Here is a 55,243-nt window from a genome sequence, read left to right on the forward strand (position 1 = left end):
GGCGAAGCCCTTGCCCGCCTCGCCGGCGCGCGCCGCCTCGATCGTGGCGTTGAGGGCGAGCAGGTTGGTCTTCTCCGCGATGTCCTGAATCTGCTGGATGACGTCGCCGATCTGGTCCGCCGCCTGCGCCAATGATTGCACCTGCTGGGTGGCCTTGTCGGCCTCGCCGCTGGCCTCGCGCGCCGTTTCCGAGGACTGGCTGATGCGGTCCGAGACCTCGCGGATCGACTGCGTCAACTCCTGCGAGGCCGAGGCCACGGTCTGCACGTTGCCCGAGGCGCGCTCCGCCGCCTCCGCGACGTTGCCGGCCTTGCTCTTGGCGTCCTGGGCGACCGAGCTCATCGTGTTGGCGGTGCCGTCGAGCTGGGCGCCCGCCGCGCCCACGCGCTCGATGATGCTGCCGACCTCGTTCTCGAAGCGGTCGGCCAGCTCGTGCATCGCCCGGCGGCGCTCCTCGGCCGCGCGCTCGCGCTCCTCGTCGGCGCGGCGGTTGGCTTCCTGCGCCTCCGCCATGCCGTCGCGGAAGACCACCAGCGCGCTCGCCATCTCCGAGATCTCGTCGTGGCCGCGCGTGTCGATCTCCGCCTCCAGATCGCCGCCCGCGACCTGCTGCGTCTGCGCCGTCAGGCGGTCCAGCCGGCGCCCGAAGCTGCGGCCCACGTAGAGCCACGCCACCAGCCCCGCGATCACCAGGCTCGCCACCGCGATCCCGGCCAGCCACATGCGGCCCTGGGTGATGGCGGCGCCCACCGTGGCCGTGCCGGTGTCCACGGCCGAGCGGCTGGCGGCGACAACCTTGTCCACACTGGCGGACAGGTTCCCGCTCGCCTGGCGCGCTTTGTCCAGCGCGTCTTGTGCGCTGGCCTGCGCTTTCAACTGCTGGCGCCGCAGCGCGAACACGCTCTTGTCGCCCTGACCGAGACTGACCAGGGCGTTGGCGTTTTCGCGCACAGCCTTGGTCTCCTCGCCGTAGCCCAGGGTGTTGATGGCCATGATGATGTCGTTCGCGGAGTCCTGGAAGCGCTTCTCCAGGCGTTTCAGGCCCTCGGTGGAATCGACGTTCGCGGCGGTGGCGAGGATGCCGGCCGCGTTGTTGGTCGCGCTCTGGATCGTGAGGTAGGCGCGCAGCGCCGAGACTTCTTCGTTGATGAGCTGCGAGATCCGGCCCGAGATTTCGCCGCCGACGGTTTCGGCCTGCGTCTGCATCCGTTTTTCGGCCTTGTCGACGAGCTTGGTGACGTTCTGGATCAGCGTGGAGTGCATGCGCCGCGCCGACTTCAGCGTCCGGTCGCGCCGGCCCGCGAAGCTCTCGTCGTCCAGCGCCTTCTTGTGCAGCGCGCCCACGCTCTCGTCGCCCGTGGCAGCTTTGCGAATCTTGTCGGCGGCGACGAAGATGATGCCGTTGCTGCCGTCCTCGGGAACGGCCTCGATGTTTTCGTTGAAGGGCTTGACGGCCTTCTTGAGCTTTTTCTGGATCGGATTGACCGAGAAAGAAAGCTTGGTCGTCGGCACTTGGGCGAGCAGCGCCATGATGCGATTGGCATTGGCGCGCAACTCCAGAAGGTCGCGCAGCCGGCCGACATCCTGCTTCACCAGCGAGTTCAGCGTCTTCACGCTTTTCTCGCTGGCGTCGGCGGCACCGTTCTGCAGCGCGGTGTCCGCTTCATCGAGTTTGGGGCCGATGGCCTTCTGCACGGCCGTGTGACGCTCGCGCACCTTTTCCACGGCCGCGGCGACGTCGGCCTTGGCCGCGAGCCGCGCCTTCACGGCTTTGTTCAGGTCGTAGACGACGTTTTCGAGCTGCTCGGCCTGCGCCGCCAGATCGGCGTCGGTTGTTTGCGTGGCGCCGTCGAGGCTTTTCACCTGTTTGTTCAGTGTGGTGCTGCGCTCTTCCAGCTTGGCGTGCGCCTGCTTGCGCTCGTCCTGGCTGTCGGCGCCGGCGAGAACCGGGGCCGCCGCCGAAAGCGCCTCGCTGTTGCGGGCGAGGTCCAGGGCCGCCGTCATGCGGGGGACGTGGGTGGTTGACACTTCCTGCATGGCGGCGTCCACCGCGCGGTAGGAAAACCACCCGACGCCGCCGGCGGCCACGGTGAGCGCGGCGACGACGCCGAAGGCGACGAAGAGGCGCGCTTTTACCCCGAACCGGCGCTGGCCCCCGCCGGCGCGCGTCCCGGCGGCCGTCTCGCCAGTGCCGTCCGCGCCCGCCGGTGCCGCCGTGCCCGTCTCGTGCGTTTCACCACCCTCGTCCTGGCTCATGGTGCTTCCTCCTCGCCGGGCCGCGCGCCCGGCTCAGCGCCAGATTCTCGGTTTTTTTGAGCAAAAGAGTCGTTAGCCAATGACAATATGTAACGGTCGTGAAGCAAATCTTAAAGCGGGGTTGCACGCAGGACGGTGCGTGTGCTCAACGACCGACCGTCCTACCAACAGTCGGCCCTGATCGAATGCAAGGCAACTTGGCCTGTGCGTTTGGCATGGCAAAAACACGTCGTCATGGCTGTTTTTTGCCCGAACCTCAGGTCACCGGATTTATCATGAAACCAAAAATGCACACCGACTCCGTATTTCGCTGCGCTCGGCCGGCGCGCTGGGGTCTTATTTGTAGTCCGGTTGATGCGCGTACACAACCGCATGCGCAAAGACGCGTGGCGAGCGGTACCGCGAGGGTGCGCAGCCGCATGGAGAACCTCGCGGCGCCGCGCCTCACCAGGCCAGGCGCAGCCCCGTGAAGGCGTGGCGCACCTCGGGCTCGAAGAAGTTGCGGAAGCTGGGCCGGCGGACGGCGTCGTGCGTCCAGGCGCTGCCGCCGCGTGCGATCATGTGGCGGCCGTCGAACCAGGGAACGGAATAGCCCTCATAGGGGAAGGCGCGGAAACCGGGGTAGGGGAAGAGGGCGTTGGCGCACCACTCCCAGACCCGTCCCGTGCCATTGAGCAGGCCGGTGCGCGCCGCGGCCTCCCATTCGTGCTCGTGGGGCAGACGCGCGTCCGCCCAGGCGGCGAAGGCGGCGGCCTCGTGCCAGCTTACGCCCATGACCGGGGCATCCGGATCGAGCGGGCGCACGCCGTCCGGCGTGACCTCGACCCAGGCGCCGTTCGCGGCCCGACGCCATGCGTCCGGCGCGGCGATGGCGTTCGCCTCGCGCCAAGCCTGGCCGGTTTCGCTCCACCAGCGGTTGGTGCGGTAGCCGCCGTCGGCCATGAACGCCAGCCATTCGGCGTTGGTGACGGGATGCCGGGCGATGCGGCCGCCGGCGAGATCCACCTCGCTCGCCGGCCGCTCGTTGTCGTAGGCGCGCACGTCGTCCCAGCCCACGCGGACACGGCCCGCGGGCAGGGCCGCCGTTTCGGGCGCGGGGATCGCGGGAGCGGGCGTTGCGGGCGCGTGCGGATCGGGTGCCTCGCGGTGCGCCCGCTGCGCCAGCACGAAGCGGATGGTTTCCAAGTGCTGGGCGTGGTGCTGGTGCAGGAAATGGAGCAGGTAGCTGTCCGCCATCAGCGGATGGTCGCGCAGCGCCGGGGGCGGGTCGGCCAGGAGCGCGCGGTGGTGGGCGTGCTCGCGCTCGACGTGGGTGAGCAGGGCGTCGCGCTCGGGCACGCGCTGGCCGCGGCTGTCCTTGGCGCTGAACTCCGGGAAGTAGAGGGCGTGCTGGCCCGGATCGGACGGTTCGCCCAGGCAGAGTTCGCGCAGCCAGTAGCGCTCGACCAGCGCGCAGTGCCCCAGGTGCCAGCCGATGGGGCTGAGCAGGGGATGGTACTGCCTCGCCACCTCGGCGGGCGTCAGCGCTTCCGCGATCCGGCGGGTCGCGCGGTGCAGACCTTCGAGTTCGCCCGGAACACCGTCCGGATCGGTGTCACCCGGCGAGCGGGCGGCGTGCGACATCGGCATCGGCCTCCAGCACCACGAGGTGATCGGACGGCACGGGCGTCCAGCCGGCGTCGCCGTCCAGCGGTTCGGACGCCACCAGCCGGCCGCCGGCGAAGCCATCGTGCCCCGTATGGACGTAGAGGCTGGGCGGCGCCGCGGCCAGGGCGTGGCGCACCGCCACCACGCGCGTCCCATCGCTCACGGCCAGGTTCAGCAGTGCTTTGCCGCCCTGCATCCAATCGCGCAGCAGGCCGAGCAGCCGCTCGACATGGACCGTGAGGTCCGCGCCGGGGTCGTCCGCCGCGAGCTGGCGCAGCGCGGCGAAGACGTATTCGGAATCCGTGGTGCCGGCGATCCCCGCCTCGACCTCGGGGCGCAGCCAGGCGCGCATGCGCGTTCGCACGACCTCGGCGAAGCCGCTCAGGAAGCCGTTGTGCAGGAACAGGAGCCCGTCCGCGGCGAAGGGCATGGTGTTGGCCACGGCGATGGACAGCGGGTCGGTGGCGCTGCGCACGTTCGCCAGCCACAGGGGGCGCGTCAGGCTGCGCCCCAGCGCGGGCAGGTTGGCGTCGCCCCACGCGGGCAGGGTGGAGCGGTAGGCGGCGGGCCCGCCGTCGTCGGCGTACCAGCCCACGCCCACGCCGTCGGCGTTCAGCGTCGCCGACAGCGTTTCCCGCGGGGCGTGGGCCTGTTCGATCAGGCTGTGCGGCGGCGTTCGCAGGAACTGGTCAAGCGCGAGGGGTTGCCCCACGTAGGCGGCGAGACGACACACGAGGCGGCCTCTCCAATGGATGACAGGAGCTGCGCTTGTGAGGCCGAAGTGCGCGTGCGAGGCTTCGGCACTCAGGGGTCAGCACACGGGCAACGTAGGGGCCGCACCGGCTTAGGGGAAGATAACCGTGACGCCAAGCAGTCCCGACGCCGCGACCGCCCCCGTCGATGCCGACGCCGCCATCGCCGCCGTCGAACCGCTGCCGCCATCCCGCCGCGTGTCCGGGTTGATCGAGGACGTGCGTGCGGGCTTTGCCAAGCGCCCGCGCGAGCTGTCGCCCAAGTACTTCTACGACGCCCGCGGCGCCGAGCTGTTCGAGCGCATCTGCGCGCTGCCGGAATACTACCTCACGCGCAGCGAGGCCGGGCTGCTCGACGCGCACGCGGACGCGCTGATCGACCGCGTGCGCCCGGACCACATCGTGGAGCTGGGCGCGGGCAGCGCGCGCAAGACGGAAACCCTGCTGGCCGCGTGCGAGCGCGCCGGCCTGGACACCGCCTTCTGGCCGCTCGACGTCTGCGCCAGCGTGCTCGTCGAGGCGCGCGAGCGCTTGCAGGCGCGGTTCCCCGGCCTGCGGGTGCGCGCGCTGGCGGGCGACCACACGGCCGGCCTGGACCACCTGCCGCCACGGACGGGGCGCACGCTCTTCGTCTTCCTGGGCAGCTCGCTGGGTAACTTCGAGGGTGAGAGCGCGCGCACCCTGCTCGGCGACATCGCCGCGTGCATGGGGGGCGAGGACCGGCTGCTGCTCGGCGTCGACCCCGTGAAGGACCGGGAAACCCTGGAAGCCGCCTACAACGACAGCGAGGGCGTGACGGCCGCGTTCAACGCCAACGTGCTCAACGTCCTGAACCGCGAGCTGGACGGCGACATCGACGTGGACGCCTTCCGCCACCGGGCGGTGTTCAACCCCGCGGCCAATCGCATCGAGGCCTATCTGGACGTCGTGCGCCGCCACACGGCGCGGTTGGGGGCGCTGGGTGAAACGTATACTTTCGTGGAAGGCGAGAGCCTGTTCACGGAAATCAGCCGCAAGTTCACGCCGACGGGTCTGGACGGCGACCTCAATCCCGCCGGCCTTGCGCGCGAAGTGGACTTTTTCGCAGACCGCAATCGCTACGCGCTTCACCTCGTGCGGCGGGCGTGAGTCCGGGCGCTGTGGACGTGGCGTCTCGCCACAGGTACCCTTTGTGATGCGTGCTCCCCGCCGGTCCCAGATCGTGGTGCGCAAACACGCCCCACGCTGGCGGCCGGCCGAAGGCAACACAGGGCAACATCACACGAGAACCAACAGCACACGCGAAGACCCAACCGCCGCGAAGGCGCAACAACCGATAAGCCTCAACAGGGGCAAGCCGAACCACGGGTCCGACCCAACCAACGGGCCCGCACGCCGTCACAACACCGCCAAGGGCCGACGGCGAATCGACAAGCAACGAACAGGGTCAACCTCCGGGAGGCGTTCATGACATCCGACGACAACACCAACGGTTCCGCCTGGTCGCGCCGGCGCATTCTGAAGGCCGGTGCCGCGGGGACCGCCGGGCTCGGCGCCATCCTCGCCAACGGCAAGATGCCGTATCACTTCGTGCGCGGCGCGTTCGCCGAGGAAGCCATCGGCAACTTCCCCATCAAGGGCAAGACGGCCGTGTTCGGCTTCAACGTGCCGCAGACGGGTGCCTACGCCGATGAGGGCAAGGACGAGCTGCGCGCCTACAAGCTGGCCGTGAAGCACCTCAACGAGGGCGGCGGCATGCTGGAGACGATGCAGCCGACCGCGCTCTCCGGCAACGGTGTGCTGGGCAAGAAGATCGATTTCGTCACCGGCGACACTCAGACCGACCCCGACGCCGCGCGGCAGAGCGCGCGCCGCATGATCGAGCGCGACGGCGTCATCATGTACTCGGGCGGATCGTCGTCCGCCGTGGCGATCGCCCAGCAGTCGCTCGCCCAGCAGATGGGCGTGATCTTCATGTCCGGGCTGACGCACTCCAACGACACCACGGGCAAGGACCGGCGCCGCTACGGCTTCCGGCACTTCTTCAACGCCTACATGTCGGGCCAGGCGCTCGGCCCCATCCTGTCCGAGCAGTACGGCGAGGACCGCAAGGCCTTCCACCTGACGGCGGACTACACCTGGGGCCACACGCAGTACGAGTCCATCAAGAACGCGACCGAGGGCCAGGGCTGGAAGACGGTCAACAACATCATGACCCCGCTGGGCACCTCGGACTACAGCCAGTTCCTGACGGCGGTGCTCAACTCGGACGCCGACGTGCTGGTGCTGAACCACTACGGCGGGGACATGGTGAACTCCATCACCCAGGCCGTGCGCTTCGGCATGAAGGGCAAGTCCGTGGGCGGCAAGGAGATGCAGATCGTCGTCCCGCTGTACAGCCGCCTCATGGCCCAGGGGGCCGGCGCCGAGAACATCGAGGGCGTGCTGGGCAGCCAGAACTGGAACTGGAAGCTGGACGACGCCGGCTCCAATGCCTTCAAGAAGGCGTTCGAGGCGGAGTACGGCCAGCCGCCGTCCCAGGCCGCGCACACGGCCTACGTCCAGACCCTGCTGTACGCGGACGCCGTCGAGCGGGCGGAGACCTTCTATCCGCCGGCCGTCATCAAGGCGCTGGAGGACCACGAGTTCGACGGCATGGGCAACGGCAAGACCACCTACCGCGCCTGTGACCACCAGTGCTTCAAGGACATGCTCGTCGTGCAGGGCAAGGCCCCGTCGGAGGCCGAGAGCGAGTTCGATCTGCTTAAGATCGTCTCGCAGGTGCCGGAGAAGCAGGTGAGTTACGCCTGCGACTTCTTCTCGGGCGAGCTGGGCGACTACAAGCCCGCCTGACGACGCGTCCGGGCCGACACGGCATTCCACGGACAAGGCATTGAAGCCACCCCGGTGCGCGCTTCGGCGTTCCGGGGTGGCCGCGCCAGCGGGGGACCCGGATGGAGCTGGCTGATTTTGCCCTTCAAATGGTTTCCGGCCTGCAGCGCGGGGCGATCTTCGTCCTCATCGCGCTGGGGCTGACGCTGATTTTCGGCACCCTGGGTGTCGTCAACTTCGCCCACGGCGCGCTCTACATGCTGGGCGCCTACCTGGGCTTCGTGGTTATTTCCTACGCGGGCCACTGGACCGCCTTCATCGCGGTGCCGCTCGCCCTCTTCGTCATCGGGATCGCCCTGGAACGCGGGCTCATCCGCTACTTCTACCAGCGCCCCGTCACGGATCAGATCCTGGTGACCTTCGGCCTGGCGCTGGTGATTCAGGAACTCATGCGCTGGATCTTCGGCGGCACCAACCTGCCCTACAAGATCCCGACGTGGGCGGCGATTCCGGTGGACATCGGCATCGGCTTCTACCCGCCCTGGCGGCTGCTGATCATCGGGGTGACCGCGGCCGTGGTGCTCGCGCTCTTCCTGCTGTTCCGCTACACGCGCTTCGGCTTGGTGGTGCGCGCGGGCATGCGCGATCCCGAGATGCTCAAGTTCCTGGGCATCAACGTCACCCAGCGGTTTTCCATCGTCTTCGGGCTGGGCGCGCTGCTGGCGGGAATCGCCGGGGTGATGGGCGCGCCGACCACCGGCGTCGTCCCCGAGGTCGGCATGCACGTGCTGGTGCCGTCCTTCCTCGTCGTCGTCATCGGCGGCATGGGCAGCATTCCGGGCGCGGTGGTCGCGGGCCTGCTGCTGGGCGTGGCGAAGAGCCTGACGGTGATGCTCTATCCGCCGCTGTCCGACGTCATCCTCTATGTGGTCGCCGCCGTCGTCATTCTCTGGCGTCCGCGCGGGCTGATGGGCCTGAAGGGAGTGATGGAATGATCAGTCCCCTGCGCACGATGTCCGCCAGCCGCGAAACCGCGGTCATGGCGGGGGTGGTGCTGGCGTTCGCCCTGCTGCCGTTCATCCTGCCCCTGATCGGCGGCTACGGCGAGCTGGCGGTCCAGATCGCGGTCTGGGCGATCTTCGCGTTGGGCTTCGACCTGCTTGTGGGCTTCACAGGGTTCCTGTCGTTCGGCCACGCCGCCTTCTGGGGCGTGTCGATGTACGCGGGCGCGCTGACGCTCCAGCACGTCACGACGAACGCGCTGGCGGCCATCGTCTTCGGGGTGATCGCCGGCACGATCGTGGCCGTCGTCATCGGCTACCTGACGCTGCGCCGCCACGGCATCTACTTCGCCATCCTGACGCTGGCGTTCTCGCAGATGTTCTACTTCATCGCGCTCTCGCCGGCGCAGGACATCACCGGCGGCGACAACGGCCTGACCGGCATTCCCTACGCCGAGTTCTTCGGCGCCACGCTGTCGGGCTGGCACGTCATGTATCCGGTCATCGCCGTGATCGGGGTGGGCGCGGTCTACGTCGCGCGGCGCATCGCGCGCTCGCCCTACGGGCTGATGCTGCGCGCGATCAAATCGAACGAAACGCGCCTGCAGTACACCGGGATCAACGTGCGCGGCTACCGCCTGATGGCCTTCGTGATCAGCGGCATCTTCGCCTCGCTGGCCGGCATCCTCTTCGGCATCTACGAAACCTACGTGCCGATCCACAGCCTGCACTGGGCGACCTCGGGCGAGGTCGTGATGATGTCGGTGATCGGCGGCCTGGGCACGCTCTTCGGGCCCATGATCGGGGCGGCCGTGGTGCTCTACCTGGAGAACGTGCTCTCCGCGACGATCGCGCAGTGGCTGCTCATCCAGGGCGCCATCTTCATGGCCTTCGTGATCTTCCTGCCGGGCGGGATCGCCGACGGCATCCGCCGTGTGGCGCTGTTCGTCCGGCGTTCGGGCGGCGCGGCACGCACCTCGGCCAGCCACGGCGAGACTGCCGCGGGCCGGGACGCTGTCCAGGAATCGCCGGGCGAATGACCGGCCCGGCCAACCCTCACGAGCGAGAAGGAGACGGGGACCGCATGGCGCTTCTGGACCTCCAGGGGGTTTCCAAGAGCTTCGGGGGCCTCGCCGCCCTGTCCAACGTGGACCTGCAGGTGGAAGAAGGGCAGGCGCACGCGATCATCGGGCCCAACGGCGCGGGCAAGAGCACGCTGATCAACGCCATCACCGGCCGCCTGACCCCGGACATGGGCTCGGTGACCTTCGCCGGGCAGTCGCTGCTGGGCCTGAAGCCGCACCAGATCGTTCAGCAGGGCATCGCGCGCGTTTTCCAGACGCCCGAGATCTTTCACGACATGACCTGCCTGGAAAACGTCACCATCGCGGCGCTGGCGCACCGGGACGGCGCCTTCAAGCCCAACTTCCTGCAGCATCCCCGGCGCATGCGCCAGCAGCGCGACGCCGCGGCCGAGCGGCTCGCCGAGGTGGGGCTGGCGGATCAGCGGGAGATGCCGGCGGGCCACCTCGCCCGCGGCGACAAGCGCCGCCTGGAGCTGGCGATCTGCCTGGCGAACAACCCGCGCATGCTGCTGCTGGACGAGCCCACCGCCGGCATGGCCCAGCACGAAACCCAGAACACAATCCAGGTGCTCAAACGCATCGGCGAGAAGGGCATGACCAAGATCGTGATCGAGCACGACATGGGCGTGGTGTTCTCGCTCGCCGACAAGATCACCGTCCTGCACCAGGGCACGGTGATCGCGTCCGGCGCGCCCGAGCAGGTGCGCGAGGATCCGGCCGTTCACGAGGCCTATCTGGGAGGCGCGCACGAATGAGCGCAGCACAGGAAACCGGGGCGCAGCCCTACTTCACCTGCCGGGATCTGCACGCCTACTACGGCGAGAGCTACATCGTTCAGGGCGTGAACCTGGACGTGCACGACAACGAGATCCTGGCGCTGCTGGGGCGCAACGGCGCGGGCAAGACCTCGACGCTGCGCACCATCGCCCGCGCCTCGCAGCCCGCCCTGCGCAAGGGAGAGATCTACCTGCGCGGCCAGCCCGTGCACAGCATGAAGACACACGAGGCGGCCCAGGCCGGCATCTCCATCGTGCCCGAGGACCGGCGCATCATCCCCGGCCTGACCGTGGAGGAGAACCTGATCGTCGCCCAGGTCGCCAAGAGCCCCGGCTGGACGCTGGACCAGATCTACGAGCACTTCCCCCGCCTGGCCGAGCGCCGGCGCCAGATGGCGACGACGCTCTCGGGCGGCGAGCAGCAGATGCTGGCGATCGGGCGTGCGCTGGCGCGCAAGGTCCACCTCCTGCTGCTGGACGAGCCCTACGAAGGGCTGGCGCCCAAGATCGTGCAGGAGATCGAAAACATCCTGACGATGGTGAAGCAGACGGGCATGACCACCATCCTGGTGGAGCAGAACGCCATCGCCGCGCTGCGGCTGGCCGACCGCTGCGCCATCCTGGACGAGGGCCACATCGTCCACACCGGCAAGCCCGACACCGTGCTTCACGACGAGGACATCCGCCGCAAGTACCTGGCGGTGTGACCGCCGCCCCTTGCCGCCGGCGCCGCGCTGTGGCGGGTTCCGATCCGCTGCGGACGGAGGCGCCGGCATGGCCATCTATCTCGTGACCCTGGACCTGACGCGCGACGACAAGGCGTACCGCGGGCTGACGGACGCCTTGAAGCGCTACGTCCACTGCCGCCCGCAGGCGCGCGTCTGGCTGCTCGACAGCGAGGCGAAGGCCAGCCGCATCCGCGACGAGCTGCGCCAGCACGTCCACCCGAAGGACGGCATCATCGTCGCCCAGCTCAAGCCCCAGGCGGCGATGATGGGCGAGACCTGCCACGCCTGGCTGAAGGACGGCGCCCGGCGCTGGTGACCGGCCGGGTCAGGGGTCAACACGGGCATCCCGATCCCCAGATCGCGGACCGGCAGCACGGGGAAGTGCATGGCGAGGGACAAGCGGCGCGCGGATCAGCTGGTTGTGGACCGGGGGCTGGCGGACAGCCGTAGCCGCGCGCAGGCGCTCATCATGGCGGGCGCGGTTTACGCGGGCACCCAGCGGGTGATGAAGGCGGGGCAGCAGCTCGCCGTGGACGCCGAGCTCTCGGTGAAGGGCCGCGATCATCCCTGGGTCAGCCGCGGCGGCCTGAAGCTGGCCCCGGCGCTGGACCAGTTCGCCGTCGACCCCACGGGTGCGGTCGCCCTCGACCTGGGCGCCTCGACGGGCGGCTTCACCGACGTCCTGCTCCAGCGCGGCGCCGCGCGGGTCTACGCCGTGGACGTCGGCCACGGCCAGCTCGCCTGGAAGCTGCGCCAGGACGAACGCGTCACCGTGCTGGAGCGCACCAACGCCCGGAACCTGACGACCGAGCACGTGCCCGAACCCGTCGATCTCATCGTCTCCGACGCCAGCTTCATCTCGCTGTTGACCATCCTGCCGCCCGCGCTGGCCCTGGCGGCGCCGGGTGCGCGCCTGCTCGCGCTCATCAAGCCGCAGTTCGAGGTCGGCAAGGCGCGCGTGGGCAAGGGCGGCGTCGTGCGCGATCCCGCGCTGCACGGGGAAGCGTGCGAGAAAATCCGCGCGTGGCTGGCCGCGCAGCCCGGCTGGCGCGTGCTCGGGCTCGAGGAAAGCGCCGTAACCGGGCCGGACGGCAACCGCGAGTTCCTGCTCGCGGCCATTCGCGACGGGCAAACCTGACGGCGGTGGAAGGTTTGCCGGTTCTTTCAATTTGAGCTAATTTGGAGGCTCGAAACCGCCGCAAAGGGGTACCCCGGGTGCACCTCGACGCCACGAAAGCGCGCCGGTTGCCGCCGGACGTTCTCCGGGCGGCCAAGCCGCGCGAAGCGCTCATCGAATGGCAGCGCCGGCACGGCCTGCACGGCGCGCTGCCCACGCGCGCGGACTTCGACCCCCTGACGATTCCCGGCCTGCTCGGCCACCTGATGATTCTCGACGTTTACCCGCCGCCGGTGGGCTTCCGCGTGCGCCTCTTCGGCACCGGGGTGGTGGACCTGCTGGACGCGGACTGGACGGGGCTGAGCGTCGACGCCCACAACCTCGGTCCCCTGGGCGGCTACGTTGCCGCTGCGCTGGAAACGACGCGTGACAGCCGGGCGCCGACGGCCGGTGCCAACACCCTGCACCGCGACCGCCACGGCCGGGTCGAATACGAGGTCGTGCGGCTGCCGCTGGCCGGTGACGCGCAGGCGATCACCCAGATCCTCGCGTGCGTGCAGGCGCTGTAAGCGGGGGCTGCCGGGCCGAGTTTCAACCGTTGATAGGTATTTGAACCGGGCCCTCGCTTACTGAAGAGAATCTTTCAGCGGATTTCGGCGTGTGCTAGTTTCGATCACCAAGCGTAATGGTCGGGGGCGATTCGGTTGCCGCTTGAGCGCCACGAACCGCGCGAACTCACGCCCGGCATGGTCGGTGCGCGCACGCCGCGCGACGCCCTGATCGAGTGGCGGCGGGGCCAGGGGGTCGACGGTGAGTTGCCGCGGGGCGCCGACGTCGGCGCCTTCTCGACGCCGCGGCTGGCGCGCCACCTCCTGGTGCTGGATGTCGTTAGCAATCCGGTGCGCTTTCGTGTACGGCTTGTGGGGTCCGACATCGTCGCGCTGATCGGCGAGGACTGGACGGGCTGCTGGGTCGACCACCGCCACCTTGGCCCGCTTGGCGTGCACGTGGCCGGGGCGCTGGCGACCACCGTGGGCAAGCACGGCCCGACGGCGGGCGCGAACACCATTCACCGCCCCAAGCGCCCATGCATCGCCTACGAGGCCGTGCGCCTGCCCCTGCGCGGTCCCGGCTCCACCGTGGAACAGATCGTCAGCTGCCTTGAGGCGGCGTAAAGCGCCCTGACCGCGCCGCGCTTCCCGGATCTCCCACGGCTTCCGCGGCGGGCGTGGCGCGCAGCCGGCCGCGGCTGTCCAGCATGTCCACGACGTCGACCACCGGGCGCAGCGTTTCCGCCACGCGCGCCAGGTTGCGCGCCGCCGGGCTGGCGATGCGGCCACTGAGCGCCTGTTGCAGGAAGCGGCGGAAGGGGTCCTCGGGCTTCGGGAACGGCTCCAGGCGCACGCGCCGGTCGCCGGGGATCTCTCCGAGCTGCTTGGCAACGCCGACCGCGTGGCGGAAGCCGCCCAGGCTGTCCACCAGCCCCATCGCCTTGGCGTCCGCGCCCGTGAAGACCTTGCCCTGCGCCGCCTCGGCGACGGCCTCCTCGGACAGCCCGCGGCCCTGCGCCACCTTGCTGGTGAAGTCGGCGTAGGTATCGTCCAGCGACTGCTGGAAGTGCTTCCACTCCGCCTCGGAGAAGTCGCTGTTGGGGCTCCAGTAGTCGGCGCGCGGGCCGGTCTGCACGCCGTCGAAGCTCACGCCCAGCTTGTCCCAAAGGCCGGTGAGCACGAACTTGCCGCCGGCCACGCCGATCGAGCCCGTCAGCGTCCCCGGCGCGGCGACGATGCGGTTGGCCGGCGCGGCCACGAAGTAGCCGCCGGAGGCCGCGATGTCGCCCATCGAGACGACGATGGGCGTGTCCGCCTCGCGCGCCTGCTTGACCGCGTGCCAGATGGTGTCGCTGGCGACGTAGCTGCCGCCGGGACTGCTCACGCGCAGCACGATGGCCCGCACCGCGTCGTCCTTCAGCGCGTTTTGAACGCCTGTGCTCACGGTGTCCGCGCCCATGGTTTGCGGCCCCATGAGCGGGCTGCCGTCGCTCTCGCCGGCCGTGACGGGCCCGAGCGCGTCCACCACGGCGACGCGCGGCGCGTCCTCGGGGGCGCGGTCGTCGCGCGCGGCGGCATAGACGTCGAACGCGATCGGCTCGGCGGCTTCACCGGCCTTTTCCATCAACGCGGCTTCCATTTCCGCGCGGTAGCCCAGGGTGTCGACGAGGCCGGCGTCCTTCGCGGCTTCCGCGGAAAGCGGCGCATTCTTGGCGAGCGTTCGGACCTGGCCGGTGTCCAGGCCGCGGCCCTCGGCCAGCGCCCGCACCACCTGATCCATCAGGCCGTCGACCAGCCGCCCCAGGTTCTCGCGCTGCGGCTCGGGCATGTCCTCGGCCGTGAAGCGGTCGGCGAGGCCCTTGTAGGCCTTGCGCTGATCCACGCGCGGGGTCACGCCCAGCTTCTCCAGCGCGCCCTTGAGGAAGGCGCTCTGCGCCTGGAAGCCGATCAGGTCGTAGTCGCCGGAGGGCTGCAGCCACACCCGGTCGAAGGCGCTCGTCAGGTAGGCGTGGATCGTGCCCGCCGCACCGCCGCTCAGCGTCTCCGCGAAGGCGTGGGCCGGCTTGCCGCTTTCGCGGAAGGCCTCGACGGCGGCGTGCACCTCCTGCGCCTGCGCCATGCCCAGGCCGCCGCGCCCCACGCGCACGGCCAACGCCTTCACCTGCGGGTCGTCGGCGGCCGTGTGGATGGTGTCCACGGCCCGGCGCAGCACCAGCGGGGTGTCGCCCGCGGCGCGGCGGAGCGGGTTGGCGGCCGGCGTTTCGGCCACGCCGCGCGTCAGGTCGATGGAGACGACGGCGCGCTGCGGCACCTCGGGCTCGGCGGGGCCGAAGTCCTTCAGCTCTTCCCAGGCCACGCCGGCAGCGACGGCGAGCAGGATGACGATCAGGCCGACGCTGGCCAGGAAGCCCACGGCACACTTGAGCAGGAACAGGATCAGGCGCATCACGGCGGTCTCCGCGGGTGGCGATCGGCGGCGCGCGGCGGCCCCGGCGCCGGGCTCCACCCTGAATCATTGCGTCGGCTGCGGCCACCGGCTACATCGCCCGTCCGCCTCAATTTCAAACGCACGGGGAAGATCACGCCATGCGGCGCAAGGCCCGACGCGGCGGCGGCAAGCAGGCGGAGCTCACCATCGAGGGGCTGGGCGCGCGCGGCGACGGCGTGGCCCAGCACGACGGCCGCCCGGTGTTCGTGCCCTTCGCGCTTCCCGGCGAGCGTGCGCGCGTCAAGCTGACCGGCGCGAAATCCGCCGGGTACAAAGGCGAGCTGATCGAGCTGCTCAGCGAAAGCGCGGACCGCGTCGAGCCCGTGTGCCCGCACTACGGGCCGTGCGGCGGCTGCACGCTCCAGCACCTCGCGCCGGAGGCCTACCGCACCTGGAAGCGCCAGCAGGTGCTCAACGCGCTCCAGCGCGAGGGCGTTCGCGGGCCGGACGGCGGCGAGCCGAACGTCGCGGAGCTGACGGTCGTGCCGGCGGGCACGCGGCGCCGCGCCACGCTCACCGCCAAGGCGCGCCGCGACGGCGTGGACCTGGGCTTCCACGGGCGCGAAAGCCACGTCCTGGAGCACATCACCACCTGCTACGTGCTGCGCCCGCGGCTGGTCGAGGTGCTGCCGGGGTTGAGCAACGCCCTGCGCCATCTGCTCAAGGGCGGGGAGAGCGCGAGCGTCACCCTGCTCGACGCGGACAACGGCGTCGACGTGCTCGTGCGCTCGCACCGGCCGCCGGGCCTGGACGCGCGCCAGGCGCTCGCCGCGCTGGCCGAGCAGCAGGACCTGGCGCGCGTCACCTGGCTGCCCATCGAGCTGGACCCGGAGGAAATCGAGGCCGAGCCCGTCTCCATCCGCCGGCCGCCCTTCGTGCATTTCGGCGAGATCGCGGTGGAGCCGGAGCCCGGCTCCTTCCTCCAGCCCACGGCCGAGGGGCAGACGGCGCTGATCGAGGCGGTGACGGGCTGGCTCAAGGACGCGGGCGGACCGCTGGCGGACTTCTACGCCGGCTGCGGCACCTTCACCTTCCCCCTGGCGCGCTACCAGCCCGTGCACGCCGTGGAAGGCGAGCGCGCGGCCATCGCCTCGCTTTGGCAGGCGGCGCGGCGCAACGACTACGCCGGGCCGGTGACGGCCGAGGTGCGCGATCTGGTCGAGGAGCCACCGGCCGCCGAGGAACTGGACACCTTCGCCGGGGTGGTCTTCGACCCGCCGCGCGCGGGCGCCAAGGCCCTGGCGCGCGAGCTGGCGGACTCACGGGTCCCCACGGTCGTGGCGGTGTCGTGCAACGCCAACACCTTCGCCCGCGACGCGCGGTTGCTGGTGGAGGGCGGCTACACGCTCGCGGAGGTGCGGCCCATCGACCAGTTCCCCTGGTCCGGGCATCTGGAGCTGGTGGCGCGCTTCCATCGCTGAAGCGCCACGGCTGTCGGTCGAAAGCTGCCGTGTTGCGCCCTGCGCCCGTGGTTGTACCCTCGGCGTCGATGTTCACCGCGCGTGCGGAGGACCGCGTGGCCGAGGAGTACCGGGAAATCACCTTCGACAAGCGCGAGCTTCAGGTCGCGCTGCGCGATTACGGCACCCGGACCGGCCGCATCGAACCCGGCGACGGCGGCGCCGTGGGCGTGGAGATCACCCGGCGCAACGAGGTGGAGGTGAAGCTGTCGCTGGAAACCCGCCGGGTAACGTTTAACGCCGAGGAGATCACGGCCGCGCTCATCCTCTTCGCATCCAGCCTGCAAATGCCCGTGCCGCGCCGGGCGCAGAAGACGCTTTCGGCCACGCGCGAACGCGTCACCCTGGAGCTGCGCACGCACACGCCCTACGTGTAATCTGGACGCTCCTTGAGCGGAACCTACGACAAGCCGAGGATGTACCAGCGGAGTCTCGCCAGGGTCCTTTCTCCTTCAGGAGAAAGAAAGAATGAGGCCATGAGTTCCGCTCATTGCGCATGCGTATAAGCGCCCGGCTCACACCGGCTTGCGCAGGATCAGCGTGGTCCAGCCGTCGATGCGGATGCGGCCGTGCAGGATCAGGCCGTGCGCGCGGTGGCGCAGGAAGACGCGCTGCGCCTGGCGGTCGAGGATGCCGGCGAGCACGGCGTAGCCGCCCGGCGCGAGGTGGCGGGCCAGATCCCCGGCCATGTCGCCCAGCGGCTCGGCGAGGATGTTCGACAGCACGAGGTCGTAGGGTGCGTTGCGGCGAACGCCGGGGGCTTCGTAGCCGTTGCTGTGGATCGCCGTGATGTGCTTGCTGCACCGGTTGAGCGCCGCGTTTTCGCGCGCGATGCGCACGCTGACCGCGTCGTTGTCGGCGGCGACGACCGGACAGCGCCACAGCCGCGCGGCGGCGAGGGCGAGCAGGCCCGTGCCCGTGCCCATGTCCAGGGCGCGTTTCGGCCGCAGCCCGGCTTTGTGCAGCCGCTCGATCGCCAGCAGGCAGCCGCGCGTGCTCTCGTGATGGCCGGTGCCGAAGGCCTGGTTGGCCTCCACGCGAAAGGCGATGCTGCCCGCCGGGCGCACGGCGTCGGCGTTGTGCTCGCCGTAGACCAGGAAGCGGCCCGCGCGGATGGGCGGCAGGCTTTCGTAGCTGCGCGCCAGCCAGTCGACGTCGGGCAGGGGCTCGACGCTGTGCGCGGGCATGGGCACGCCCGCCGCCTCGGCGGCGGCGGCAATGGCGTCGGCGAGCTGGTCCGTTCCCGGCGCCTCGCCGAAGTAGACCGTCAGCGGGACGTGGCCCTGATCGTCCGGCGCGCCGGAGACGATGGCCCCGCCCATGCCTTCCAGGATGGTTTCGAAGGCCGGTTGCGCGGCCCGCGGCACGGCGAGCGTGAGCTGAACCCCGGCCGTCTGCGGCTGTGCGTCCATGGGTCCGGTCCGGCGACGGTCAGGACACGCGGCGCCGGACGTTGAAGCGTCCGCCCGGGCGGTAGACGTCCATGTAGCGCGGCAGCACCGCCTCGATCGCCTGGGGCGAGATCTCCAGGTCGGCGAAGGTCGGCTGCTCGCCGCCGACCACGTTGTCCACCTTGAGCAGCTTGAGCTGGTCGCGCGTCAGCGGCGGGCTCGGCAGGTGTTCCAGGATAGCGGCCTGGATCTCCGCCAGCGCGAAGGGGATGGGCAGCAGCAGGCGCTTGCGCCGGATCTGCTCCAGCATCAGCGCCATCAGCTGCTTGAAGGTGTAGGTGCGCGGGCCGCCCAGCTCGTAGATGCGGCCCTTGGCGTCGGCGCGCGTGAGCGCCGCCATCGCCGCGTCCGCCACGTCGCCGGCGTAGACGGGCTGGAAGCGCGTGGTGCCGCCGCCGATCAGCGGGATCACCGGCGACAGCGTCGCCATGCGGGCGAAGCGGTTGAAGAAGCTGTCCTCGGGGCCGACGACGATCGAGGGACGCAGGATCGTGGCGTCCGGGAAGGCTTCCAGCACCGCCTTTTCGCCCATGGCCTTGGTGCGCGCGTAGACCGAGGGCGACTCCGGGTCGGCGCCCAGGGCCGAGAGCTGCACGAAGCGCTTCACGCCCGCGTCGGCCGCCGCCTTGGCGATGCGCGCGGGCGCCTGGGCCTGCACCTGTTCGAAGGTCTGGACCCCGCCCGTCTCGTGCAGGATGCCGACGAGGTTGACGGCCACGTCGGCGCCTTCCAGCGCCCAGCGCACGGCGTCGTCGTCCTGCACCGCCACGGGCAGGCGCACGATCTGGCCCACGTTGCCCATGGGCTGCAGGAAGTGCGCGGCCTCGGGGTCGCGCACCGCCACGCGCACGGTGTAGCCCTGGTTCGCCAGCCGCTTGACGATGTAGCGCCCGATGAAGCCGGAGCCGCCGAAAACCGTCGCCGTGCGTTCCATCGCGCCCGTCGCCTCCCGAAGCCGTGGTGTCCGCGCGTGCCCGGCCGGCCGCGCGATCGCGCCCGTCAAGGTAGGGCCGGGCCGGCGCGGGGCCAAGCGCGCGCACGCATAGCACGCCGGCGCGGGGCGTTGACAGCCCGCCGTCGGCGTCTACCGTTCGCCCGATCCGGTCAAGCCAGGAGGCGCGCCGTGGCGATCCATCTGCACGAAAACGACATCCCCGCCGATCTCGACCTCGGCACGCAGGTCGCCATCGACACCGAGACGATGGGCCTGAACCTCAACCGCGACCGGCTGTGCGTGATCCAGCTCTCCGCCGGCGACGGCGACGCCCACATCGTCCAGGTGCGCGACCGCACGGCGCCCGCGCCCAACCTGCGCGCGCTCGTCGCCGACCGGGGGGTCGAGAAGCTGTTCCACTTCGCCCGCTTCGACGTGGCGCACCTGCAGCAGCACTTCGGCGTGGCCTGCCGGCCGGTGTTCTGCACCAAGATCGCCTCGCGCCTGACGCGGACCTTCACCGACAAGCACGGCCTGAAGGACCTGTGCCTGGAGCTGCTGGGCGTGGAGCTGTCCAAGATGCAGCAGTCAAGCGACTGGGGCGCGGCGGAGCTGAGCCGCGACCAGCTCGCCTACGCGGCGCAGGACGTGCTCTACCTGCACCAGCTCCGCGAGCGCACGGCCGCGCTGCTGGAGCGCGAGGGCCGGGCGGAGATGGCGCGCGCCTGCTTCGACTTCCTGCCCTGGCGTGCCGAACTGGACGTGGCCGGCTGGGACGGCGTGGACATCTTCGCGCACCACTAATCCGGGATCACGGCCCGTACGGCCGGCGGTCGCGCGTGCGCAGGATGCCGCGGATGGAGAAGATCAGCACCCAGATCGACAGGCCCAGCAGCACCAGCGCGCCGACCACCACGAAGACCAGCACCCAGCCGACGACGTAGATCCCGGCCGCGATCCAGAAGTAGCGGATCGCCTTGGCGAAGTGGTCCGCGTAGATCGTGCCGTGCGCGTCCTCGCGCTTCACGTAAGCGATCGCCACCGCCACGACGTTGCCCAGCCCGTTGGTGAAGACGCCCACCAGGTGGGCGATCCACATCGCCATCACCGTGGTGTGCAGGCCGTCGTCGGCGGCGCGCGGCGGCTCCACCTCCGGCCGGGTGGGAAAGCGGGCGTCGTCCTCGTGATGCGGGTACATGCGGCACCTGGCTGTGTGGTCGAACGCGCGAACGGTAGCGCACCGCCCGCGTGGGGTGGAAGGTGTCGTGCTGGACGCTTTGATCGTGCGACGGTATCACGATGCCTTGGATGCGCCGGGCGCGTTCCGGCGAATGGCGAGAGTGTGAGCGCACGCATGGCGCCCAACGCACACCCCGATTCTCCCGAAACGCGAAGCGACATCGCCGCCGCCGGGCGCGTGCTCGCCCTCGAACGTCAGGGCCTGGAGGCGCTGGCCGCGAGCCTGGACGCCAGCTTCGCCCACGCCGTGGACATCATCCGCGCCGCCAGTGGGCGCGTGGTCGTCACCGGCATGGGCAAGAGCGGCCACATCGCCCGCAAGATGGCGGCGACCTTCGCCTCCACCGGCACGCCCGCGCTCTACGTCCACCCCGGCGAGGCGAGCCACGGCGACCTGGGCATGATCGCCGCCACCGACGCGGTGATCGCGCTGTCGCACTCCGGCAACACCGCGGAGTTGTCGGACCTCATCGCCTACGCCCGGCGGTTTTCCATCCCGCTCATCGCCGTGACGGCCAAGACGGAAAGCACGCTCGCCACCCACGCGGACTGCGTGCTCCAGCTGCCGGACGCGGAAGAGGCCTGCACCATGGGCCTCGCGCCCACGACCTCCACCACGATGATGCTCGCCCTGGGCGATTGCCTGGCCATCACGCTGTTGGAGCGCGCGGGCTTCTCCAGCCGGGACTTCCAGCTGCTGCACCCCGGCGGCACGCTCGGCAGCCGCCTGGTTCAGGTGCGCGACATTATGCACGGGCCGGAGGCGATGCCGCTGGTCGGTCCCGACGCGCCCATGAGCGACGCCATCCTGGAGATGACGGCGCGCAAGTTCGGCTGCGTCGGCATCGTGGGCGGCGACCGCGCGCTCGCGGGCATCATCACCGACGGCGACCTGCGCCGGCACATGGCGGACGATCTGTTGTCGCGGCGGGCGGGCGACGTCATGACCAGCGCGCCCAAGACGGTGCGCCCGGAGACGCTCGCCGCGGAAGCGCTCGGGTTGATGAATCGCGATGCCATCACCAGCCTTTTCGTCGTGCGTGACGACGGGAGCCGCCCCGATGCGGATGGGGGCCGCGCCGTCGAGGGCGCTGGAGGCACCGCAGTCGACCGTCCCGTGGGCATCCTGCACATTCACGATTGCTTGCGCGCCGGGGTGGCTTGAAGCCGGTGCCGTGACGAAGAGGAACGGCGCATGGGCAAACGCGGCGACGCCGCACAGCAGAGCGACACCGAGCCGGGGGGCGGTCAGCCGCCGCGGCGGGTCTGGCGCAGCGGCTACGGGGTCGTGTCCGGCGCGCTGAAGATCGGCCTGCCGATCCTGGCTGTGGGGCTCGTGCTGCTGGTCATCGTGTGGCCGCGGCTCTTCCCGGCCCGGAACGGGCTGGAGCCGGTCAACGGCTCCAGCGTGACCCGCAGCTCGGACGAGCTGGCGATGACCGACCCGCGCTACGTCGGGCGCGACGACAAGAACCGCCCCTTCTCGGTGCGCGCGCAACGGGCCAAGCAGACCGGCGCGGATGGCAAGCGCGTCTACCTCGCTCAGCCGCAGGGGACGATCACGCTGGACAACGGGCGCAGCCTCGCGGCGGGCGCAAAGTCCGGCTACTACCACCGCGACACCAAGACGCTGACGCTCAACGGCAACGTGACCGTCCGCCACAGCAGCGGCTACATGCTGCACACCAGCGCCGCCGAGGTGGACCTCAAGGCCGGCACGGTCGTGTCCGACCGCCCGGTGGTGGGCCAGGGGCCGGCGGGAACCGTCTACGCCCAGGGCATGCGCGTGCTGGACGGCGGCGACACGGTGATCTTCACTGGGCGAAGTCAGGTGACCCTCGACGCCACGGAAAATGGGGGCGCGTCGTGACCGCGCCACGCTTGCTCGCCGCTGCACTCGCGCTGCTGCTGCCCGCCGCCGCCTGGGCGCAGACCAGCACCCTGGAGATCGACCGCGATCTGCGCATCACGGCGGAAGAAAGCCTGGAATGGCACCGCACGGAGCAGACCTACGTCGCCCGCGGCAACGCCGTCGCCCGGCACAAGGATCAACGGCTCAGCGCCGACAAGCTGGTCGCCTTCTACCGCGAGGCGGGCGATGACGGCGAGGGCGACAGCGAGGCGGATGGCGGCCTGCTGGGCGCCGGCAACACCGAGATCTACCGCGTGGAGGCAACCGGGGGCGTCCGCGTCACCACGCCCAGCGCCACCGTGATGGGGGCGCGCGGCATCTACGACCTGAACGAGCCCGTCGTCGTCATGCTGGGCGACGACCTGCGCCTGGAAACCGAGAACGGCGCCACGGTCACCGCCGAGGACAGGCTGGAATTCTGGCCCGGGCGCGATCTCGCCGTGGCCCGCGGCAACGCCGTCGCCACCAGCGGTGACCGTGAACTGCGCGCCCGCGTGATCCAGGCCGTGTTCACGGGCGAGGGCGAGGCGCGCGAGCTGACGCGCCTGGAGGCCTTCGACAACGTTCGCATCCGCCTGGCCGACGGCAACGCGCGCGCCGAAACCGGCGTGTACGAAACGGGCGCCGACGTCGCCGAACTGTTCGGCTCGGTGCGCCTGGAGCGCGGGGGCACGCGCCTGCAGGGCGGCTACGCGCGCGTCGATATGGCCTCCGGCCGCAGCGAGTTGCGCGCCGCCGCGCCCGAAGGTGACGCCGAGACCGGGGTGCGGGGTTTGATCGAGAAGCCCACCGTCGAGCCGGCGTCCGAAGGCGCCGGGAATTCGGGCTGACGCCGCCATGCGCCAGGGGACCGACGAGGCCGGGATCGAAGAGGGGCGCCCGCTGGCGCCGGACGCCGCCGGCGGCGGGGAGTCCGTGCTCACCGATCAGGCGGACGGCCGCTCGGCCCCGCGCGCCCTGGCCGAGCGCACGGGCTTCGCCGCCATCGACATCGCCAAGAGCTTCCGCAAGCGCCCCGTCCTGCGCGGGGTAACGGTCGCCGTTCAGCGCGGCGAGGCCGTGGGCTTGCTGGGCCCCAATGGGGCGGGCAAGACCACCTGCTTCTACATCATGACCGGGCTGCTGACCCCGGATCAGGGCTGGGTGACCCTGGACGGCCACGACGTCACCGACCTGCCGATGTACCGCCGCGCGCGCCTGGGCATCGGCTACCTGCCGCAGGAACCCTCGATCTTCCGCGGCTTGACGGTGGAGCAGAACATCCGCGCCGTGCTGGAGGTGGTCCAGCCCGGCCGCAAGCGCCGACGCCAACTGCTGGACGAGCTGCTGGAAGAGTTCGCGATCACCCACCTACGGGGCACCTCGGCCGCGGCGCTCTCCGGCGGCGAGCGGCGGCGCGCCGAGATCGCCCGCGCCCTGGCGTCGCAGCCCAGCTTCATCCTGCTGGACGAGCCGCTCGCCGGCATCGACCCCATCGCCGTGGGCGAGATCCGCGAACTGGTGAAGCACCTCAAGGAACGGGGGATCGGGGTCCTCATTACGGATCACAACGTCCGCGAGACCCTGGACATCGTGGACCGGGCGTACATCCTTCACGAGGGCCACGTGCTCATGGAGGGCTCGCCCGCCGAGATCGTGGCGCACGAGGACGTCCGCCGCGTTTACCTCGGGGAAAGGTTCAGCTTGTGAGACTCGCCGCTCAGGTGTTCCAGGGGTAGAGGCCCATGGCGATCAGCCAGCGGCTGGAGGTGCGGCAGAGCCAGTCCCTGGTGATGACGCCGCAGCTTCAGCAGGCGATCAAGCTGCTGCAGTACGCGAACCTGGACCTGGCGGCCTACGTCGATCAGGAGGTCGAGCAGAACCCCCTGCTCGAACACGCCGCCTCCGAGGAGACGGAGCGCGACGTGGCGCCGGCCGAGTCCCGGCGCGGCGACGAGGACGACCTGGACGACCGCGGCGGCGATGCCGGCGACTGGGACGGGGCGCCGCCCCAGCTTGCCGACTGGTCGCGCATGCCGGCCGGTGGCGGTAGCGACGACGACGGCGGGATCGCCAGCTTCGAGCAGCGGCTCGCCGACTCCGTCACGCTGCGCGATCACCTGCTGAACCAAGCGCTGCCGCTGGTCGCCGACGCGCGCGAGCGCGCCATCGCGGAAAGCCTCGTCGACAACCTGGACGAAGCGGGCTACCTCGCCGCCGGCGTGGACGAGCTGGCGGCGCTGCTGGGCACGGACGCCGAGGCCGTGGAGTCCGTACGCCAACGCCTGCTGGGGCTCGACCCGACGGGCGTGTTCGCCCGCTCGCTGGCCGAGTGCCTGAGCGCGCAGCTGCGCGAGCGCGACCGCCTGGACCCGGCGATGCAGGCGCTGATGGACAACCTGGCGCTGGTGGAGGACCGGCAGTTCGACCGCCTGCGCCGCCTGTGCGGCGTCGAGGCGGACGACCTTTCGGACATGCTGGCGGAGCTGCGCGCGCTCGATCCCCGGCCGGCGCTGGCCTTCGGCGGCGGCACGGCGCAGACGGTGGTGCCCGACATCCTGATGCACCGCCACCCCGACGGCGGCTTCACCGTGGAGCTGAACCGCGACACCCTGCCGCGCGTGCTGGTGAACAACCGCTACTACGCCCGCATCGCCGCCGAGGCGCGCAGCAAGGACGACACGCGCTACCTCAACGAGCGCCTGCAATCGGCCAACTGGCTGACGCGCGCGCTGGACCAGCGGGCGCAGACCATCCTGCGGGTGACGCGCGAGATCGTGCGCCGCCAGCACCTCTTCTTCGTCAAGGGGATCGAGTTCCTGCGCCCCATGACGCTGCGCGAGGTGGCGGAAAGCGTGGACATGCACGAGTCCACCGTTTCGCGCGTGACGGCCAACAAGCACATCGCCACGCCGCGCGGCACCTTCGAGTTGAAGTCCTTCTTCACTGCCGCCATCCAGGGCTCGGACGGGCAGGCGCACTCGGCGGAGGCCGTGCGCCACCGCATCAAGGCGCTGATCGACGCCGAAACCCCGGGCAAGGTTCTTTCGGATGACCGGATTGTGACGATCCTGCGCGGCGAGGGGATCGATATTGCACGCCGGACCGTGGCGAAGTACCGCGAGTCCATGGGCATTCCGTCGTCCAGCCGGCGCAAGCGGGCCAAGGCGGCGGCGTCGTGAGCCGCGGCGTTCCGGGCGGTTTCGGCTTTTGATTGCCGCGTCCGGGGCGTTACGCTCGCCGGATGGGGCGGTCGTTGACTTCCCCGGCCGGCGGGCCTAGCGTCGCGGCCTTCCGCGCAGGCGAGGGTCGCGGCGGAACACGAATGGGCGTAACGGGCTGGGATCGAAAGCCATGCACCTGTCCGTCCACGGCAGGCACCTCGACATCGGCGATGCGCTGCGCACCCATATCGAGGAGAGCCTGAGCGGGATCTTCACGAAGTACTTCGGCGACGCCATCGAGGCCTCGGTGACGATCGCCCGCGACGGCCCGATGTACCACGCGCGGCTGATCGCCAAGATCGGGCGCGGGCTCGACCTGGCGGCCGAGGCGCGCGCCGACCGGCCGTACGACGCCTTCGACGGGGCGGCCGAGCACCTGGCGAAGCGGTTGCGCCGGCACAAGCGGCGGCTGCGCGACCACCACAAGGACGACGGCGGCGGCCCCACGGAACGCGCGCGGCAGGTCGTGCTGTCCGGCGAGCCCGAAGAGGAGGCCGCGCCGGATGGTGGCGACGGCGACGGCGCCGGCCCGGAGGCCGCGGACGGCCAGCCGGCGGTGGTGGCCGAGATGCCGCACGACATCCCCACGCTCACGGTCGGCGAAGCGGTCATGCGCCTGGATCTGGCGGATCAGGGGGCGATGATGTTCCGCAACGCCGGGCACGGCGGGTTCAACATGGTCTACCGTCGCGCCGACGGACACATCGGCTGGATCGACCCGCAGGGCAACGCCGCCGCCTGACGGTGCGGCGAGCGTAACTGCGCGAGGTGGCCGTCATGGAAATTGCGGACCTGATCGGCCCGGAGGCGGTGATCCCCAACCTCCGGGTGACGAGCAAGAAGCAGGCGCTTCAGGAGCTGTCCCGGCGTGCCGCCCGGCTGACGGAGCTGCCCGAACGGCAGATCTTCGAGGTCCTGGTGGAACGGGAACGCCTGGGCACCACGGGTGTGGGCAACGGCATCGCCATTCCCCACGGGAAGCTGAGCGATCTGGACCGCCTGCACGCGCTCTTCGCGCGTCTGGAAAACCCGATCGACTTCGACGCCATCGACGAACAGCCCGTGGACCTGATCTGCGTGCTGCTGGCACCGGAAGGGGCCGGGGCCGATCACCTCAAGGCGCTGGCGCGCATCTCCCGCCTGCTGCGCGACCGCACGGTGTGCGAAAAGCTGCGCGGCAGCGAAAGCGCCGACGCGATCTACGCCATCCTCACGGAATCCGCGGCCAGCCACGCCGCCTAGAGCAGATCGCCGTAAAGCGGAATCAGCTTCTTCGGGGTGTTACGCCCACACCGCCCTGGCCATCCCGGCGTGATTCCGCTTGCTCGTGCGTGAAGCGGCCGACAGGCCGGTGAGCGCCGCAGGCGCTGAAACTGCTCGCACACGAAAAACTGGAACCAAGCGCGAGGTTTCCAGCTTTCTCGGCAAACACGATTTTACGCACGACGCTCTAACGCGGCTCGGGACGCGGGAAGGCTTCAAACGCAACGGGGCGCCCGGCCGACGGGCGCCCCGTTTTTCGGTGTGCCAGGCATGGCGCTGATCTTGGAGGTGAAAGTCCTCTTCGTGGCCCTGGTGGCGGGAAGCGATAGCCGAAGGCAACTGCGTCGTCGCGAGGCGGCGTGGGGAGGAAGCTGGAGGCAAAGTGCGGGGCCGACGTACAGGAACCGGATACGAGGCCGCTGCGGGTGGGTAACCCGGCCGAATACGGGGACGCCCGATAGCCACCCGGAACGCGCGGCGGTAAATCCGGCGGCGACCGCACGAAGGATCAGTGTCTTACCCTGGGAGGTCTCCCGGTTTCCCCGGGCGAGCCGGGGCAGGAGGCCGGCGACGGTTTCCGACGGACCGGGAGAAGTCAGCCGAGGTCATAGTAGGCCGGGCTTTCCGCCCTGCCGAAGGACCGAAGTCGGTCGCCAAGGAGCAGACTGGCCCGTTCGATGACCGTAGCGCGGCAGCAAGCGGCCCCAGCCCAGTTCCGGTTCTTCGATGCGTCGGATATGGGCCCAGCCCGCCACCCCGAGGCCGGCAACGCCGGCAGCGAAGCTGGCACGCGGGAGGCGCCGCAAGCGGTCGCGGCACGGGCCGAGCCCCGAGCCTTGCCGACCTTTGTGATGGAGGAGGTCGCCGACCCGGCGAACCTCAACCAGGCCTACAAGCGGGTGAAGGCGAACAAGGGCGCCGCAGGCGTCGACGGCATGCCCGTCAGCGCGCTCAGGGCCTGGATCGCCGAGCATCGGGACTGGCTGGTCACGGCCCTGTTGGACGGGACGTACCAGCCGGCCGCCATTCGCGGGGTCACGCTCCCGAAACCGGGCGGCGGGACCCGGCAACTGGGCATCCCGACGGCCGTCGACCGCCTGGTTCAACAGGCGATCGTCCAGGTGCTGGAGCCCAAGCTCGACCCGACCTTCTCGGACTCGAGTTACGGGTTCCGGCCCGGGCGCAACGCCCATCAGGCGGTGCTGGCGGCGGGCGATCACGTCGCGGTGGGCGCGACCATCGTCGTGGACCTCGATCTGGAGAAGTTCTTCGACCGGGTGAACCACGACGTGCTGATGGCGCGTCTGGCCCGGCACGTCGCCGACCGGCGCCTGCTGAGACTTGTCCGACGCTTTCTGCAGGCCGGGATGCTGGCCCAGGGCTGTCACACCCCGCGCTACGAGGGGACCCCGCAAGGCGGTCCGCTCTCGCCGCTGATGGCGAATCTCCTGCTCGATGACCTGGACAAGGAGCTTGAGCGGCGGGGCCACCGGTTCTGCCGGTACGCCGACGACTGTAATATCTACGTCCAGTCCCAGGCGGCCGGCGAGCGCGTGATGGCGTCGATTTCGGCGTTCCTGGAGCGCCGGCTCCGGCTCCGGGTCAACCGGGCGAAGAGTGCGGTAGCGCCGGTGCAGCACCGGCAGTTCCTGGGCTATCGCCTGCATCGCGACGGCGGGCTGGGGATCTCCCCGGAGGCCTACCGCCGGGCCACGGCCCGGCTCCGGGCGATCACCAGCCGGCGGCGGGGCGTGCCGCTCAGCCACGTGATCGCGGAGGTGAACGCGTTCACCACGGGCTGGGTGCGATACTTCCGGCACGCTCGGGCCAAGCAAGCCCTGACGGCCCTCGACCAATGGCTCCGCCGGCGCCTGCGGTGTTTCCGGCTGAAGCAGGCCAAAACGCCGTCGGGCCTGCGCAGCCTGCTGACCCGCAATGGCGTATCCCGGCCCACGGCCCGCAAGCTGGCCGGGTCAGGCCGCGGCTGGTGGCCGCTGGCCAACACGCCGCAAGCCGCCCACGCTCTGTCCCAGGCTTGGTTCGACCAGCGCGGCCTCAAGGCCCTGGTCGCCCATTACAAGGCGGTCACCACGACCGATAACCGCCGTGGTACGAGACGCGTATGCCCGGTGGTGTGAGAGGGGGGCGCCGTAAGGCTCCCCCCTACTCGATTGCGGTGCGCGGAGGTCCGTGTTTCCGGGGCGGGGCGCGTACAGCGAGCAGGCGTCTGCCCTCGCTGTACGCGGTGAACCCGAAAGGTTTCATGGCCTCATTCTGTCTTTCTCCTGAAGGAGAAAGAACCCAATCGGCGATGCCGCGACCACGGACCGATCCGAAGCCGACGACCTGAGAGCTGGTCGGGGTTACTCGGACTCGTCCTTGGGCTTCTCGCCGCCCTGGTGCTGGAGCGGTTCGGCCCGGTCGAGGCGCGGGTGGTTGTTCCGGAACTCGCGGCGCAGCTTGCCGTTGCCGTCGTCGCGGCGGTCGAGGGCCTGAATGGCCTTGGCGACGCCGTGGGTGGCCGCCAGCACGTCGCCGGTGTGCCCGGATTCCGAGATGGTGTGCATGTTGCGGATGGGCATGCCGATCGAGGTCGCGGCGCAGTCGACCGCGCCCAGCACGCCGGCCATGCCGTCGGTGCCGGTGTCGGCGCCGCAGACGTCGCGCTGCATGGGGATGTCGTGGGCGCGCGCCTCGCTCTCGATCACGGCGTTGAGCTGCTCGCTGGCGATGGAGCCGACGGACAGCGTGAAGCCCTCGCTCATCTTGAGCGGGTTGGGCTTGCGGTCGCCGATGCCGGGGGCGGCGGCGTAGTCGTGGTTGACGTCCACGGCGATCAGCGCGTCCGGCTTCAGCTCACCGGCCAGCACGCGGCTGCCCATGCGGCCGATTTCCTCGTAGCTGGCGATGGCGAAGAGGGTGCGCACCTTCTCCGGCGCGCCGGCCTCGGCGGTGAGGCGCGCGGCCTCGGCGGTGACGAAGCAGCCCAGGCCGTTGTCCAGGTAGGCGCCGTAGAAGGTGTCGGGGCTGAAGCCGTGGCGGATGGGGCGGTTGAGCAGGATGGAATCGCCGGGGCGCACGCCCAGGTTTTCGACCTGCTGCTTCTTGTTCTCGCCGTGGATCTGCAGCTCGACGTAGAGCTGTTCCTTCTTGATGCCCTTCTCGCCGCTGCGCACGGCCTGGTCGGCGAAGTGGATGGCGCCCACGGCCTCGACGGTGCCGCCCTCGATGCGGCGGTAGTCGCCGGGGGCGTCCGGGTTCTCGCTGAAGATCGCGACCTCGTGCCCGATCAGGGTCGTCGGCATGAAGGAATCGCTGTTGATCCAGATCTTGCCGTCGTCGCCGATGCTGCGGACCTGCATGCGGATCTTGTCGGCGTGGCCGACGACCATGACGGTGAAGCGGTCCGTCTCGCCCGGATGGCTGTCCAACACGATGCCGGCGTGACCCGTGAACTGGTGAACGTGCCAGCCGGGGCGGGCGACGGACTCGAAGTAGGGCTTGAGCACGCCGTAGGTCATCGCGCCCTCCAGCCCGATGGGGCTGGGCGCGGCCAGGATGTCGCGCATCTGCGCGAACTGCGCCTCGGGCATGGGCTGCGTCCAGGGTGCCTGCGTCTCGGCCATCGTGGGGTGTCTCCGGGTTTTCCTTGGGGGTCGGTCGTGATCGCATGCCGCGCCGCCCACCGGCGCGCGCCGCGCGGAGGCTGACTCAGCCCGCTCTCATCTGCAACGCGGGGCGGTGGTGTGGGGCCGAGATCGGCCGGCGGTAGGCGTTGGGGAAGTGTGTTCTGTGGTGGTTCGCGTGACGCCCAAACCGTATGACCGTGAGACCATTTCTCCGTGCTGGCGGGAATTGTGTGTGCGGCCAGCTTCGGCCGGTCGCGTCCACGCCACTGCGACATCCGGAATCAGGCGGCGCTGCCGCCGGGCTGAACGGGTGGCACGATGTCGATCAGCGAGACCCCCACGAAATGCAGGATAATAGCAATCAACGCCAAGATGACCGAGTATAGAAACGCACCAAGCGCGGATATCGCCAAATTTTTCCAGAATGTATCCTTGGAAGCCATCGTGGCGAGCGTATCTTTCAGCGCCGCGTGGGCGTCTTCGGCTCGCCTGACGGCGTCCTGGCCGAGCGCTTCTTGGCGGATTTGGGGGTCATAGGACTCTACGACACTTTCCGCGTAGCTGTAGAGGAGGCTCGTCGCGTCATCGCGCAAACGCTTGACCGAATCCGGGTCCAATTGGGCGTCGACAAATGTTCGGTATTCTTCCCCGGACGGTTCACGTCCATACGTCTGCCGGTGACGAATGACCCAATGACGCTTCGAGCGTTTGTACAGCGCATACGCGAGCATGCCGACGAGGTCGTCGTCAGCGCCGACCAAGGTTTCGTACGCCTGATTGTAGCTCGTTTCGTCGTCAGTTTCGGGCAATCCGGCAGCTACTTCGTTTTCTTGTCGGTCTTGTTTTTGACGGCGTCCAGCGCACGCTCGTGAACGGTGCGGTCGAGCACCTTGATCTTGCTTCCATCCGGGGCGTGCACCGTCGCCGCCACGTCACGGCGGTTCGCGTGCCCCGTCGCCACGCGACCGACCAGATAGTGCGTCTGCCGATCAACCTGCGAATGCGGTTTCAACTTGGTGGCCTGGGTCACGGAATGCCTCCTTTTTCAACTCACTATATTGGTCCACGAGACGATCGGATGCAAGAAAGCTAGCCTGAGCTGTCCTGCCGGCGTGGACGTTCGTCGGTGTCCCGGCGCGGTTCGATCGCTCACCTCAGGTTGTACACGGTCGAAGGCCTGATAGGTCTTTATACCAGTGGACATGGAAATAGACTTATAAGAGTGAAGTTTGAGTCGCTTCATCTCCGTCTGAAGCTGCGACATCGGCGGGTTGGTCCTTTCTCCTTTTATGAGAAAGACAGAATGAGGCCATATACCAAAATCAATATACCGCCACAGCCGCTGGTATTACAATCGAAGTGGGCGGCGATGAAGCTTGCTTTCTTCAGACGCCTGCCGGCGTCGTGATATCCGGCTGTGCGCGTATCCCGCGACAGCTCATGTCGACGGTGATTGAAAATCACTCGCCCGTTCGCTGCGTTTTCGCGGCGTGGCGAGGCGCGGTGAAGGTGAGCAGTTCGTCCAGGGCGTCGGCCTGGAGGCAGGAGAGGGTGTCGCTTTCGGTGTTGTCGCGGCGGTGGGATTCCGTGACGCGGGCCTTGGCGGCGACGCCCGCCAGGCTGTCGGCGGGGATGAGTTGCATGGCGTCCGCCGCCGCGAACATGCGCTCCATGTGGGTGTCGATGAGCGGATCGTCCTCGGGCGCGCTCGCCATACGGTCCAACAGCGCCGCGCGGTGGTCGTGAAAGCTGCGCTCCAGGGCCAGCAGCCGCGCGTCGTTGGCCCGCGCCGAGCGCATCCAAAGGCAGCCGAGCACCGCGCTCGCGGCCACGCACGTGCCCCATCGCAGATGCGTTCCAGCCCGCATCCTTGCCTCCGATCCGTATGTCGTGCTCTCTGATCGGTACACAATAACGACGGATCGGTGCTGTGTCAACACAAATAGGTCTTATTTCGGTATTGAGTGTCTGATGAACGGTATGCAGTGCCGAATGGCGCGGGCGGCCCTGGGGCTCGGGATTCGCGAGACGGCGGACCGGGCGCAGGTCGCGCCCTCCACGCTGCAACGGATCGAGCGGGGCGAGGACGTGACCGTCTCGCGCCTCACGGCCGTTCGCGCAGCCCTGGAAGCGGCCGGCGCCACCTTCCTGCCCGACGACGGCAACGGGCCGGGTGTTCGCGTTCGGCCGAACGGCACGGAAACGGCGTAAGTAGGGCGCCTTCGCACGCCGTCAGGCGTGCAAGGCGCCGGCACGTCGGGAAATCTGCTCCGGCGGCATGCCGCGCTGGTGCGCGGCGATGCCGCCCTACGAGTTTCCGCAATTTAATCGATGATCCGCGCCCAATTGCGCGCATAGAGCCCGCGGATCAGTGCCGGTCCGGATGGCGACGATTCCCAAGATGGACTCAAACATCGCGTTTGGAAGGCGTCCATTGGACTGACAGATGCGATTAAACACGCTTGTGTTTAGCGTCCGTTGGCCTGACGGATGCATGCAATACGCTTGTATTGCTAGTCCAGCGTCAGGGCCTGGCATTTCAGGTAGCCGGTTTCGGGGAGCCAGGGGTGGATGGGGTGGTCGGGGCCGGCGCCGGCGAAGCGGAGGATGCGGCCGCCGCGCCCCACGTCTTCCAGGCCGCGGCGGATTTGTTCGCCGAAGGTGTGCGCTTCCACGTGGTGGGAGCAGGAGCAGCACACCAGGATGCCGCGCGGGGCGACGAGGCGCGCGGCCATGCGGGCCAGCTTGCGGTAGGCTTTGACGCCCTGCCAGTAGTCCTTCTTGGCCTTCACGAAGGCGGGCGGGTCGGTGACGACGATGTCGAAGGTCTGCCCGGCCTTGTGGCGGGCCTCCAGGTCGGCGAAGACCTCGCTTTCCACCGTGGAGAAGCGGTCGTCGACGCCGTTGAGCTCCGCCGCCTCGCGCGCCTTGTCCAGCGCGGTTTCGGAGCGGTCGACGGCGATCACCGAGGCCGCGCCGCCCAGCGCCGCCTGTACGGCGAAGCCGCCGGTGTAGGAGTAGGCGTCGTAGACGCTGCAGCCCTTGGCGAGCTGGGCGACGAAGGCGCGGTTGTCGCGCTGGTCGAAGAACCAGCCGGTCTTTTGGCCCTCGCGCGGGTCGGCGCGGAAGTGGGCGCCGTTTTCCAGCACGGGGATGGGGCCATCCAGCTCGCCCAGGCCCATGCGGACCTCGCGGTGCAGCCCCTCCTGCTCGCGCGAGGCGCCGTCGTTGCGCAGCACGATCGCGCGCGGGGAAAAGACGCTCTCCATCGCGGTCAGCAGCTCGGGCGTCAGGCGCTCCATGCCCGCGGTGTTGATCTGCACCACGAAGACGTCGCCGAAGCGGTCGATGACGGCGCCGGGGAAGCCGTCGGCCTCGGCGTGGGCGAGGCGGTAGTGCGGCGTCCCGATCAGGCGGTCGCGCAGGTCGCGGGCGCGGCGCAGGCGGTCGGCGAAGAAGCCGGCGTCGATGCGGGCGTCGGCGTCGACGGTGAGCAGGCGGGCGCAGATCAGCGGCTTCTTGTTGAAGACGTAGGTGCCGAGCGCCTTGCCCTGCTCGGTTTCCACGCGCACCACCTCGCCGGGCGGGATCTGCTTCGCGGCGGCGTTCATCTGGATCTCGTTGGCGAAGATCCAGGGGTGGCCGACCTTGGCGCGCTTCTTGGGGTTGTTGGCGCGCAGGCGGACGACGGGACGCTCCGCGAGGGAGCTGGCGGGCGAGGTCATTCGGTGTCTCCGGGTGCGGGAACGGCGAGCGCGACGCCCTCGCGGCGCGGGTCGGCGGCGCCGTGGATGGTGCCGTCGGGGGTGACGCGGATGCCGTGCAGGCCACTGGTCATCCCCCGAAGCTCGACCTCGTGGCCGCGCTCGCGCAGGGCGTCGGCGATTTTGGCGAGCTCGGTGCCCTTTTCAAGCTCCGTGGGCCCGTTGCGGTTGACGAAGCTGGGCTGGCGGATGGCCTCGGCCAGCGAGAGGCCCCGGTCGAGCACGCCGACGATGCGCTGGGCGACGAAGCCGATGATGAAGGGGCCGCCGGGCGAGCCCAGGGCCATGCGCAGCTCCGCGTCGTCGTCGAGCACCATCGTCGGCGACATCGAGGACATGGGCCGCTTGCCGGGCTGCACGCGGTTGGCGACGGGGCGCCCGTCCACCGTGGGCTGGAAGGAAAAGTCCGTGAGCTGGTTGTTGAGCAGGAAGCCCCGGACCATGCGGTGCGAGCCGAAGGCCTGCTCGATGGAGCTGGTGATGGACACGGCGTTGCCGTCCGCGTCCACGATGGAATAGTGCGTGGTGGAGCGCCCGCCGGGCGTGTCGGGCAGGGCGGCGCGGCGCGTCAGCAGGCCCGGCTCGGCTTTGCCCAGGCTGGAATCGGGGCGGATGCTCGCCGCGCGCTGGATCAGGTAGCGGTCGCTCACCAGCCGGGGCAGAGGGATGTCCACGAACGCCGGGTCGCCCAGGTAGCGGTTGCGGTCGGCGAAGGCGAGGCGCGAGGCCTCGGCCACGTGGTGGACCAGATCGGCGGTGGAGGCCGTCAGCGTTGCCGGGTCGACGGTCTGCAGGATGCCCAGGATCTGCAACACGGTGACGCCGCCGCTGGTGGGCGGGCGGTGGCCGCAGACGATCTCCCCGCGGTAGCGGCGGCAGACGGGCTTGCGGGCCTTGGCCTCGTAGGTGGCGAGGTCCGACTCCCGGAGCTTGCCGCCGGCCGCGCGCACCTTGTCCACGATGGCGTCGGCGATTTCGCCCTCGTAAAAGGCGTCGGCGCCGCGCTCGGCGATGGTTTCCAGGGTGCGCGCGTAGGCCGGGTTGGTGAGCGTGTGGCCGACCGGCAGGGGCGATCCGTCGGCCCGGTAGAACAGCTCGCGCGCCGCCGGGTCGTCCGCCAGATCGTCGTCTTCGGCGAGCAGCGTGTGCAGGCGTGGGCTGACCGGAAAGCCCTCGCGCGCCAGGCGGATGGCGGGCTGGAAGAGGCGCTTCCAGGGCAGCTCGCCGTGCTTCTCGTGCGCGCGCTCCAGCATGCGCACCAAGCCCGGCACCCCCACGGACTTGCCGGAGAGCACGGCGGTCCAGAAGTTCATGGGTTCGCCGTCCGGCTTGAGGAAGAGGTCGGGCGTGGCGGCCTCGGGCGCTTCCTCGCGGCCGTCGTAGGTGGCGATCGTCTTGCGCGCGCCGTCGTAGCGCAGCATGAAGGCGCCGCCGCCCAGGCCGCTCGACTGCGGCTCCACGAGGCCGAGCACCATTTGCACCGCGATCGCCGCGTCCGTGGCGGAGCCGCCGGCTTGCAGGATCTCGCGCCCGGCGCGCGCGGCCAGCGGATGCGCCGCCGTCACCATGGCGGTGTCGCTGGCGGCGGTGCGCTTGTCCGCCAGCTCGTAGAGGGCCGGCGTTTCAGGCTCGCCGGCGGGATCGTCCTCGGGCGCGGTGCCGGCGCAGCCGGTGAGCGCGAGCAGCGCGGCGGCGAGACAGGCGGCCGAACGGCGCATGCCGGAAGGCTCCGGGTCGGTGGTCGGAGCGGCGAGGGTCCGATGAGACGCGGGCGCGTGCAAGCCCCGGTGGCCGGCGCTCGGGTGCGAAAACGCTGCGAACGGGCGACTCATTATAGACGTGCGCGTGGCAGGTACCCTAGCGTGTGTCACCCGGCGGGATCGGGTTTCGCGGTCGAGCCGCGCCGCACGGGCGCGCCCCGCCCCCGCTCGGGACCGCGCGGCCCGAGGGAGAGAGTCGATGCTGGACGTGGCCACGGCGACGGCGGCGCTGCAGGAGCGCCCGCGCGATCCCGCCCCCGAGGGCGCGGGCTGCCATCACTGCTCCATCCGCCATTTGACCATCTGCGCGCCGCTGCAACCGGAGGAGCTGAGCTCCGTCGCGGCGATCGCGGACCGCGTCGACCTGGCGCCCGACGAACTGCTCTTCGACGCCGGCGAGCCGGCGCGCCGCGTGTTCACCGTCAGCAGCGGCATGCTCAAGACCTACAAGCTGCTGCCCGACGGGCGCCGGCAGATCACCGGCTTCATGATCGTGGGCGACGTGCTGGGGCTGGCCGACGAGGGCTGCTACGCCTACAGCGTCGAGGGGCTGACCCAGGCCCGCCTGTGCAGCTTCGAACGCGAGCGCCTGGAGCGTCTGCTGGAAGCCTACCCCAAGATGGAGCGCCGCCTGCTCTCGATGGCGAGCCACGAGATCGCCACCGCCCACGAACAGATGCTGCTGCTCGGCCGCAAGACGGCGAAGGAAAAGATCGCCTCCTTCCTCGTCGGCTTCCGGCAGCGCGCCGCGGCGCGCGGGCTGTCCGCCGATCCGGTGCACCTGCCCATGAGCCGCGCCGACCTGGGCGACTTCCTGGGGCTGACGATGGAAACCGTCAGTCGCACCTTCTCCCGCCTTCGCAAGGACGGAATCATCGCGCTGCACAACGGGGGCCGCGTCGAGGTGCGCGACCTCAACGCCCTGGCAAACATGGCCGAAGGGGTGTGATTCGGCCGTGTTTGCGCTGCAGCATTTTCGGGCGTAAAAATGGAGTCGAGGGCGTGATGGACGGCGGGAGGGCATCCCCGTGAACGCGGTGACGACTCGCGACGTGCGCGCGCGCAAGGGCGGCACGCCGCTGGTGTGCCTGACGGCCTACACGGCCCCCGTGGCGCGGCTGCTGGACCCGCACGTGGACCTCCTGCTCGTGGGCGATTCCGTGGGCATGGTGGTCTACGGGCTGGAGACGACGCTGGCCGTGTCGCTGGACACGATGGTCGCCCACGGGGCGGCCGTGGTGCGGTCCAGCGAGCGCGCCTGCGTGGTCGTGGACCTGCCCTTCGGCACCTATCAGGAATCGCCTGAGCAGGCGTTCCGCAGTGCCGCCCGCGTGCTGGCGGAAAGCGGCTGCCATGCCGTGAAGCTGGAAGGCGGGCGCGAGATGGCGGAGACCGTCGCCTTCCTCACGGCGCGCGGCATCCCCGTTCTGGGCCACGTCGGCCTGCAGCCCCAGGCGGTCCACACCCAGGGCGGCTTCCGCGCCCAGGGCCGCAGCCAGGAGGCCGCCGAGGCCATCATGGCCGACGCGCGCGCCATCGCCGACGCCGGGGCCTTCGCCATCGTCGTCGAGGGCGTGGTGGAATCCGTCGCCGCCGAAATCACCGAAGAGGTGGCGGTGCCCACCATCGGCATCGGCGCCTCCGCTCGCTGCGACGGGCAGATCCTGGTGACGGACGATCTGGTCGGGCTCAGTCCGAGTTCGCCCAGCTTCGTCCACCGCTACGCGGAGATCGGCGGCACGATCGACGACGCGGCGGCGCGCTATGCCCGCGACGTGCGCGAGCGCGCGTTCCCCGGCGAGGGCAACGTCTACAAGGCCAGACAGGCAGCGGGCGGGGCCGGATGACGACCGACGCGGTGGAAACCCTGGCCGTGGCGCGCACGGTCGCGGCGCTGCGCGAGCACGTGGCCGCCTATCGCCGGCGCGGCGAAAGCGTGGGCCTGGTGCCCACGATGGGCGCGCTGCACGCCGGCCATCTGGCCCTGGTGGAGGCGGCGCGCCGGCAGTGCGACCGCGTGGTGGCGACGCTCTTCGTCAATCCCAAGCAGTTCGACCGCCCCGACGACCTGACCCACTACCCGCGCGACGAGGGCCGCGACGCGCGCCTGCTGGACGAGGCCGGCGCGGACCTGCTCTTCGCCCCCTCGGGCGCGGAGATGTACCCGGACGGCTTCGCCACCACCGTCTGCGTCGGCGGGGTGACTGACAGCCTCGAAGGCGCGCACCGCCCCGGCCACTTCGACGGCGTCACCACGGTGGTCACCAAGCTGCTGCTGCAAAGCCTGCCCGACCGCGCCTTCTTCGGCGAGAAGGACTACCAGCAGCTCGTCACCGTGCGGCGGCTGGCGCGCGATCTGGACATTCCCGTGACCATCGAGGGCGTTCCCATCGTGCGCGAGGGCGACGGCCTGGCGCTGTCCTCGCGCAACCAGCGGCTGACGGCGGACCAGCGCGCTGTCGCGCCCACGCTCGCCCGCGTGCTGCGGGACAGCGCGGCGCGGCTCGCGGATGGAACGGCGGATGCCGACGCGGTGCTGGACGGGGGCCGGCGCACCCTGCTCAATGCCGGGTTCGACGCGGTCGATTACCTCGCGCTGTGCGACGCCCGCGACCTCACCCCGCTCGCCCGCGCCGACCGCCCGGCGCGCCTGCTGGCGGCGGCGTGGCTTGGCCCCGTGCGCCTCATCGACAACATTGCTGTTGGCGACGCCGGTTAACCGCCCGCCCGCACCTGCCGCAGCAGCCAGCGCCGGAAGGCGTCCACCGCCGGGCTCGTGACCGTGTGCGGGGGCGCGACGAACCAGTAGACCGCGCCCGTCGCGATCGCCTCGCCGAGCCGGATCAGGCTGCCGTCCGCCAGGCCGTCGTCCACCAGCGGCCGGCGGCCCAGACCGACGCCCATGCCCGCCGTGCTCGCGCGCAGGACGGATTCGCTGGAATCCAGCGCCGTCGGCACCGGCAGCGCCGCCGGGTCCAGGCCGTGCGTGCGCGCCCACCACGCCCATTCGCCGGGGTGCAGGCTGTTCGCCAGCAGCGGCCCGCGGGCGATGGCGGCGGCGTCGGCCGGCTCGGGGAAGCGTTCCCGCAGCGAGGGCCCGGCCACGGGCGCCAGGGTTTCCGGCCACAGGCGGTCAGCGTGCAGGTGCGCATCCACGTCGGGCGCCATGCGGACGGCGGCGTCCACGGCGTCGCGGCTGAAATCTGTGACCCGCGCCGAGGTTTCCAGGTGCAGCGCGATCCCTGGGTGCTCGGTCTGAAAGGCGGGCAGGCGCGGCACCAGCCAGCGGCCGGCGAAACTGGGCGGGATGCTCAGTGTCAGCCGGCCGGTGGCGCGGGCGGTGACGCGGCGGGTGGCAGCCCGCATCCCGGCGATCGCCTCGCCCAGCTCCGCCTGGTACTGGCGGCCCGCCGCCGTCACCGTGAGCCGCCGGTCGCGGCGCAGGAAGAGCGTCACGCCCAGGTGGCGCTCCAGCTTCTTTACTTGGTGGCTGATGGCGGATTCGCTCAGGCGCAGCTCGGTCGCGGCGGCGCGGAAGCTTTCCAGGCGCGCGGCGGCCTCGAAGGCGCGCAGGGCGGCGAAGGGCGGCAGCTCCATGCGACCTGAATAGCGTTCATGGCCGCGGGCGTCGAGATCGTTTCCGCGCCCGGCCCCGCGCGGTGTTTTCTGCACGGGCGAACCGCGGACCACGCAACCGGAGGCGACCGCCATGACCGATCCCGTGCTCGACCGCACCGCCGAAACCAGCGCCGGCCCCGTGCGCTACACCGTCGTGGGCGAGGGCGCACCCCTGATTCTCGTTCACGGCACGCCGACCTCGGCCTTCCTCTGGCGCCACGTCGTGCGCGAGCTGGCGCCCTTCCACCGCGTCCACGTCTACGACCTGCCGGGCTACGGCCAGTCCGCGCAGTTCGCGGACCAGGACGTGTCCATCGGCATGCAGGGCCGCGTGCTGGCGGAACTCGTGGATCACTGGGGCCTGGATCGCCCCCTGATCGCGGGTCACGACATCGGCGGCACGATCGTCCTGCGCGCGCACCTGATCGAGGGCGTGGACGTCGCCGGCTTGGCGCTGCTGGACACGCTCGGCGTGCGGCCGCGCGGCGGCGGCCGCTGGGGCACCGGGCTGTCGCGCCACGTGCGCCTGAACGATTTCGCCGCCTTCGCCGGCCTGCCCGACTTCGCCCAACGCGGCATCCTGCGCGACTACATCGCCTCGGCCATGCACCGGCCAGCGGCACCGGAGGTGCTGGAGCGCTACATGGCACCCTGGCTGGGCGAGCAGGGCCGCGCGGCCTTCTACCGCCAGATGCGGCAGCTCGACGAGTGCTACACCGACGAGTTGGAACTCCGCTACGCGGCCCTCGACCGGCCGGTGCGCCTGATCTGGGGCGAGGAGGACACCTGGCTCAACCGGGTCGACCACGCGGAGCGCCTCCACGCCGCGATTCCGGGCTCGGAGTTGGTGTACCTGCCCGGCGCTGGGCACTTCACCCCGGAGGACGCGCCGGGCGCCACGGCGCGGGCGATGCGCGGATTTTTCGGGACGCTGCCGGACGGCGGCTGATCGGCGCCCTTACCTGGGGCGGCCGCCGGTGCGGGCGATGGGCGCCACGGCCTGGGGCTCGGTGTCCCAGGGGAAGAGGATCCAGGTGTCCTGGCTGACCTCGGTGATGAAGGTGTCCACCGTCGGCCGGCCCAGCGGCTTGGCGAAGATCGTCGCCAGATGCGCCTTGGGCAGCAGCTCGCGCGCCTTGTCCGCCGTGGCGCCGGTGTCCACCAGATCGTCGACGATCACCCAGCCGCTGCCGTCGGTGCTGGCCGCGCTCGCGGTCTTGAGCACCTCCAGCTCGCCCTGGCGGTCGTCGACGTAGCTGGCCAGGCACAGCGTGTCGATCACACGGATTTCCAGCTCCCGCGCCACCACGGCCGCGGGCACCATGCCGCCACGCGTGATCGCGACCACGCCGTCCCACCGGCCGTGCTCCAGAAGCCGCCAGGCCAGCGCCTTGCCGTCGCGGTGCAGCTCTTCCCAGGAAACGGGGAAATTTTTGCGGTGATCGCCCATCGCGCCGTCGCTCGTCTGATGCCTGGGGCGCCCGGATGCCGGGCATGATGCCGGACGGTGTAGGGCAGGACCCGCGCCGGCAGCAACGACGAAGCCCCGGCCGGCGGAACCGGCCGGGGCTCGCTGTGTCGAGGCGTCCCGGGCGTCACTCCAGGTAGATGTGCACCTGGTTGACCTCGGCCTGCTGGCTCGTCGTCGCCGCCAGGGACACGCGATTGGGCGGCAGTCCCATCTCGTTCAGCGAGCGCAGCACGTCCTCGGCGTGCTGGCGCGACTGCGAGCGGTTGAGGGCCGTTTTCGCCCGCTGATCCGACTGCGGCGCGACCGCGACGACCTGGAAGGTGGCCTTGGCGTTGTTGTCCAGCGCCCGCTGCACGGCGTTGTAGAGCGGCTGCTGGTACTCGACCTCCTCGCTGTCGAAGCGGATCACCACCAGCGGCTCGCGGCCCGAGATGTCCACGTCCCCGGTGGCGCGGCCGTCCGGCGCGGCCGGCTGGACGTCGGCCCGGTTGGCGAGGCTCTGGCCGTAGAACTCGCCGTTCTTGATGGCCAGCGAAAGCATCGAGAGATTGCGCCGCTCGCGCGAGAGGTAGCTGTTCTGGCGCGAGACGTCCTTGGAGAGCTCGTTCAGCAGGCGGTCCACCAGCACCATCGTCTGGTTGGCCGAATCCTCCAGCGCGCGCAGGTGCGCGTGGTCGGCCTCGACCGCCCCCGAGAGCCCGTAGGACGAGGAGATGCTCTGCAACAGGAAGCCCGCGAGCGCCGAGGTGCTGGACACCTGATTGGACAGCTCGTTCATGCGTTTGACGACCTGATCCACACGCTCCAGCTCCGCCTGGGCCTGGTTCCACTTCTTCACCAGCCGCGGGTTGCCGGGTGTCGTGCCCGTTTGAAGCTGCGCCTGGATGTCGGCCACGAGCCCGTGGTAGCGCCGCGCCGCCTGGCGCGCCTTGGCGCGCAGATCCTGCAGCTGGGCGTTCTGTTGGCCGACGTTGTTCTTCAGCTTGCCAAGGTCCTTGCGGAACTGCTGAACCTTTTCGCCGACGAAGGTGTCGGTGGGCTCGAAGTCCGGCAGCGGCTCGGGCTTGAAGCGCGTGGTGCCCAGCCCGGGCATCTGCCCTTCCGGCACGTCCGCGTCGCCGGTCTGGGCCGTCTGCTTCTCCGAGGTATCCTGTTGGGACTGGCTGGACGCCTGCTGCGCGGTGTCTTGGCGCGCGTCCTGCTGCTGTTGGGTTCCGCCGCCCGCGGTGTCCGGCTGGCTGCGCATCAGGGGATCGTCCCCTGTGCAGCTTCCGAGTAGGGCGACGGTGGCGGCCAGGGCCACCGAACGTCCGATCATGCGCATGTTGATCCCGCCGTTGCCGCGTCGTTGCCGTACACGGGCCGGCGCTGTGGCGGTGTTGGAATCCATTGGGGCGCGCCGCGCCCGTCCCCCCGTACTGCGAGCGCCGATCCTACGCGAACGGATTCCCGCGCACAAGGTAGGCCGGACGCGCCCCGTGCGGAATCGGGCTTGCGTTCCAGGCGCATACGTCCTAAATGCCCGGAACAGCGCGGCACCGGTACAGCCCGGCCGCCGCCATGGCGACCCGCACGCGGCGCATCGCACGGCCCGATCAGGGCCCACGACAAGGCCCCATCGGGAGCCGTCACGATGCCGCGGAAAAAGGGGTTGCACAGCGCGGAGCGCCGCCTTAGCGTCCGCGCCGTCCCGACACGGGGCATGCCCGCCGGTAGCTCAATCGGATAGAGCGTCTGACTACGGATCAGAAGGTTGGGGGTTCGAGTCCTCCCCGGCGGGCCAACTTTTCTTTTTCGTATCCAGTTTTCCGAACAATCACGCCTTCGCGACCGGCGGCACGTGCGCGCCGGCTGAATGTGCGGCTTGATGCCGGGTTTGCCGCGGTCCGTTCCCGACGCCCGGAAACCGCGTAAAATGTGTGGGCTTGACGCCGACGCGCGGTCCACGCTCCCCTTTTCTTCTTCAAAAGGGGGAGTGCTCATGTCCAAGCCGCAGAATGGGTCGCGAGGGTGGAAGAGCCCCCAGCGCGGTGCGGCCGCAGGTGGCCGGGTGTCCCGCAGCGAAGCCGTGGCCTCGCTGATGCGAGCCGGGCTCGACCAGGAAAGCGCCGAGCGGGCGTTCGACTCCATCGTCCAGGGCGAACGCGAACACGGCCGGCACGCGGGCGAACCGGCGCGGGGCTACCCGCCGTCGGTGGGCAAATCGGTTACCGGGGTCCGGAGCGTTTCGGACGCGTTCGAAACCGCGCGGCCCAGTTGCAGGAACGCGCGCTGGCTTTTCTTGTCCGGCAACGACAGGTAGAGCCGCACCAGTTCCAGGGTATCCCGGCGGCACACGGTTTCGATGCTGGCCTGATTGACGCCGACCGCCGTGTCGCTGCCGGTGTCGTCGTCCAGCCCCTCAAAGAAATGCCCGGGGTCGACGCCCAGGATGCGGGCAAGCCGGTACAGTGTCCGGGCGCGGATGTGACTGTCGCCGTTTTCGTACTTGTTGATCTGCTGGTGCGTCACGCCCAGTTGCCGCCCCAGCTCGGACTGGGACATGCCCAGCACGTGGCGGCGGGCCCGAATCTTTTCCCCGATGCGGATATCCAGCGAATCCTGTACTTGCAACGCCATCGCCCACGGCTCCTTTCCGCAGGCGGAGCATGGCAACACCTTTCGTATACCGCAACTGGTTTCTCACGCTTGACGGGCAGGAGATGTGCAACCGTGGCGTACATGCCACGCGCGGCCTTCTCCCAGGCGCCGAGCCAGCACGGGCACGCCGTCGGGCCGGCGGAACCGGCCCGCATGTGGCGTTACTGGCTTCGCTTCTTCCCGCCCATCTGCTTGGCCATGCTGGTGGGGTCCCACTTCTTCACCTTTTTCTGGCTCGTGGGCCGGCCCTGGATGCCCATGCGCTCGGCGCCGTTTTCGCGCACCATCTGCGCGAACTCCTCGAACCGGCGCTGAAGCTCCTGGCGCTCCTCGGAGGTGAGGTCCTCGTCGCGCTTGCGCGAGAGGTCGCGCTGCTTGATGTCGGTCATGGCCGCACACCGCTCCCAAACGATCGGGGTGAGATTGGCAGACTCGCGCGGCGAGGGTTAAGCATTCGTTGGCAGCGAAAGGTGGCGGGATGACGGAAACGCCTGACCTGATCGTCGACGGCCCGACCGATGCGCCGGTGACGGTGGCGCTCGCTCACGGCGCCGGCGTCGGGCACGACAGCCCCTTCATGACCGCCATGGCGCAAGGCGTGGCCGCCGACGGCGTGCGCGTGGCACGCTTCGAATTCCCCTACATGGCGCGCATGCGCCGCGAAGGCGGTCGCCGGCCGCCGGACAAGGAGGCCACGCTGCTCGCGACCTTCCGCGCGGTTTTGGATGCGCTGGGCCCGCGCGAGCGGGTCGTGCTGGCGGGCAAGTCCATGGGCGGGCGCATGGCGACGCGGCTGGCCGCCGATCTGGAAGGCGAGGGGGCGCCGGTCGCGGGCGCGGCGGCGCTGGGCTATCCCTTCCACCCGCCGGGCAAGCCCGCCAATCTGCGCATTGAGCATCTCCAGGCCATCGCGACGCCCGTGCTCATCGTGCAGGGCGAGCGCGACGCCTTCGGCACGCCGGGCGAGGTGGCGGGCTATTCGCTTGCGGAAAGCGTGCGGCTGCGCTGGGAGCGGGACGGCGACCACCACTTCGTGCCGCGCAAATCGGCGGCGGCGACGCAGCAGGCTAATTGGGCGGATGCCGCCGCAGCGCTCGCGGCGTTCGCGCACGAGGTTGCGGCGTAAGCGAGCCTCAGCCGTCCTCGCGCACGCGAATCATCACCTCGACGCGGTCGACGTGCGTGCCCGCCGGCGCCTCGGGCGTGCGCGCCAACTCGACCTCGTGCGCGGGGATGTCCTGCAACTGGCCGCTGGTCTCGAAGTAGAAATGGTGGTGCGGGTCGGTGTTGGTGTCGAAGTAGGAGCGCCCCGGCTCGACGACGACCTCGCGCAGCAGGCCGGCTTCGGTGAACTGGTTGAGGGCGTTGTAGACGGTCGCCAGCGACACCGGCATGGCCGCGGCCTTGGCCTCGCTGTGCAGCTGTTCCGCGGTGACGTGACGCGCCGAGCCGTGGCCGAAGAGCAGCCGGGCCAGCGCGACGCGCTGACGCGTGGGCCGCAGTCCGGCCTGGCGCACACGCTCCACGAGGTCCTGGTGGTGCTGCTGGTCCGTCATGGCGTCGCCGTCGCCCCGCCTGATCGTGTCCGGCCCGGATGCGCACGCACGCCGATCGGCGCGGGAACCCGAGCCCTTCTCGATATAGAGCCTGTGCCAGGGCTTGATAAGGGGTGATGCGGACGCTTGCCGCGTGGCGGCTCGCTTGTGTTAGGGTCCGGGCGCGCTGGTCGGTGCCCGGCCAGCGGCGGCGACGATGACTGTCCCAGTCACACCTCGAGGGGCCGTCCCCAACGGCGGGCCGTATCGGAACGCAAGCCCGTCCCCGAGGTTGCACCCACGCGGGCGCGCCCGATCCGAAACGCGCCCGAACAGCGAGCATAGCGGGATTGGACCTGCCGGTGACCGAGCGCAAGAACAGCTACGAATACGAAGACCTGCTCCGGTGCGCGCACGGCGAGTTGTTCGGGCCGGGGAATGCCCGGCTTCCGCTCCCGCCGATGCTGATGTTCGACCGCATCGACCGAATCGTCGAGGACGGCGGCGAGAACGGCAAGGGCGAAGTGGTCGCCTCGCTGGATATCAAGCCCGACCTCTGGTTCTTTTCCTGCCACTTCGAGGATGACCCGGTCATGCCGGGCGCGTTGGGGCTGGACGCCCTGTGGCAGCTGCTCGGGTTCTTCCTGGGCTGGACCGGGGCGCCGGGTCGTGGCCGCGCGCTCGGCGTGGGCGAGGTGAAGATGGCCGATCAGGTGCTGCCCACCGCGAAGAAGGTGGTCTACCGCCTCAACCTCAAGCGCGTGATGTCGCGCAAGCTCGTCATGGGCATTGCCGACGGGCTGATGGAGGTCGACGGCCGCGAAGCCTACAATGCCAAGGATCTGCGGGTAGGGCTGTTCACCGACCCCAACGCGCAGGCCCAGGGGGCATAAGGGCGCCCCGGCGGGGCTGCCCGGTCAAGTTCGAGCACGATCGGCGAGCCGATGAGGTCTGGCATGCGACGGGTTGTGGTCACCGGGCTGGGGATCGTCTCCAGCATCGGCACCAATGCCGACGAAGTGCGGGAATCCCTGCGGGCAGGACGGTCCGGCATCGTGCATGCGCCGGAGCACGCCGAGCGCGGCTTCCGCAGCCAGGTGCAGGGTGCCATCGACCTGGACCTGGACGCGCACGTTGACCGCAAGCTGCGCCGCTTCATGGGCGACGGCGCCGCCTACAACCACGTCGCCATGAATCAGGCCATCGCGGACGCGGGGCTCAGCGGCGACGAGGTGTCCAACGAGCGCACGGGCTGCATCGTGGGCTCGGGCGGTCCCTCCACCTCCAATCAGGTGCAGGCCGCCGACATCGCGCGCGAGAAGGGGATCAAGCGCATCGGCCCCTACATGGTGCCGCGTTGCATGTCCTCCACGAATTCCGCGAACATGGCGACGGCCTTCGGCATCAAGGGCCACAGCTACACCATCTCCTCGGCATGCTCGACCAGCGGCCACTGCATCGGCAACGCCGCCGAGCTGATCCAGATGGGCAAGCAGGACCGCATCTTTGCCGGCGGCGGCGAGGAGCTGCACTGGACGCTGTCCATGCTGTTCGATGCCATGGGCGCGCTGTCCACGAAGTACAACGACGACCCCGCGCGCGCCTCGCGCCCCTACGACGCCAACCGCGACGGCTTCGTCATCACGGGCGGCGGCGGCGTCGTCGTGCTGGAGGAGCTGGAGACGGCGAAGGCCCGCGGCGCGCCCATCTACGCCGAGCTGGTGGGCTACGGCGCGACCTCCGACGGGGACGACATGGTGGCCCCCTCGGGCGAGGGCGCGGCGCGCTGCATGCGCCTGGCGCTGCAGGGCGTGGGCGACGCGCCGGTCGACTACGTCAACGCGCACGGCACCTCGACGCCCGCGGGCGACATCACCGAGCTGAACGCCATCCGCGAGGTCTTCGGCGAGCGCCCGCCCGCGGTGACCTCCACGAAATCGCAGACCGGTCACGCCCAAGGGGCGGCCGGGGTGCACGAAACCATCTATACCCTGTTGATGCTGACGGACGACTTCATCGCGCCGTCCATCAACATTGACGAGCTGGACCCGGACGCCGGGGACATGCCCATCGTCACCGAACGCCGGGACAATGCCGGCCTGCGCTGTGCGATCACCAACAGCTTCGGGTTCGGCGGCACCAACTGCACGCTGGCGTTCCGTCGCTTCGAGGACTGACACGCCGCCGCCGACCGACCCAGGCGGCCCGCAAAGGAAGGACGATCCGAGGATGACCGGAGGACTGCTCGCCGGCCGGCGTGGCCTCATCATGGGCGTGGCCAACGACAAGTCGATCGCCTGGGGCGTGGCGCGTGCCGCCGCGCAGCACGGCGCGGAACTCGCGTTCACCTACCAGGCCGACGGCTTTGCCAAACGCGTGAAGCCCCTCGCCGAGTCCGTGGGCAGCGATTTTCTCATCAAGTGCGACGTCGGCAACGACGCCGACCTGGACGCCGCGTTCGAAGCCGTGCGCGAGCGCTGGGGCGGGCTGGACTTCGTCGTCCACGCGATCGCCTACTCGGACAAGAACGAGCTGACGGGCCGCTACGTCGACACCAGCCGCAGCAACTTCCGCGACACGCTCTCGATCTCGGCCTACTCCTTCACCGGCGTCGCCCAGCGCGCTCTGCCGCTGATGGACAGCGGCGGCAGCCTGTTGACGCTGTCCTATCTGGGCGCCGAGCGCGTGACGCCGAACTACAACGTGATGGGCGTGGCCAAGGCGGCGCTGGAGGCCTCGGTGCGCTACCTGGCCGCCGACCTCGGCCCGCGCGGCATCCGCGTGAACGCGCTGTCGGCCGGGCCGATGCGCACGCTCGCCGGCTCCGCCATCGCGGACGCGCGCTACGTCTTCCGCGCCAGCGCCGAGCAGGCGCCGCTCCACCGCAACGTGGAGCTGGACGAGGTGGGCAACGCCGCCGTCTACCTGCTCAGCGACTTCGCCGAGGCCGTCACCGGCGAGGTCCACCACGTCGACGGCGGTCAGCACGCCGTGGCGATGACCCACCCGGGTCGGGCGAACGGCGACAAGGGCTGATCACCCCCGCACCCGGTCGGGGCGGTCGGTGAAGACGCTGGTGACGCCCCAATCCCACAGCCGCCGGGCGCGCCGGGGATCGTTCACGGTGTAGACCGTGACGGCGAAGCCCGCCGCGCGCACCGCCGCCACGCCCGCCGCGCCGGCGTCGCGGTTGCCCACGTTCAGCGCGCAGCAGCCCAGGCTTTCCAGGCGCTCGCGCCAATTCGCCGGGATCCGGCGCACCAGCACCGCCCGGGGAATATCCGGCAGCCGCCGTCGCGCCGCCGCCACCGCCGGCTGCTCGAACGACGAGATCAGCAGCGGCGGGGCGCTTTCCAAGCCCGCGAGCACGGCCGCCGTCGCGGCGACGAGTCCGTCCGGATCGCCGTCGTCGGCTTTCAATTCCAGGTTCACGCCCAGGCCGAGATCGGCGGCTTCCGCCAGCGCCGCCCACAGCGGCGGAACGGTGCAGCCCGCGAACGCCGGCGAAAACCGCGCGCCGACATCGGTGCGCGCCAGCTCGGCGGCGGTGAGGTGGGCAATGTGCTCGGCGTGGGTGCGCCCGCGCGCCAGGGCGGGATCGTGGTGCAGCACGGGCACGCCGTCGGCGCTCAAGCGGACGTCCACTTCCACCCAGGTGCAGCCCGCCGCCGCCGCCACGCGCAACCCGGCCAGGGTGTTTTCCGGCGCCAGCCCGGCGGCCCCGCGGTGCCCGATGACGCGGGGAAGCTCGGGCACCATCCCGGTCAGCCCTGGGCGTCCAGAAGCGCGGCGATGTCCCGGCTGTCGCTGCGGGTGAGGATCTGCTCGGCGCAGTGCTGCGCGCGCTCCCGCGACAGGGCGCGCACGCGCTGCTTCACGCGGGGCAGGGTCTTGGGCGCCATGGACAGCGTGTCCACACCCAGCCCCAGGAAGAGCGGGGTGTAGCGCGGGTCGCCGGCCATCTCGCCGCACACCGAGATGTCGATGCGCGCCGCGCGCGCCGCCTCCGCCGCGCTGCGGATCAGGCGCAGCACGGCCGGATGCAGCGGATTGTAGAGGTGCGCGACGTCGTCCTCGGTGCGGTCGATGGCGAGGGTGTACATCGTCAGGTCGTTGGTGCCGATGGCGAAGAAGTCCGCCTGCGGCGCCAGGGTGTCCGCCGCCAGCGCCGCGCCCGGCACCTCGATCATCGCGCCCACCGGCGGGATCTCGTGCGGCACCTGGACGCCGCGCTCGTGCAGGCGCTCGTGCACGTTCGCCAGCACTTCGCGCGTCTCGCGGATCTCGCCCGCCGTCGTGACCATGGGCAGCAGGATGCGCACCGGGCCGTGCGCGGCGGCGCGCAGGATCGCCGCCAGTTGCGTTTCCAGCAGCTCGCGCCGGCTCAGGCTCAGGCGGATGGCGCGCATGCCCAACGCCGGGTTGGGGCCGGTGCCCAGGTCGTCGCCCAGCGCCCACGCCAGCTTTTCGCCGCCCACGTCCAGCGTGCGGATCGTGACCGTGCGCCCGCCCATGCCGTCCACGATTTCGCGCAACTGGTGGTACTGCTCGTCCTCGCCGGGCAGGTCGGCGCGGTTCATGTACATGAACTCGGTGCGCAGCAGGCCGACGCCCTCGGCGCCCACGGTGATCGCCTGACCCACCTCGCGCGGCAGCTCCAGGTTGGCGTGCAGGGCGACGCGGTGACCGTCGGTGGTCTCCGCCGGCTCGTCGCGCAGCTGCTGGAGGGCTTCGGCCTCGCGCTCCAGCTCCGCGGCGCGGCGGCGGTATTCCGTCAGCCGCTCGGCCGTCGGGTTGACGATCACCACCCCGCGCGAGCCGTCGACGATGACGGTCTCGTCGGCCTCGACGCCGCGCAGCAGGTTGGGAATCCCCAGCACCGCCGGCAGGCCCAGCGAGCGCGCCATGATGGCGGTGTGGCCCTCGGCCCCGCCCAGCACCGTGGCGAAGCCGCCGATCTCCCGCGGGTCCATGAGCGCGGTGTCGGCGGGGGTGATCTCCTCGGCGATGATGATGCTCTCGGGGTCCAGCCCGTGGAAGCTGCGATAGGGCGATTCCATGAGGTTGCGCACGATGCGCATCCCCACCTCGCGCATCTCCGCCGCGCGCGCCTTGAGGTAGGGGTCCTCCATCGCCGCGAAGCCCTGGGCGATGCGGTCCACCTCCGCCATCACCGCGGCCTCGGCGTTGATGCAGCGCTCGCGGATGCGCTGCTCGACGCCCTGGAGCAGGCTGCGCGACTTGAGCATCTGCATGTGGGCGTCGAGGAGGTAGTCCAGCTCCTCCGCCGACTCGCCGTGGACCTGGTTGGCCTTCGCGCGGATCTTGCGCAGCTGGCGGCGGGCCTTGCGCACGGCGCGCTCGAAGCGCCCGCGCTCGGTGTCCACCTCGGCGGCCGGGATGTGGCGCGTGACCACGTCGAGGTCGCGGCGCTCGCGCACGTGGGCGGGGCCGATCGCCACGCCCGGCGCGACGCCCAGGCCGGTGAACACGCGCTCCCCGTGGCCGCTCGCACTCGCGCCGAGCGCGGCGGCGGCCGCGTCCTTCGCCTCGCGCTCGGCCGGATGACGGTCGGCCGGCGCCGGCGTGCCGCTGTGCTGGTTCCCGGTCATTGGGTCCGGCTCATTGGGTTTCGTCGAACCCGCGTTCCAAAAGCGTCGCCAGGGCGTCGAGCGCGGCCTCGGCGTCGGGGCCGTGGGCGCGCACGTCCAGGCTGGTGCCGCGCCCGGCCGCGAGCATCATAAGGCCCATGATGGAGTCGCCGGGCACCTCGACGCCATCCTTCACCACGGTCACCTCGGCGTCGTACTGCTCGACCGTGCGCACGAACTTGGCTGCCGCCCGCGCGTGCAGCCCGCGCTGATTGCACACCGTCAAGCGCCGGGCCGAGGCGGGCGAATCCGTGCCGCCGCTCATGCCTGGGAGCTGCCGGTCCCGCCCGGTTCGTCCTCGCCCTGGAGCAACCGCGAGGCGACGTTGATGTACTTGCGGCCGGCTTCCTGCGCCCGCGCCACGGCGGTGTCCAGCGGCTCCTGGCCGCGCACCGTGGCCAGCTTGATCAGCATGGGCAGGTTGAGGCCCGCGATGACCTCGACGTTGCCCTGGCCCATGAGGGAGATCGCCAGGTTGGACGGCGTGCCGCCGAACATGTCGGTCAGCACCACCACACCCTCGCCCTGATCGACGGCCTGGACGGCGTCGAGGATGGCCTGGCGGCGCTGGTCCATGTCGTCGTCGGCCGCGATGCACACGGCCTCGATCTGGCCCTGCCGGCCCACCACGTGCTCCAGCGCGGCGACGAATTCCTCCGCCAGCCGCCCGTGGGTGACGAGCACCATGCCGATCATGCCGGCTCCCCGCTCCCCGTGACAGTGCCCGGCGCGTGCCCGGGCGCGCGATGCGGCACGTGCCGGTGCACACGGCCCACGGGAGCGCGTTTTCGCGCTTGTGTCCAGCCGTCCGCACCGGGTGCGTCCGTTGTTGTAGCCATCCGCCGCCACCGTGACCAGCCCAAGCGAGCGCGCGGGCGTGACACCGCGTCACGCTTCCCGGGCATCGCGCCGGGGGTCGGGGGTATCCTAAGCTATCCCAGGATTGTCGGAGGGATGAGGGCATGCGGATCGCGACCGGTGTGATGGCGGCCGGCATGGTGCTCGCGCTGGCGGGCACGGCCGCGGCGGAACCGGCGAAGCAGCCCAGCGCGGCGCAGCTCAAGGAAGCGCGGCAGTTGGCGACGGAATTCTTCAGCGACCTGAAGGGGGAGCTGCAAAAAGCGATCGCCGAGGGTGGGCCCACGCACGCCGTCGAGGTGTGCGCGCGCGTGGCGCCCGGCATCGCCGGCGAGCTGTCGACGCACAGCGGCTGGGCCGTCGGGCGGACGGCGCTCAAGGTCCGCAACCCGCGCAATTCGCCCAGCGTGCGCGAGCGCGCGGTGCTCATGGCCTTCAAGCAGCGCGTCGAGGCTGGCGAGCCCATGAAGACGATGGAAAGCGCCGCCGTGATCGAGGAAGGCGGCCGGCGCTACCTGCATTACATGAAGGCCATCCCCACCAAGGGCGTCTGCCTGACCTGTCACGGCGAGACGCTCTCGCCCGCGCTGAAGAAGGCCATCGACGCGGAATACCCCGCCGACGCCGCCACCGGCTTCGAGCTGGGCGAGCTGCGCGGCGCCTTCACCTTCGTCAAGCCGCTGGAGTGATGGTGGTCCGCGGTGCTGTCGCCAGCGCGATCGCGCTCGTGGTGGCGGGCTGTGCTGGTGGTGAGAAACCGGAGGATGCCCCGGCGCGCGTCGCGGCCTACCGCTGCGATGGCGGCGGGCGCGTGGAGGCGCTGTTCCGGGGCGGCGACACGCTGCGGCTGTTTCCGCCGGGCGGCCACGCGACGCGGCTGACGCGGGCGCGCTCGGCCTCGGGCGCGCGCTACACCGGCGGCGGCCTGACTTTCTGGGACAAGGGCGATACGGCGTTGCTGAGCCGGGGCGGGGCCGCACCGCTCGAATGCGAACGCACCGGCAAGCGCGCCGCCTGGGCCGACGCCGCCGTGCAAGGCGGCCGCTTCCGCGCACTGGGGCAGGAGCCGGGGTGGCTGGTGACGGTTGGTGCCGACCGCATCACCGCCAAGCTGGACTACGGCCGGACCGTCGTGCGGGCGCCCTCACCCGAACCGACGAAACGTGCCGACACGACGACCTGGACCACGCAAACGGGCGATGGCCGCCAGCTCGGCATCATCGCCCGCGATGAAGCCTGCCGCGACGCCATGAGCGGCCACCGCTTTCCCATGACCGTGACGCTTCGGCTGGGCGACCGGCGTTATCGCGGCTGCGGCCGCTGGCTTGTGGCCGATCACCCCGCCTGATCGGCGGCGACGACGAACGAGGCCATGACCTTCTTCTCGCCGGACTGGTCGAAGGCGATGGAGAGGCGTTCGCCCTCGGCCGCGCGGACGGTGCCGTAGCCGAATTTGCGGTGGAAGACGCGGTCGCCGCGCGAGAAGCCGCTCCCGCCGCCGGTTTCCACCACCTCCACGGTGCCCTCGACGAAGCGCGCGGACTGCCCCGTGCGCTGCTGCGCGCGCAGCATGCCGGGCGTCGCGCGGCTGGGTCCGCTTTCCCAGAAGTCGCTGCCGAAGGGCTGGTTGGTGGACCCGCCGCCGTACAGCCCCGGCTCGCTTTCCACGGTGACGTAGCCCTTGGGCAGCTCGTCGACGAAGCGCGAGGGGATGGCGGCGTTCCAGCTGCCGTACATGCGCCGGTTGGCGCAGAAGGAGATGATGGCGCGCTTGCGCGCCCGCGTGAGCCCGACGTAGGCGAGGCGGCGCTCCTCCTCCAGGCCCTTCTGGCCGTGCTCGTCCATGGCGCGCTGGTTGGGGAACAGCCCCTCTTCCCAGCCGGCGAGGAAGACGGTGTCGAACTCCAGCCCCTTGGCCGAGTGCAGCGTCATCACCGTGACCTGCTCGCCGCCGTCGTCCTGGCTGGCGTCCATGACCAGGCCGACGTGCTCCAGGAAGGCCGCCAGGGACTCGAAGTCCTGCATGGCGTTGGTCAGTTCCTTGAGGTTCTCCAGCCGGCCGGGTGCCTCCGCCGATTTGTCCTGCTGCCACATCTCGGTGTAGCCGCTCTCGTCGAGCACGCGCTTGGTCAGCTCCACGTGGTCCAGCTCCTGGGACAGCTCCTTCCACTGCCGGAACTGTTCGAGCAGGGACGCGAACGCGCGCCGGGGCTGCGGGCGCAGCTCCTGCGTCTTGATCAGCTCCCCGGCCGCCCGGAACAGCGAGATCCCCCGCGCCCGCGCGGTTTCGTGCAGCGTCTGCATCGCCTTTTTGCCCAGCCCGCGCTTGGGCACGTTGACGATGCGCTCGAACGCCAGGTCGTCGTCGGGCGACTGGATGATGCGCAGATAGGCCAGGGCGTCGCGGATCTCCTGGCGCTCGTAAAAGCGCGGGCCGCCCACCACGCGGTAGGGCAGGCCGATGGTGATGAAGCGCTCCTCGAAGGTGCGCGCCTGCGCGCCCGTGCGCACCAGCACCGCCATCTCGCCCAGGGAATGGCCGTCGGCGTGGAGCTTTTCGATCTCCTCGCCGACGAAGCGGGCCTCGGCGTCGCTGTCCCAGACGCCGCGCACGCGCACGACCTCGCCCTCGCCGCCGGCGGAGAAGAGCGTCTTGCCCATGCGGCCTTCGTTGTTGGCGATCAGCCCGCCGGCCGCGCCCAGGATGGTGTCCGTCGAGCGGTAGTTTTCTTCGAGGCGTATCACCCGAGCATTTGGGTAGTAATCAGTAAATCGAACAATATTGTCAACTTCTGCTCCGCGCCATGAATATATTGCCTGGTCGTCGTCGCCGACGCAACAAACATTCTCGTTTACTTGTCCGAGAAGTCGAACGAGCAAATACTGCGCGACGTTGGTGTCCTGGTACTCGTCGACCAGGATGTACTGGAACTTGCGCTGGTAGGTTTCCAGGATGTTCGGGTTGTCGCGGAAGAGCGTCAGCGGGTGCAGCAGCAGATCGCCGAAGTCGCAGGCGTTCAGCGTCAGCAGGCGCTGCTGGTACTGGCGGTAGAGGTCGATCCCGCGCCCGCCCGCGAGGTCGCCCGCGTCGGCGTCGGAGACGTGGTCCGGCGTCAGCCCGCGGTCCTTCCAGCGCTGGATCGCCCCCATCACGGCGCGCGCGGGCCACTTCTTCTCGTCGACGGCCTCGGCCTGCATCAACTGCTTGAGCAGGCGCAGCTGGTCGTCGGTGTCCAGGATGGTGAAGTTGCGCTCCAGCCCCAGGCGCTCGGCGTGGGTGCGCAGCATGCGCGCGCCCAGCGCGTGGAAGGTGCCGAGCCACCAGCCCTCCGGCGACTGCCCGGTCATCCCCGCCACGCGCTCGCGCATCTCGCGCGCCGCCTTGTTGGTGAAGGTGACGGCTAGGATGTTTTTCGGCTGCGCCTTGCCGGCGAGCAGGATGTAGGCCAGCCGCGTGGTGAGCACGCGCGTCTTGCCCGTGCCGGCGCCGGCCAGCACGAGCACGGGACCCTCGGTGGTCGTCACGGCCGCGTGCTGCGCCTCGTTCAGGCCGTCCAGCAGCGCCCGCGCGCGGGGATGGATCGGGGCGGGGTCGGTCATCGCCCGGACATATAGCGCAGTGAGCCGGGCGCGCGAACCCTCA

56 protein-coding genes and 1 tRNA gene are annotated in these 55,243 nt (G+C 70.3%); 33 read left to right on the top strand and 24 right to left on the bottom strand.

All coding sequences use genetic code 11. From position 1 onward, the window contains the following. The 3 genes from BLQ43_RS11140 to BLQ43_RS11150 all read right to left on the bottom strand — a co-directional run. The coding region (locus tag BLQ43_RS11140; RefSeq protein WP_090020845.1) for a methyl-accepting chemotaxis protein at positions 1-2,256 on the bottom strand (2,256 nt) is incomplete at its 3' end. A 444-nt stretch (positions 2,257-2,700) separates the two neighbouring features. Beyond that, positions 2,701-3,879, bottom strand: coding sequence for an SUMF1/EgtB/PvdO family nonheme iron enzyme (locus BLQ43_RS11145; RefSeq protein ID WP_090020847.1), 1,179 nt, complete (start codon positions 3,877-3,879; stop codon positions 2,701-2,703). Continuing rightward, entirely contained in the window at positions 3,851-4,636 is a 786-nt protein-coding gene (locus BLQ43_RS11150) for a class II glutamine amidotransferase (RefSeq protein WP_090020849.1), read from the bottom strand. The genes BLQ43_RS11145 and BLQ43_RS11150 overlap by 29 nt, the downstream gene beginning before the upstream one ends. Positions 4,637-4,763: 127 nt before the next feature. On the opposite strand from BLQ43_RS11150, the gene egtD reads away from it, so the two are divergent. The 10 genes from egtD to BLQ43_RS11200 all read left to right on the top strand — a co-directional run bounded on the left by egtD (position 4,764) and on the right by BLQ43_RS11200 (position 13,348). Next, on the top strand, positions 4,764-5,783 hold the full coding sequence (gene egtD, locus BLQ43_RS11155; protein ID WP_090020851.1) for an L-histidine N(alpha)-methyltransferase: 1,020 nt from the start codon (positions 4,764-4,766) through the stop codon (positions 5,781-5,783). Positions 5,784-6,101: 318 nt separating this feature from the next. Next, positions 6,102-7,487 carry a substrate-binding protein gene (locus BLQ43_RS11160; protein WP_090020854.1) on the top strand — a complete coding sequence of 462 codons (1,386 nt, stop codon included), beginning with the start codon at positions 6,102-6,104 and terminating at the stop codon, positions 7,485-7,487. Positions 7,488-7,588: 101 nt separating this feature from the next. After that, positions 7,589-8,461, top strand: a complete 873-nt coding sequence (locus BLQ43_RS11165; protein ID WP_090020856.1) for a branched-chain amino acid ABC transporter permease — start codon at positions 7,589-7,591, stop codon at positions 8,459-8,461. Next, positions 8,458-9,507 carry a branched-chain amino acid ABC transporter permease gene (locus BLQ43_RS11170; RefSeq protein WP_090020859.1) on the top strand — a complete coding sequence of 350 codons (1,050 nt, stop codon included), beginning with the start codon at positions 8,458-8,460 and terminating at the stop codon, positions 9,505-9,507. Before BLQ43_RS11165 ends, BLQ43_RS11170 begins: the two co-directional genes overlap by 4 nt. Positions 9,508-9,551: 44 nt before the next feature. Then, complete coding sequence (locus BLQ43_RS11175; protein WP_090020862.1) at positions 9,552-10,307, top strand: ABC transporter ATP-binding protein; 756 nt, start codon at positions 9,552-9,554, stop codon at positions 10,305-10,307. Further along, complete coding sequence (locus BLQ43_RS11180; protein ID WP_090020864.1) at positions 10,304-11,035, top strand: ABC transporter ATP-binding protein; 732 nt, start codon at positions 10,304-10,306, stop codon at positions 11,033-11,035. Before BLQ43_RS11175 ends, BLQ43_RS11180 begins: the two co-directional genes overlap by 4 nt. A gap of 67 nt (positions 11,036-11,102) precedes the next feature. Beyond that, on the top strand, positions 11,103-11,372 hold the full coding sequence (locus tag BLQ43_RS11185; RefSeq protein ID WP_090020866.1) for a hypothetical protein: 270 nt from the start codon (positions 11,103-11,105) through the stop codon (positions 11,370-11,372). Positions 11,373-11,441: 69 nt separating this feature from the next. Then, a complete protein-coding gene (locus tag BLQ43_RS11190) occupies positions 11,442-12,194 on the top strand; it encodes a TlyA family RNA methyltransferase (protein WP_090020869.1) in 753 nt (250 codons plus the stop codon). A gap of 77 nt (positions 12,195-12,271) precedes the next feature. After that, positions 12,272-12,742: a PAS domain-containing protein gene (locus BLQ43_RS11195; RefSeq protein WP_176758648.1), complete on the top strand. Its 471-nt coding sequence runs from the start codon at positions 12,272-12,274 to the stop codon at positions 12,740-12,742. Positions 12,743-12,877: 135 nt separating this feature from the next. Beyond that, on the top strand, positions 12,878-13,348 hold the full coding sequence (locus tag BLQ43_RS11200) for a PAS domain-containing protein (protein WP_090020873.1): 471 nt from the start codon (positions 12,878-12,880) through the stop codon (positions 13,346-13,348). On the opposite strand, the gene sppA is transcribed toward BLQ43_RS11200, so the two are convergent. Then, the gene (gene sppA, locus BLQ43_RS11205; RefSeq protein WP_143006266.1) at positions 13,326-15,170 is read right to left on the bottom strand and encodes a signal peptide peptidase SppA; all 1,845 of its coding nucleotides are present in this window, start codon (positions 15,168-15,170) and stop codon (positions 13,326-13,328) included. The genes BLQ43_RS11200 and sppA overlap by 23 nt on opposite strands. A gap of 140 nt (positions 15,171-15,310) precedes the next feature. Here sppA and rlmD point away from each other — a divergent pair, with 140 nt between their 5' ends. Together rlmD and BLQ43_RS11215 are read left to right on the top strand one after the other, a co-directional pair. Then, positions 15,311-16,633, top strand: coding sequence for a 23S rRNA (uracil(1939)-C(5))-methyltransferase RlmD (gene rlmD / locus BLQ43_RS11210; RefSeq protein ID WP_090020877.1), 1,323 nt, complete (start codon positions 15,311-15,313; stop codon positions 16,631-16,633). A gap of 95 nt (positions 16,634-16,728) precedes the next feature. Beyond that, entirely contained in the window at positions 16,729-17,049 is a 321-nt protein-coding gene (locus BLQ43_RS11215; RefSeq protein WP_143006267.1) for a hypothetical protein, read from the top strand. 138 nt (positions 17,050-17,187) lie between these two features. On the opposite strand, the gene BLQ43_RS11220 is transcribed toward BLQ43_RS11215, so the two are convergent. Together BLQ43_RS11220 and BLQ43_RS11225 are read right to left on the bottom strand one after the other, a co-directional pair. Beyond that, positions 17,188-18,084: a 50S ribosomal protein L11 methyltransferase gene (locus tag BLQ43_RS11220; protein WP_090020881.1), complete on the bottom strand. Its 897-nt coding sequence runs from the start codon at positions 18,082-18,084 to the stop codon at positions 17,188-17,190. 19 nt (positions 18,085-18,103) lie between these two features. Beyond that, the gene (locus BLQ43_RS11225) at positions 18,104-19,057 is read right to left on the bottom strand and encodes a complex I NDUFA9 subunit family protein (RefSeq protein WP_090020883.1); all 954 of its coding nucleotides are present in this window, start codon (positions 19,055-19,057) and stop codon (positions 18,104-18,106) included. A 189-nt stretch (positions 19,058-19,246) separates the two neighbouring features. On the opposite strand from BLQ43_RS11225, the gene BLQ43_RS11230 reads away from it, so the two are divergent. Next, on the top strand, positions 19,247-19,861 hold the full coding sequence (locus BLQ43_RS11230) for a ribonuclease D (RefSeq protein ID WP_090020885.1): 615 nt from the start codon (positions 19,247-19,249) through the stop codon (positions 19,859-19,861). 7 nt (positions 19,862-19,868) lie between these two features. Here BLQ43_RS11230 and BLQ43_RS11235 read toward each other — a convergent pair whose 3' ends face one another. Next, the gene (locus BLQ43_RS11235; RefSeq protein ID WP_090020886.1) at positions 19,869-20,255 is read right to left on the bottom strand and encodes a DUF4870 family protein; all 387 of its coding nucleotides are present in this window, start codon (positions 20,253-20,255) and stop codon (positions 19,869-19,871) included. A 156-nt stretch (positions 20,256-20,411) separates the two neighbouring features. Here BLQ43_RS11235 and BLQ43_RS11240 point away from each other — a divergent pair, with 156 nt between their 5' ends. The 8 genes from BLQ43_RS11240 (at position 20,412) to ltrA (ending at position 28,812) form a co-directional block, all read left to right on the top strand. Then, the gene (locus BLQ43_RS11240; protein ID WP_090020889.1) at positions 20,412-21,461 is read left to right on the top strand and encodes a KpsF/GutQ family sugar-phosphate isomerase; all 1,050 of its coding nucleotides are present in this window, start codon (positions 20,412-20,414) and stop codon (positions 21,459-21,461) included. Between the two features lie 30 nt (positions 21,462-21,491). Continuing rightward, positions 21,492-22,166: an LPS export ABC transporter periplasmic protein LptC gene (gene lptC / locus BLQ43_RS11245; RefSeq protein ID WP_090020892.1), complete on the top strand. Its 675-nt coding sequence runs from the start codon at positions 21,492-21,494 to the stop codon at positions 22,164-22,166. Next, the gene (locus BLQ43_RS11250) at positions 22,163-23,038 is read left to right on the top strand and encodes an LptA/OstA family protein (protein WP_090020894.1); all 876 of its coding nucleotides are present in this window, start codon (positions 22,163-22,165) and stop codon (positions 23,036-23,038) included. Before lptC ends, BLQ43_RS11250 begins: the two co-directional genes overlap by 4 nt. Before the next feature lie 7 nt (positions 23,039-23,045). Next, positions 23,046-23,897 (top strand): LPS export ABC transporter ATP-binding protein, encoded by an 852-nt coding sequence (gene lptB, locus BLQ43_RS11255; protein ID WP_090020896.1) that lies wholly within the window; start codon positions 23,046-23,048, stop codon positions 23,895-23,897. Between the two features lie 35 nt (positions 23,898-23,932). After that, complete coding sequence (gene rpoN, locus BLQ43_RS11260; protein WP_090020898.1) at positions 23,933-25,369, top strand: RNA polymerase factor sigma-54; 1,437 nt, start codon at positions 23,933-23,935, stop codon at positions 25,367-25,369. A 172-nt stretch (positions 25,370-25,541) separates the two neighbouring features. Then, positions 25,542-26,153 carry a ribosome hibernation-promoting factor, HPF/YfiA family gene (gene hpf / locus BLQ43_RS11265; RefSeq protein WP_090020900.1) on the top strand — a complete coding sequence of 204 codons (612 nt, stop codon included), beginning with the start codon at positions 25,542-25,544 and terminating at the stop codon, positions 26,151-26,153. A 35-nt stretch (positions 26,154-26,188) separates the two neighbouring features. Beyond that, positions 26,189-26,653, top strand: a complete 465-nt coding sequence (gene ptsN / locus BLQ43_RS11270; protein WP_090020902.1) for a PTS IIA-like nitrogen regulatory protein PtsN — start codon at positions 26,189-26,191, stop codon at positions 26,651-26,653. A 698-nt stretch (positions 26,654-27,351) separates the two neighbouring features. Next, on the top strand, positions 27,352-28,812 hold the full coding sequence (gene ltrA / locus BLQ43_RS11275; protein WP_245659563.1) for a group II intron reverse transcriptase/maturase: 1,461 nt from the start codon (positions 27,352-27,354) through the stop codon (positions 28,810-28,812). A 225-nt stretch (positions 28,813-29,037) separates the two neighbouring features. Here ltrA and BLQ43_RS11280 read toward each other — a convergent pair whose 3' ends face one another. The 4 genes from BLQ43_RS11280 to BLQ43_RS11295 form a co-directional block, all read right to left on the bottom strand. Further along, complete coding sequence (locus BLQ43_RS11280) at positions 29,038-30,300, bottom strand: M28 family peptidase (protein ID WP_090020904.1); 1,263 nt, start codon at positions 30,298-30,300, stop codon at positions 29,038-29,040. 284 nt (positions 30,301-30,584) lie between these two features. After that, positions 30,585-31,112, bottom strand: a complete 528-nt coding sequence (locus BLQ43_RS11285; RefSeq protein WP_090020905.1) for a hypothetical protein — start codon at positions 31,110-31,112, stop codon at positions 30,585-30,587. Positions 31,113-31,120: 8 nt separating this feature from the next. Continuing rightward, complete coding sequence (locus BLQ43_RS11290) at positions 31,121-31,333, bottom strand: hypothetical protein (RefSeq protein WP_090020906.1); 213 nt, start codon at positions 31,331-31,333, stop codon at positions 31,121-31,123. Positions 31,334-31,763: 430 nt separating this feature from the next. After that, the gene (locus BLQ43_RS11295) at positions 31,764-32,135 is read right to left on the bottom strand and encodes a hypothetical protein (RefSeq protein ID WP_090020908.1); all 372 of its coding nucleotides are present in this window, start codon (positions 32,133-32,135) and stop codon (positions 31,764-31,766) included. Between the two features lie 160 nt (positions 32,136-32,295). Between BLQ43_RS11295 and BLQ43_RS11300 the strand changes: the two genes are divergently transcribed. After that, a complete protein-coding gene (locus BLQ43_RS11300; protein WP_090020910.1) occupies positions 32,296-32,514 on the top strand; it encodes a helix-turn-helix domain-containing protein in 219 nt (72 codons plus the stop codon). 302 nt (positions 32,515-32,816) lie between these two features. Here the strand turns inward: BLQ43_RS11300 and BLQ43_RS11305 are convergent, their stop codons facing one another. Together BLQ43_RS11305 and ggt are read right to left on the bottom strand one after the other, a co-directional pair. Beyond that, positions 32,817-34,028 (bottom strand): class I SAM-dependent rRNA methyltransferase, encoded by a 1,212-nt coding sequence (locus tag BLQ43_RS11305; protein ID WP_090020912.1) that lies wholly within the window; start codon positions 34,026-34,028, stop codon positions 32,817-32,819. Then, positions 34,025-35,785, bottom strand: coding sequence for a gamma-glutamyltransferase (gene ggt, locus BLQ43_RS11310; protein ID WP_090020913.1), 1,761 nt, complete (start codon positions 35,783-35,785; stop codon positions 34,025-34,027). Before ggt ends, BLQ43_RS11305 begins: the two co-directional genes overlap by 4 nt. Positions 35,786-36,026: 241 nt before the next feature. On the opposite strand from ggt, the gene BLQ43_RS11315 reads away from it, so the two are divergent. From BLQ43_RS11315 to panC, 3 genes are all read left to right on the top strand, one after another. After that, positions 36,027-36,776 (top strand): helix-turn-helix domain-containing protein, encoded by a 750-nt coding sequence (locus BLQ43_RS11315; protein ID WP_218119192.1) that lies wholly within the window; start codon positions 36,027-36,029, stop codon positions 36,774-36,776. Positions 36,777-36,849: 73 nt separating this feature from the next. Next, entirely contained in the window at positions 36,850-37,674 is an 825-nt protein-coding gene (panB, locus tag BLQ43_RS11320) for a 3-methyl-2-oxobutanoate hydroxymethyltransferase (protein WP_090020915.1), read from the top strand. Next, positions 37,671-38,546 carry a pantoate--beta-alanine ligase gene (panC, locus tag BLQ43_RS11325; protein ID WP_090020917.1) on the top strand — a complete coding sequence of 292 codons (876 nt, stop codon included), beginning with the start codon at positions 37,671-37,673 and terminating at the stop codon, positions 38,544-38,546. The genes panB and panC overlap by 4 nt, the downstream gene beginning before the upstream one ends. Here the strand turns inward: panC and BLQ43_RS11330 are convergent. Beyond that, positions 38,543-39,424 (bottom strand): LysR substrate-binding domain-containing protein, encoded by an 882-nt coding sequence (locus BLQ43_RS11330; RefSeq protein ID WP_176758649.1) that lies wholly within the window; start codon positions 39,422-39,424, stop codon positions 38,543-38,545. The genes panC and BLQ43_RS11330 overlap by 4 nt on opposite strands. Positions 39,425-39,536: 112 nt before the next feature. On the opposite strand from BLQ43_RS11330, the gene BLQ43_RS11335 reads away from it, so the two are divergent. Continuing rightward, the gene (locus tag BLQ43_RS11335; protein ID WP_090020921.1) at positions 39,537-40,394 is read left to right on the top strand and encodes an alpha/beta fold hydrolase; all 858 of its coding nucleotides are present in this window, start codon (positions 39,537-39,539) and stop codon (positions 40,392-40,394) included. 9 nt (positions 40,395-40,403) lie between these two features. On the opposite strand, the gene gpt is transcribed toward BLQ43_RS11335, so the two are convergent. Both gpt and BLQ43_RS11345 read right to left on the bottom strand, forming a co-directional pair. Then, a complete protein-coding gene (gene gpt / locus BLQ43_RS11340; protein ID WP_090020923.1) occupies positions 40,404-40,895 on the bottom strand; it encodes a xanthine phosphoribosyltransferase in 492 nt (163 codons plus the stop codon). A gap of 145 nt (positions 40,896-41,040) precedes the next feature. Beyond that, positions 41,041-42,234: a hypothetical protein gene (locus BLQ43_RS11345; protein ID WP_143006268.1), complete on the bottom strand. Its 1,194-nt coding sequence runs from the start codon at positions 42,232-42,234 to the stop codon at positions 41,041-41,043. Positions 42,235-42,622: 388 nt separating this feature from the next. Between BLQ43_RS11345 and BLQ43_RS11350 the strand changes: the two genes are divergently transcribed. Then, positions 42,623-42,699 (top strand) — tRNA-Arg (locus BLQ43_RS11350). Between the two features lie 398 nt (positions 42,700-43,097). Here BLQ43_RS11350 and BLQ43_RS11355 read toward each other — a convergent pair. Both BLQ43_RS11355 and BLQ43_RS11360 read right to left on the bottom strand, forming a co-directional pair. Beyond that, positions 43,098-43,535, bottom strand: a complete 438-nt coding sequence (locus BLQ43_RS11355) for a helix-turn-helix domain-containing protein (protein WP_090020927.1) — start codon at positions 43,533-43,535, stop codon at positions 43,098-43,100. 182 nt (positions 43,536-43,717) lie between these two features. Beyond that, positions 43,718-43,945 (bottom strand): hypothetical protein, encoded by a 228-nt coding sequence (locus tag BLQ43_RS11360; protein WP_090020930.1) that lies wholly within the window; start codon positions 43,943-43,945, stop codon positions 43,718-43,720. Positions 43,946-44,034: 89 nt separating this feature from the next. Between BLQ43_RS11360 and BLQ43_RS11365 the strand changes: the two genes are divergently transcribed. Beyond that, positions 44,035-44,682, top strand: coding sequence for an alpha/beta family hydrolase (locus BLQ43_RS11365; RefSeq protein ID WP_090020934.1), 648 nt, complete (start codon positions 44,035-44,037; stop codon positions 44,680-44,682). A gap of 7 nt (positions 44,683-44,689) precedes the next feature. On the opposite strand, the gene irrA is transcribed toward BLQ43_RS11365, so the two are convergent. Then, a complete protein-coding gene (gene irrA / locus BLQ43_RS11370) occupies positions 44,690-45,112 on the bottom strand; it encodes an iron response transcriptional regulator IrrA (RefSeq protein WP_090020937.1) in 423 nt (140 codons plus the stop codon). 341 nt (positions 45,113-45,453) lie between these two features. Between irrA and fabA the strand changes: the two genes are divergently transcribed. The 3 genes from fabA (at position 45,454) to BLQ43_RS11385 (ending at position 48,127) form a co-directional block, all read left to right on the top strand. After that, the gene (gene fabA, locus BLQ43_RS11375; protein WP_090021058.1) at positions 45,454-45,984 is read left to right on the top strand and encodes a 3-hydroxyacyl-[acyl-carrier-protein] dehydratase FabA; all 531 of its coding nucleotides are present in this window, start codon (positions 45,454-45,456) and stop codon (positions 45,982-45,984) included. Between the two features lie 63 nt (positions 45,985-46,047). Beyond that, the gene (gene fabB, locus BLQ43_RS11380) at positions 46,048-47,268 is read left to right on the top strand and encodes a beta-ketoacyl-ACP synthase I (protein ID WP_090020939.1); all 1,221 of its coding nucleotides are present in this window, start codon (positions 46,048-46,050) and stop codon (positions 47,266-47,268) included. Between the two features lie 52 nt (positions 47,269-47,320). Further along, positions 47,321-48,127, top strand: coding sequence for an enoyl-ACP reductase FabI (locus tag BLQ43_RS11385; protein ID WP_090020942.1), 807 nt, complete (start codon positions 47,321-47,323; stop codon positions 48,125-48,127). On the opposite strand, the gene BLQ43_RS11390 is transcribed toward BLQ43_RS11385, so the two are convergent. From BLQ43_RS11390 to BLQ43_RS11405, 4 genes are read right to left on the bottom strand one after another with little or no spacing between them, the layout of a single operon-like run. After that, entirely contained in the window at positions 48,128-48,847 is a 720-nt protein-coding gene (locus tag BLQ43_RS11390) for a glycerophosphodiester phosphodiesterase family protein (RefSeq protein WP_176758650.1), read from the bottom strand. An 8-nt stretch (positions 48,848-48,855) separates the two neighbouring features. Then, positions 48,856-50,703, bottom strand: coding sequence for a phosphoenolpyruvate--protein phosphotransferase (gene ptsP / locus BLQ43_RS11395; RefSeq protein WP_090020946.1), 1,848 nt, complete (start codon positions 50,701-50,703; stop codon positions 48,856-48,858). A gap of 10 nt (positions 50,704-50,713) precedes the next feature. After that, complete coding sequence (locus tag BLQ43_RS11400; protein ID WP_090020948.1) at positions 50,714-51,007, bottom strand: HPr family phosphocarrier protein; 294 nt, start codon at positions 51,005-51,007, stop codon at positions 50,714-50,716. Then, positions 51,004-51,438: a PTS sugar transporter subunit IIA gene (locus BLQ43_RS11405; protein WP_090020950.1), complete on the bottom strand. Its 435-nt coding sequence runs from the start codon at positions 51,436-51,438 to the stop codon at positions 51,004-51,006. Before BLQ43_RS11405 ends, BLQ43_RS11400 begins: the two co-directional genes overlap by 4 nt. Positions 51,439-51,704: 266 nt before the next feature. Between BLQ43_RS11405 and BLQ43_RS11410 the strand changes: the two genes are divergently transcribed. After that, complete coding sequence (locus BLQ43_RS11410) at positions 51,705-52,289, top strand: Tll0287-like domain-containing protein (protein ID WP_218119193.1); 585 nt, start codon at positions 51,705-51,707, stop codon at positions 52,287-52,289. Beyond that, the gene (locus BLQ43_RS11415) at positions 52,289-52,948 is read left to right on the top strand and encodes an MliC family protein (protein ID WP_090020952.1); all 660 of its coding nucleotides are present in this window, start codon (positions 52,289-52,291) and stop codon (positions 52,946-52,948) included. Before BLQ43_RS11410 ends, BLQ43_RS11415 begins: the two co-directional genes overlap by 1 nt. On the opposite strand, the gene BLQ43_RS11420 is transcribed toward BLQ43_RS11415, so the two are convergent. Then, on the bottom strand, positions 52,936-55,200 hold the full coding sequence (locus BLQ43_RS11420; RefSeq protein ID WP_090020954.1) for an ATP-dependent helicase: 2,265 nt from the start codon (positions 55,198-55,200) through the stop codon (positions 52,936-52,938). The two genes, BLQ43_RS11415 and BLQ43_RS11420, sit on opposite strands and share 13 nt — an antisense overlap. Between the last annotated feature and the right edge of the window lie 43 nt (positions 55,201-55,243).

This window comes from Limimonas halophila (assembly GCF_900100655.1).
Classification (GTDB): Bacteria; Pseudomonadota; Alphaproteobacteria; order Kiloniellales; family Rhodovibrionaceae; genus Limimonas; species Limimonas halophila.

Bases quoted from the DNA above. Each gene is read 5' to 3' on its own strand.
- BLQ43_RS11145 (WP_090020847.1), bottom strand. From the start codon at position 3,879: ATGTCGCACGCCGCCCGCTCGCCGGGTGACACCGATCCGGACGGTGTT.
- BLQ43_RS11190 (WP_090020869.1), top strand. From the start codon at position 11,442: ATGGCGAGGGACAAGCGGCGCGCGGATCAGCTGGTTGTGGACCGGGGG.
- BLQ43_RS11330 (WP_176758649.1), bottom strand. From the start codon at position 39,424: ATGGAGCTGCCGCCCTTCGCCGCCCTGCGCGCCTTCGAGGCCGCCGCG.
- BLQ43_RS11180 (WP_090020864.1), top strand. From the start codon at position 10,304: ATGAGCGCAGCACAGGAAACCGGGGCGCAGCCCTACTTCACCTGCCGG.
- hpf (WP_090020900.1), top strand. From the start codon at position 25,542: ATGCACCTGTCCGTCCACGGCAGGCACCTCGACATCGGCGATGCGCTG.
- BLQ43_RS11165 (WP_090020856.1), top strand. From the start codon at position 7,589: ATGGAGCTGGCTGATTTTGCCCTTCAAATGGTTTCCGGCCTGCAGCGC.
- BLQ43_RS11240 (WP_090020889.1), top strand. From the start codon at position 20,412: ATGGCGCCCAACGCACACCCCGATTCTCCCGAAACGCGAAGCGACATC.
- lptB (WP_090020896.1), top strand. From the start codon at position 23,046: ATGCGCCAGGGGACCGACGAGGCCGGGATCGAAGAGGGGCGCCCGCTG.
- BLQ43_RS11360 (WP_090020930.1), bottom strand. From the start codon at position 43,945: ATGACCGACATCAAGCAGCGCGACCTCTCGCGCAAGCGCGACGAGGAC.
- BLQ43_RS11300 (WP_090020910.1), top strand. From the start codon at position 32,296: ATGGCGCGGGCGGCCCTGGGGCTCGGGATTCGCGAGACGGCGGACCGG.
- ggt (WP_090020913.1), bottom strand. From the start codon at position 35,785: ATGCGCCGTTCGGCCGCCTGTCTCGCCGCCGCGCTGCTCGCGCTCACC.
- BLQ43_RS11410 (WP_218119193.1), top strand. From the start codon at position 51,705: ATGCGGATCGCGACCGGTGTGATGGCGGCCGGCATGGTGCTCGCGCTG.
- BLQ43_RS11415 (WP_090020952.1), top strand. From the start codon at position 52,289: ATGGTGGTCCGCGGTGCTGTCGCCAGCGCGATCGCGCTCGTGGTGGCG.
- irrA (WP_090020937.1), bottom strand. From the start codon at position 45,112: ATGACGGACCAGCAGCACCACCAGGACCTCGTGGAGCGTGTGCGCCAG.
- BLQ43_RS11235 (WP_090020886.1), bottom strand. From the start codon at position 20,255: ATGTACCCGCATCACGAGGACGACGCCCGCTTTCCCACCCGGCCGGAG.
- ptsP (WP_090020946.1), bottom strand. From the start codon at position 50,703: ATGACCGGGAACCAGCACAGCGGCACGCCGGCGCCGGCCGACCGTCAT.
- BLQ43_RS11185 (WP_090020866.1), top strand. From the start codon at position 11,103: ATGGCCATCTATCTCGTGACCCTGGACCTGACGCGCGACGACAAGGCG.
- lptC (WP_090020892.1), top strand. From the start codon at position 21,492: ATGGGCAAACGCGGCGACGCCGCACAGCAGAGCGACACCGAGCCGGGG.
- BLQ43_RS11280 (WP_090020904.1), bottom strand. From the start codon at position 30,300: ATGGCCGAGACGCAGGCACCCTGGACGCAGCCCATGCCCGAGGCGCAG.
- gpt (WP_090020923.1), bottom strand. From the start codon at position 40,895: ATGGGCGATCACCGCAAAAATTTCCCCGTTTCCTGGGAAGAGCTGCAC.
- BLQ43_RS11225 (WP_090020883.1), bottom strand. From the start codon at position 19,057: ATGGAACGCACGGCGACGGTTTTCGGCGGCTCCGGCTTCATCGGGCGC.
- BLQ43_RS11305 (WP_090020912.1), bottom strand. From the start codon at position 34,028: ATGACCTCGCCCGCCAGCTCCCTCGCGGAGCGTCCCGTCGTCCGCCTG.
- BLQ43_RS11385 (WP_090020942.1), top strand. From the start codon at position 47,321: ATGACCGGAGGACTGCTCGCCGGCCGGCGTGGCCTCATCATGGGCGTG.
- BLQ43_RS11355 (WP_090020927.1), bottom strand. From the start codon at position 43,535: ATGGCGTTGCAAGTACAGGATTCGCTGGATATCCGCATCGGGGAAAAG.
- ptsN (WP_090020902.1), top strand. From the start codon at position 26,189: ATGGAAATTGCGGACCTGATCGGCCCGGAGGCGGTGATCCCCAACCTC.
- sppA (WP_143006266.1), bottom strand. From the start codon at position 15,170: ATGCGCCTGATCCTGTTCCTGCTCAAGTGTGCCGTGGGCTTCCTGGCC.
- fabB (WP_090020939.1), top strand. From the start codon at position 46,048: ATGCGACGGGTTGTGGTCACCGGGCTGGGGATCGTCTCCAGCATCGGC.
- BLQ43_RS11365 (WP_090020934.1), top strand. From the start codon at position 44,035: ATGACGGAAACGCCTGACCTGATCGTCGACGGCCCGACCGATGCGCCG.
- BLQ43_RS11405 (WP_090020950.1), bottom strand. From the start codon at position 51,438: ATGATCGGCATGGTGCTCGTCACCCACGGGCGGCTGGCGGAGGAATTC.
- BLQ43_RS11345 (WP_143006268.1), bottom strand. From the start codon at position 42,234: ATGATCGGACGTTCGGTGGCCCTGGCCGCCACCGTCGCCCTACTCGGA.
- BLQ43_RS11175 (WP_090020862.1), top strand. From the start codon at position 9,552: ATGGCGCTTCTGGACCTCCAGGGGGTTTCCAAGAGCTTCGGGGGCCTC.
- panC (WP_090020917.1), top strand. From the start codon at position 37,671: ATGACGACCGACGCGGTGGAAACCCTGGCCGTGGCGCGCACGGTCGCG.
- rpoN (WP_090020898.1), top strand. From the start codon at position 23,933: ATGGCGATCAGCCAGCGGCTGGAGGTGCGGCAGAGCCAGTCCCTGGTG.
- BLQ43_RS11315 (WP_218119192.1), top strand. From the start codon at position 36,027: ATGCTGGACGTGGCCACGGCGACGGCGGCGCTGCAGGAGCGCCCGCGC.
- BLQ43_RS11220 (WP_090020881.1), bottom strand. From the start codon at position 18,084: ATGGACGCACAGCCGCAGACGGCCGGGGTTCAGCTCACGCTCGCCGTG.
- BLQ43_RS11170 (WP_090020859.1), top strand. From the start codon at position 8,458: ATGATCAGTCCCCTGCGCACGATGTCCGCCAGCCGCGAAACCGCGGTC.
- BLQ43_RS11160 (WP_090020854.1), top strand. From the start codon at position 6,102: ATGACATCCGACGACAACACCAACGGTTCCGCCTGGTCGCGCCGGCGC.
- rlmD (WP_090020877.1), top strand. From the start codon at position 15,311: ATGCGGCGCAAGGCCCGACGCGGCGGCGGCAAGCAGGCGGAGCTCACC.
- BLQ43_RS11335 (WP_090020921.1), top strand. From the start codon at position 39,537: ATGACCGATCCCGTGCTCGACCGCACCGCCGAAACCAGCGCCGGCCCC.
- BLQ43_RS11400 (WP_090020948.1), bottom strand. From the start codon at position 51,007: ATGAGCGGCGGCACGGATTCGCCCGCCTCGGCCCGGCGCTTGACGGTG.
- ltrA (WP_245659563.1), top strand. From the start codon at position 27,352: ATGACCGTAGCGCGGCAGCAAGCGGCCCCAGCCCAGTTCCGGTTCTTC.
- BLQ43_RS11420 (WP_090020954.1), bottom strand. From the start codon at position 55,200: ATGACCGACCCCGCCCCGATCCATCCCCGCGCGCGGGCGCTGCTGGAC.